The organism is Nocardioides plantarum (assembly GCF_006346395.1).
Classification (GTDB): domain Bacteria; phylum Actinomycetota; class Actinomycetes; order Propionibacteriales; family Nocardioidaceae; genus Nocardioides; species Nocardioides plantarum.
Window position 1 is genome coordinate 2,091,966 of sequence record NZ_VDMS01000001.1, and the last position, 57,671, is coordinate 2,149,636.

Below are 57,671 nucleotides of genomic sequence, written 5' to 3' on the forward strand. Positions count from 1 at the left end.
CGGAGCAGGACCTCACCCTCGGCGTCCTCGACGTAGGTGCTCGTCCCACCCGGGGTGGCGACACTGGCGAGCGCACCCTCGGGGCCATAGGCGAAGTTGGTGGTCCCAGCCGAGGTCACCCGGGTCTTCATGGCGCCGTCAGCGTTGTAGGTGTACGACGTGGACGCGGTGCCGTTGACCTTCGTGCTGGCCAGGGCATGGACCCGGCCACCAGCACCCATGGTGTAGCTGATGCTGGAGTCGGTGCCACCGCTGAGCAGGGTGTGCTTGACCCGGCTGGTCCGGCTGCCGCCCGCGTCGTAGTCGAATGTCAGCCAGTACGGCTGGGGGCCGCCTACCTTGGACGTGGTGTCGGTGTCGGCGGGGTTGGTGGCGCAGTCGTCGGTGGACGACCAGGCACCGACGAGCTGACGGATGCCGTCGTAGTCGAAGCACTGCGTCTGGACGGGCCCCCCGGTCAGGCTGCCCTGCTGGTTGACCGTCTTGATGATGTTGCCGGCAGCGTCGTAGCTGTATTTGGTCGCCTCGATCTGTGGTGCCGCCAAGGTGCTGCCCGAGAAGCTCGTGGAGATGATGTTGCGGGTCTTGGCATCGCGCTCCCAGATCATCGTCATGGTCTCGTTGTTGGTCTCGAGGACCTGACGGCTGGGTTCGCCGTACGGCGTGTAGTCGGCCTGGGTGACGTAGGAGTTCTGCCCGTACATCGACGTCGGGTTGCCCAGGGCGTCGTAGCTGTAGGTGAGGGTCTCGGGGTAGAGGCCCTTGGTCCCGTCGAGGGTCGAGGCGTAGGTGGAGGTCGCCAGCAGGTTGGTCTTAGTGAAGGTCTGGCTGCTGGTGTAGGCGGTCTTGAACCCGGAGTCGGAGAGCCCCACGGTGGTGCCGAGGGCATTGCCGCGTGAGTCGTAGCCGGTGACGGTGCGGGTGTAGGTCGAGCCGTTCTCGACGCTGGTCGAGGAGGTCGGCATGCCGACCATCAAGGTGTCGTAGTCCCAGCTGGCCAGCACGGCCCCGGTGACCGATCCGGTGCGGCGGGTGAGGGGACGCCCGAGCGCGTCGTAGGTGTAGGCCACGACGCGGTTGGCCGCGTCTGTGCGGGTCCTGACCTCGCCCGTGTCGTAGAACTCGGTCTGGGTGTTGCCGGAGTCAGGACTGACCGCAGAGGTCACTCGACCGAGCAGGTCGTAGGTGTTGGTCCAGGTCGCCTCCTTGCCGGTGACGCCGTAGGCGGTGTCCTGCTGGAGCTGCTGTCCGATGCTGTCGTAGACGTACCTCTGACGCTGCTTGGTGCCCCCGGAGACCACGTTGCCGTTGACGGTGGGCGGGGTGAGGTACTGGTCGAACCAGACCTGGTTTCCTCGGCCGTTGACGATGGCGGTGGTGGTGACCCCGCCCGCGGGTTGGATGGTCGTGACCCGGTCGCCGCCGTAGATGGTGCGAGTGGTCGAGGTGATCGTGCTGGCCCGCTTGCGCCCGGTCACGACGGTGGGTCGCCCGGCCGGGTCGTAGGTCGTGGTCTTCCAGTCGTCGATGCCCGAGGGCGTGGTGCCGATGAGCTTGGTCTCAGGGGCGCCCGCGGTGTACCAGTGGTCGTAGGACTTCACCGACCATCCGTGGGAGTCGGTGAAGTTGTCGGTGACCACGCGGCCTCCGCCGGCTGCGTCGGCCTGAGCCTGACGGATCTCACCGAACGCGTCGTAGATGACGACGCGGGTCTGGTAGGAGAGGGCGGCGCCGTTGCCGCGGTCGACGAGGGTCTTGCTGGTGACCATGATCGGCTCGTCAGGGCGGACCAGGTAGGTGTAGGTCTCGGTGGCGGGGTCCGTGCCCCTGGTCTGACCGGGGCGCCACACCGAGGTGAGGCGTCCCAGGGCGTCGTACTCGCCCTCGGTGACCAGGCCCGCGACGTCGGTGGTCTTGGTCGCGTTGCCGCGGGCAGGGTCGAACCAGGTCCGGGTGCTGTGGGTGGACAGCGGCAGGGTGGTCTGGATGTCACGCAGGGCGCCACGACCGGACGGGTTGTAGGTCGTGGTGGTGGTTCGGGTGCTGGGACTCGCATCGGGGTTGTTCACGGTGCTGCTCAGCGGGCGCCCGTAGGGGTCGTAGTCGGCGGTGCTGCTGACCCAGTTAGGGGTGGACCCGGTGAGCGACTTCGCCGCGTCGCTTCGGGTGGCGTCGCCCTGGGTGACGGCTCCGAGCGTGCTGGATCCGTCGTAGTAGGTGCGACTGGCACGACGGATGGGCGGTGAGGGTGTGGCCTTGGTCGGGCACGTGTCCTCGTAGGTCGTGGTCTCGCGGGCCTTGTCACGCACCCACGTGGTGAGGTTCTCTGCGTAGGTCGTCTTGATGCAGCTGGTCGGGGCGCTACTGGCTGTCGAGGTAACCTCGACGGCGCGGCCCTGAGCGTCGTACTTCGAGGTCGTGCCGGACGTGGTGAACCCGCCGGCGGCCTTGGTGGTGTAGGTCGTGGAGGTAGAGGGACGCACCATCAGGGCCTTGACCGGGTCGAGGTCAGAACCGCGGCTCCGGGTTGCGGTGGTGGCGGCGATCGTGGAGGTCTGGATGGTCTTGGTGACCAGCTCGCCACCGACGCCGTTGAAGTACTGGGTCTCCAGTGTCTCGCCGGTGAAGGCGTCGTCGTCGTCGCGGTCGATGTTCTCGGAGTCCTTGATGGTGACCTGGCGGCGCCCACCGCCATACAGTCGGTCCTCGTCCATGCCGCGGTAGTAGAAGGCCTTGGACGACGTCCAGACGTCAGGGCTGCCGGAGGCGGCGCTGTTGGCGTTGCCGGTGCGGGTCTCCACTTGGGCGTAACCGCGGAACTGCGACCAGGTCCGGTACTTCGGTCGGAGCACCTCGTTGTCGTCGTAGTGCCAGGCGGGCGAGTTGAGGTAGTGGTAGGTGGTGATCCGGTCGGGCGCGGTGGCCTGGGCGTCTTCGACGTTGACCTGGGTGACGACGTACTTGTGGAAGTAGTCGAGGATCTCGTCCTCGTAGGGCGGGGTCCAGCGCACCGGGTAGCACTCGCTCGTGTTCTCGGAGACCGAGGCCGGCAGGGTCGAGGCAGTGCACAGGGGCTTGGCGCGGCCGGACTGACCGTCGTCGCCGCTGTAGCTGACGGAGATGGTCTGGCCGGTCTCGGTGTGGATGCCGTGGAGCCGCGAGCGGAACATGGGCGGGAGGTTGTGACTGTTCTCCACCCGGTTGGCGCGCCCGGACATGTCGAAGGTGACGGGCGGGCTGACGATCGGGGCTTCGCCGTTCCAGGCGGTGCGGGTGATGGAGTCCAGGAGCAGCTCGTCGCCGGTGTCGCCGCTGAAGTGCTGAACCAGGTCGTAGCTGTCGACCTTCTTGTTCTCGGTGCCGTCGAGGTACTTGGTGGTGATCGTGTCGAGGCGCTTGCGCGACCAGAACGTCGGGGCATGGTTGTCACAGGATCCGGTGGCCTTGCAGGCCTGATCGATCGGGACGTCAGGCCAACGCTCCGCGTTGGCGACCTTGAAGTCGTCCTCGTTGCAGGTCCTGCTCCCGGTGACGAAGCACCGCTCGGCGACGGTGAAGTCGATCCGCTGGGGCGACGAACCGCTGAACAGTCCGGCACCGGCGGTGTTGAGGCCGTAGCGGATCGAGGTGAGGTACCCACCGCGGTCGTAGCGGAGCCGGTCACCACTGGCGTCGGCGGCGTCGGCGGTCGAGGAGTAGTAGTTGCCTTCGACGGCGTAGTCGTAGACGGCAGCGTTGCCGTGGACGTCCTCGACGAGATCGAGGTTCCACCGGTAGGCCATGTCGCAGTGCGACTCGGCGAAGCCGGCGGTGTCGTAGCAGGGGTCGTCGGAGCGAGGGCTGTAGACGGGGACCGTCCACGCGGAGTCGGTTGCCTCGTCCGCAGTGGACCCGGGCAGCCGGCTCATCCCGAAGGTGTACCGGGTGCCGTCGGTGGTGGTGACCACCCAGTGCTCACCGGACCAGGCGCCGTTGTTCGCGCCGGTGAGCAGCTGGACACGCTCGCCGTCGTCGGAGTCTCCGTGCCACTCGCCGGTGTCGTCGTCCTTGACCAGCGAGGTGGTGGATCCGCCGGGCATGTGGAGGGTGACGATGGGACCGGCCCAACACAGGTCGTCGGTCTCCTTCGCGTCCGGCAGCGACTTGTCGTCCGCGCACGGCCGGTAGGTCCGCTCGAGGTAGCCGCCCTCGTAGGACCAGCCCTGGCCGACCCAGGAGCTCTGGTTGTTGGAGGTGGTGTTCTGACCGTCGACCATCTGCGAGCTGTAGCCCACGGAGGCATCCGGGGTCACGCCTTGCCCTGTTCCGGCGGCGGGCAGGGTCAGCGGGTACTCCCAGGCGAAGCCTCCGGTGGAGCCGGCCACTGCCCAGGAGCCGGATGCGGAGAGCGAGGTGGCCGTGAACGAGCCCTCGGCGCCGCTGGCGCCGGCCACGGCAGCCATCACCACCGCCGGGGCGGCACTCGTGGTCCCGCGGCTCTCGGCGGACCTCGGTGCCGACGAGTCGAGGCTGACCGTTGCGCTCAGGGTCTCGTCGTCGAAGTCGTTGGTTCCCTCGACGGGCTCGCTCTGACGACACTCAGGCACGCTCGGCGTCGTCAGGATGCAGGCTGGGTAGCTCACCAGGTGCAGTCGACTGCCCCAGGAGCCGCCCAGGGCGTCTGCGAACGTGCTGTAGTCGAGCTCCACCCTGGTCGAGCCGCCGGCGCCCGAGGTGGGTCGGAGCGTGAACATGACGCCGGGGACGGCTGCCCTGTCAGCAACCGTCTCTCCCAGCATCCGGACCTCGACGGTCGAGGACGATGCCGCCTTGGATGCCGCGGGGTTCGTGGGTGTGCCGCTCGCGCGCGGCAGCCCCACCCGCACCGGCAGGTCACCAGCCCTCGTCATTCGGCTCGTCCACGGCAGGGTCACGCGTGCTGAGCTCGCACCGGGAAGCTCGACGGCCGTCGACGGTCTCGAGTCCGGCGTCCTCTTGCCTGCCGACGGGCGCTTGGCGGGCGCGATCGTCTCGTGGGGCAGCTGCTTCTCCTGGGGCGCCTTCGCGATGAAGATGCCCTTCTCGGTGGCTGCAGCGTCGACATCCTTGAGTCCGGGGACGACGAGGGCGATGGCCAGGAAGCCGGTGAGTGCAGCAGCGAGTGGGTGCCTCATGGCACGGATACCCCCGAGAGTCGAAATGCAGCGAGATGAGCGCGCAGAACCTAACTGGCACTGTCCGGCTGGCCGAATCGCAGATTCACCGGTCTAGACCACCCCAGAAATCTCCCTCGATTCTCGGTGCAAATCCCTGTTCCCCTGCGCGAGCGGCCGACTTGTCCTACGGTCTGCCAGCGACCCACGTCTGTTTCGGTAGGCGGCGTCAGCATCGACCGCTCGGGCGCACCACCGCTGCGCCGATCTCCCCGAAAGAGCCTCTCTGTGATTTCACTTCGCCATGCCCGTTCACCGAGGCGCCTGGCGGCCGCTGCGACGGCCGCCTTGCTGTGTGCCCTGCTGACGCCGGCAGGAGCCGTTCCGAGAGCGGCAGCGGACGACACGACGGGCACCCCCGTGGCCGCGGATCCCGAGGTACCAACGATTCCGACGGTGGTGCCCGAGCTGACGACCGAGACCGAGCAGGTCGTCGCGATGCCGGACGGCACGTTCGAGCTCACCAGCTACCGCGAGGCCGTGCGGACTCGCCTCGACGGGGACTGGGCTCCCATCGACACCACGCTTCAGGAGACCCCGCAGGGGACGGTGGCGCCGGTCGCCACGACGAGCGACATCGTGTTCTCCGGCGGAGGATCCAGCGACCCGATGGTCCGGCTGACCGAGCCCGGGTCGACGGAGACCGCTGACGTCGTGATCGAGGTGCGGTGGGAGGCTCCGCTGCCCGAGCCGGTGCTCGACGGAGACACCGTCACCTACCCGGCGGTCCGCCCCGGTGTCGACCTGGTCCTGACCGCGCAGACCTCCGGGTTCACCCAGGCGTTGGTCGTCGAGGACGAAGCCGCCGCGAGCGCCTTGATCGCCGACCCGCCACAGGTCACGACCGCCAGCACCAACGCCGATCTGTCCACTGATGACGACGGCAGCATCGTGGCGTCCGACGCCGACGGGCCCGTCTTCACCAGCGCCCCCGCCGTCATGTGGGACTCCCACACGCCCGACGACGCTGGAGAGGAGCCCGGCTCGAGCACCCCCGGCAACGCCAAGATCCGCCGCCTGCACACCAGTCCGACCAGCAACGGTTCCAGCGTCGAGATGACCCTCGCGCCGCCGGCCGCCGTCCTGACCGACCCCACCGTGCAGTACCCGCTCTTCCTCGACCCGGGATACGACCAGGGCAGCACCCACTACCTCACCGTGCACAGCAAGGGGTGGAACTACTACGACGACGCCAACCAGCTGATGCGTGTGGGCTACTGCGACTGGGGCTACGAGTGCAACACCGCCATCCAGGGCAACGCTCGCTCCTACTTCAACTTCAACATCAACGCGCTCACGCAGTCGGGCGCCGACGCCTCGATCATCGACGCCACCGTCTTCGCCACCCAGGTCTACGGCGCCACCTCGGCAAGTCAGCCCGTCGAGCTCCACAAGGCAGGAGCGTTCACCTCCTCCACCAACTGGCCGGGCCCGATCTACTCCGACCTGCAGACCATCTCCTCCAACGCCGGGTACGGCGACAACGCCTCCGCCACCCTCGCCTTCAGTAGCGCTGCCGTCAGGAGCTACGTCGAGACCACTGCCAGTGCCGAGGACGGAGCCATCCAGTTCGCCCTCGCCGCCCCGGCGACCGACAACCGCAACTACTGGAAGAAGTTCTCCAGGAACCCCCGCCTGGTCGTGACGTACGGTTTCACGCCGACGACCCCCACCAACCTGAGCATCAACGGTCCGATCGAGTGCGCGGGGCAACCCAGGTACGCCTCGGACAGCACCCCGACCCTGTACGCGACGTCAGAGGAGCAGAGCTCCAGCCACTTGTCCCTCGACTACTACTTCGAGGTATGGCGCAACCCTGACGCCAACTACCCGACCCGGGTGCGCTACCACAACAGCGGCGTCCCCAAGGCCTCGGGAACCACGGCCTCGTGGTCGATCGCCAGCGAGAACAGCAACACGTCCGCGCGCCTGCCACCCGGTGACTACGGCTTCCGCGTCCGGACCACCGCACGCGACGCCGTCGTCGGCGACATCTTCTCCGACTGGTCGTACTGGTACCGGTTCACCGTGGAGACAGTCATCCCCGACGTGCCGGTGACCACCAGCCACACCTACCCCGAGGACTACTGGGGCGCTGCGGAGAACGCCGAGGGCACCTTCATCGCCACCGGGTCGGCAGACACCGCAGGGTTCTCCTGGAGCATCGACGCGGGCACGCCACTAGCCGTCATCAACGCCAGGTGCGACTACTCCTACACCGCCACCACCGGACTGATGGGATTCGTCCCGGCGACGGCCGGCAGGGCCACGATCCGAATCCCGGCGGGGTCACTGCCTGGGGGCCAGCAACACAACATCGTCATCAAGGCGTTCAGCCACTCCCACCTGACGTCGGACTCCACGGACAGCTACGACTTCTTCGTCCCTCGCACCTTCAACGGCTCGACCGGGAAGAACGTCGTCGAGTTCGAGAACATGACGGCCACACCGAAGACCGAGCCCGACCCCGCTGCGATGGCCACCACCTACAACAGCGCCGTCGGCTCCGCCTGGTCCGGCGGGAAGCACGCCGCGATCATCGCCAACCGCGGCACACCCACTGCGCCCACCACGGTCGACTACACCTTCTCCGTCCCCGTCGCCGGCTACTACGCGCTCGGCGCCCGACTGGCAACGGCAAACCACCTCGGGAAGCTCAGCTTCACCCTCGTCGACCCCAACCCGACGACCGGAGACACCCGGCTTCCGATCTACGGCACCAACCGAGTCGACCGCCTCGTCGTCGACACCTACTCCGCGACGACCGGGTTCAAGTACGTCCCTCTCGGCGAGTACCTACCCCAGCAGGGCGTCCTGCTGGAAGCCAACCACCCCTACCAGCTGTCCGTGGACATCGTGGGCAAGAACCCGAACTCCGTCAGCCACACCTACGACGGCACCTGGGGCTCCAAGACGTTCGACAACTACGCCGACAACGGCTACTCCGCCGCTCTCGACTCCCTCACCGTCGCACTGCTACGCCAGGCCAACTTCTCCTCCCTCAGCGCCGCCTTCGACAACCAGGGAATCGGCACCACCACCGCGTCGAAGTTCGACCTCAGCACAAACGGGACCACCTCGCTGTCGCGGGCAGCGCTCGATGACATCGGGTTCGTACCTGGTGGGGATTTCTCCGCGGGCGGAACCACGTTCAAGAACGTGCCGCAGGCGAACAACACCAAGGACAATGTCATCTCGTCCGGGCAGACCATCAATCTTCCTGCTAACCAAGGAGGCAACTTCATCTACCTCCTCGCGACCTCGACGTGCGGACCGGTCGGCGGCGCATTCGGGCAGGACTTGACCATGTATTACAAGCTCGCAGATGGAACACTCGCTACGTCATCAGCACCGCTCCTCACAGTCCCCGACTGGCTCTCCAACTCCGGAACCTCAGCCGACACTGTTGCCATGTCGCACTACCTCAACGGCACCAGCCGCGTCACGACCGGGAGTCCGAAGCTCTACGTACTCAAATTCCCGATCAACGCCAACTACACCGGGAACACCGTCAAGTCCGTCACGCTGCCACGCGTCGGCACCACTTACACGACCGGAGGCTGTGGCACGCCGGGCGCCGGTGCCCTCCACGTATTCGCCGTCCAAGTCGGTAGTTAGCGCCCCTCCCGACGACGCCTCCAGGTGCCACAACTCACGACCCAACTCGCTCTAGGAAATCATGCAAAAGAAGTTCCCCGCACTACGCCTGGCTGCTACCGCAGTGGTCTTGGTCACCGCGTTCAGCGGCATCGTCGTACCGACCGTCGAGGCGCGGGCTGCGACCACCGGAGGGATCTCGGGCGTCATCAGCCGAGCCGACGGCCGACCGGACTCGCGCTACATGGTGTACGTCGACCCCGTCGACCCGGCGTCGTCGACGCAAAACGGTTGGCACGACGTCACCAATGACGGGGTCTTCGACGTCGACCTGCCCCCCGGCGCCTACTGGGTGAAGTTCGCCGGCTTCCCTGGTGTCGCCGACGAGTGGTGGGGCGACGTCGCCACGCGCGGGGCCTCCACCAAGGTCGTCGTCGATGCCGGTCGGCTCACGCACCTCGACCCCCAGCTCAGCGCCGGCGGTTCGATCAGCGGGACCATCGATCCGGCAGCCCTCAACCCAAAGCCCCTCTCGACGACGTCAACCGCCGAGGTCTTCGCGGCCGACCCCACCGTGCCCGGTGGATACGTGAAGATCAACGCCGATGCTGGTGACGAGAACGGTGACTACTGGGTGCCACGCCTGCACCCCGGCACCTACGTCGTGCGTTATTACACCGACGAGACCGGACTGGAGGGCTGGTGGAATGATCCCGGCCCCTCGACCAGCGCCGCGCGTTCCGCGACCACGGTGACCGTGACCGAGGGCGACGACACCTCTGGTGTGGACCCCGTCGGGCTGCACCCCCAGGGCACCGTCACCGGCACGGTCCGACGCGGCGATGGCAAGCGCCTCAGCGGCGTCGCCGTCACCGTGCTGCACCTCGACGACTACGGCGAGTGGGTCACCGACTACGCCGACCAGGGCGCCGAGAGGACCGTCACCAGCGCGCTGGGCACCTACCGGTTCCAGGCCCCGTCCGGGCCCCACCGCCTGCGCTACTCCGGGGGACCGGCGGGCCAGCCGATCCGCACGGAGTTCTCCGGCGGGGCCGCCACCGTCGAGCGAGCCCGCGACGTCGTCGTCCAGATCGACGACGACACCAGGGCGGACACCTCCGTGGAGCCCGTCTCCGTCGTCGCCGACGTCCGTGCGGTCCAGTCCGGCACGCCGCGCGTCGGTGCGACCCTCACCGTGAGCCACGGCACGTGGTACCCCTCCACCGCCAGGCTCGTCTACCAGTGGGCACGCGACGGGGTCCCGATCAGCGGCGAGCACAGCCGCACCTACCGCGTCCGGCCCTCTGACCTCGGCGCCCGCATCACCGCGCGGGTCAGGGCGGACAAGCCGGGCTACACCTCGGCCTACACCTACATCGCCCCGCGAGCAGACAAGGTCCTGCCCGGCCGGTTCGAGGTCGAGTCCGGCCCCCGAGTCCGTGGACACCTCACCGTCGGCTCGACGCTGCGGGTGAGCAGGCCGGTCACCCACCCCTTCTCCAGCCCGCGCTATCAGTGGCAGCGAGACGGAAAGCCGATCGGCGGCGCCACCAGCGCCACCTACCAGCTCCGGCCCACGGACCGTGGTCGGCGCATCAGCGTGCGCGTCCGAGCCATCCGTGGGGCCTACGAGACCCTCACCTGGCACACCAGCCGCCTCGGCCCGATCCGAGCCCGCTAGTCCCGAGTACTTCAGACCGGCCTGCCCAAGGTCCACCCGCAACTGGCGCGGACTCACAGATGTCTCTGGGCAGATCCCTTGCTCGAGACGAAGCAGCCACCGAACGCAGTGAAGGTCGGGGGCTAACGGGGGCGATCCCCACCATGCGGGAGGCTCGTCTACAGATCAACCGGCATGGCTGCTCCCCCTCCACCATGCTGACGAGGCAACGTCACATTGCTCGCGGGTCGACGCCGAGGTCGAAGTCCCAGATCCCCTCGACTCGGCCACTTTGCAGTCTGTCCAGGATTTGATTGACGCCCGCGTCAGGCTGGGGTTCGACGATGACGAGACCCAACCCCGTCTCTCGTGCCTCGCAACCCAGCTTCTCGAATTCCTCCACCACGGATCCCAATGTGATCCGTCCGCCCAACGGAATGACCCGGCTGCACCAGTTGCCTCCAGTGCTCACCACCTGGGTTGCCCAATCTACCCCGTTGGCGTCCTTGTCGGCTCGGAGGACATCGCCTCGCGCCACTCCCATCAAGAAGGCTGGGGACACCCGCAGCTTCCACAGACCCGGCCCGACAGGATCGACGAAAAGTTCTTCGTATTCGTACGGAGGATATCCCGTCGAATCTTGTTCGAGTGCCACGTGAATGACCTGCATGGTCTACCTATCTGACGAAGTCTGGGCCGTTGGACTCGAATCCATTGCAAACGAAGCGCAGGGTATGCCGATTGGTTCGATCCCGGAACCTCCAGGCGCCCGCGCAGCGATATGGCCAAATGGCGACGGAGGCGTGCATGAGAGCAGCAGACGCACCAATCAGGGCACCACTGATGGGCGCTGAAGGTCTGTCAAATCTGGATCCAATTCAGCGAGAAGTTGCTCGAAGCTCTCCCAGCCCGCGCCCCAGATGTATTCGGCCTCCGCGCTGTAGATGGGGATCAGCCACGCCAGCACGACATCTACCCCGTCGACGACGACGCCGGCGAACTCGTCAGGGAAGTAGACCGGAATTCCCACGTAGAAGGCCGTCATCTCGGATTCATCCCAGATCCGCCCGGCTGGCCCTATGACGTGCCCCCGTAGCAAAGCCAGGCCGGATGTGCCGACCGTCTCACCCACCTGCAGGAGGATCGCGGCCGCTTGATGGGCTTCTAGATAGGTCGGAAGCAGGGCCAGCAGTTCCATATGGATGTGCTTGTTGGACGCGGGTGACCGCAGTGCTTGGCGGTGCAGACCGAGCGTCGCATAACCAACGGTTCCCGGACCCGAACCGCTGCTGAACTGCGCAACCTGGAAGGAGGGCTTGGAAGAGCCAATCGTTCGCGATGGCCATCCGCTCTGTATCGCACCCAGGTGCCGCTCCAGGTGGTCTGTCAGGACGCTCACGTTCACCTCCGTGTCGGGCCCTCTGCGTGGCCTTCCTGCCGACGTGCACCGAGGGTGGGTCCGGTCGACAGCGTAGAGCCCCGGCGGCCCGAGAGGCCTCGCCAACCGATGGGCGTCCTGTCTGGGAGTCCGCCGGGTCAGGCACTCCCAGCCGGCCGCGATCAGTGGCAGGGTCGCCACCATGACGACCTTCTCCGAGCCCGACGACCTCAGCGGCGCGACGTTCACCGACGTCGACCTGCGCGGGGCGAGGTTCGTGCGCAGCGACCTGTCCGGGGTCGTGATGCGGGCCGTCGAGCTGGGCGGTGCCGACCTCGACGCGCCGTGGCTGCTCGACGGCGGGAGCACGCTGCTGGTCAACGGGGTCGACGTGGCGCCGCTCGTCGACGCCGAGCTCGACCGGCGCTTCCCGGGCCGCGAGCAGCGGCGGGCCGAGGACCCCGACGGGCTGCGGGCCGCGTGGGACGCGGTCGAGCGCACCTGGGGTGCCACCGTCGAGCGCGTCGCGGCGATGCCGGCTGCCACCCCCGACGTCAGCGTCGACGGCGAGTGGTCGTTCGCGCAGACGCTGCGGCACCTGGTGATGGCGACCGACACGTGGCTGGGGGGCGCGATCCTGGGCCTCGAGGCGCCGTACCACCCGATCGGCCAGCCCAACGCCGAGTACGCCGCCGACGGCTACGACCCGGCGGTCTTCGCCAGTGGCGTCCCGTCGTACGACGACGTGCTGGCGGTGCGCGCCGAGAAGCAGGCCCAGGTGCGCGAGCTGCTCGCCGTCGTCACCGCTGCCGACCTCGACGTCGAGCGCCGCAACCCGTGGTCGCCGGAGTACCCCGAGACCACCCGCTCCTGCCTGCACACGATCCTGGAGGAGGAGTGGGAGCACCACCGCTACGCCGTCCGCGACCTCGACGCGATCACGGGCTGAGAGCCGGCCGCCCCTAGGCTCGCCGGGTGGACCCGACGACGCGTGCCGGCCTGTGGCGCGGCGTCCGGCTCGGGCTTCCCTACGCGGCCGTGAGTGGCGTGCTGTCGCTGTCGTTCGGGGTGCTGGCCGTCCAGGCCGGGTTCACCGCGCTGCAGGCGATCGTCACCTCGGCGCTGGTCTTCGCCGGGTCGGCGCAGTTCGCGTCGCTGTCGATCGTGGCGGCCGGCGGCGGCATCGCGCCGGCGCTCGGCGCAGCCACCCTGATGCACTCGCGGTTCCTGGCCATGGGCGTCGCGTTCGCGCCGTCCCTGCCGGGCGGGCCGGTCCGCCGGGCCGTCGAGGGCCAGGCGGTGGTCGACACGTCGTGGGCGCTGGCCAACCGCGGCGACGGGACGTTCGACCGGGTGCTGATGCTCGGCACGACCATCCCGCAGTACGTCGCGTGGCTGGCCGGCACGGTGGTCGGCGCGCTGGTCGGCGACCTCGTGGGAGACGTCGACCGGTTCGGGCTCGACGCCCTGTTCCCCACCTTCTTCGTCGGCATCCTGATCGCCGAGCTCGGCACACCGCGAGCCCGGGTGGCGGCGGCGCTCGGCGCGGTGATCGCCGTCGCGCTGGTACCGATCGCTCCGCCCGGCATCCCCGTGCTCGCCGCCGGGGCCGCGGCGCTGATCGGGCTGGGCGCCGTCCGCGGTGACGCCGGCCCGACCGAGGAGACGCCGTGAACCTCAGCGAGGGACAGGTCTGGCTGCTCATCGGCGCGCTCGCCGTGATGGCGGCGGCCACCAAGGCGATCGGGCCGGCGCTCGTCGGCGGGCGTGAGCTGCCGACCTGGGCGACCGGCGTGATCGCCACCATGGCCCCGCCGCTGCTCGCGGCGCTCATCGCCACCGCGGTGTTCGCCGACGAGCGCCGTCTGGCCGTGGGAGCCGACACGGCCGGCGTCGCCGTCGCGACCCTCCTGCTGCTCTGCCGGGTGCCGCTCGTCGTCAGCGCGGCGGCGGCCGTCGGCGTGACGGCGCTGCTGCGCGCGGCGCTCTGAGCCGTCCTCCCGACTCGCCCCCACCGCCCGCCCCACCTCGGTCAATGGCACGTTCGCACTATGGCGAGCCGGTCGGCGTCACCGCGACCATGAGTCCATGACCCTCCGTGCCCGCGTCGCCGTCGTCCTGATCGCCGCGCTCAGCCTGCTGCCGGCCCTGACGACCATCGGCTCGCCCAGCCAGGCGGCGGGCGAACCGTCCGGGACCGCCGCGCGCTCGGTGACGGTGACCGGCAAGGTCGTCATGTGGGGCACCCGCCGCCCGGTGCGCAACATCTACGTCGCGGCGTACGACGCGGGCGAGCGCCACCGCCTCGCCTACGACTACACCGCGTCCGACGGGCGCTTCTCGATCACCGGGATCGCCAACGGCAAGGAGGAGTTCGGCATCTACGTCCGGGGGTCGCGCTACGGCCTGCAGAACGGCTGGGTGGGCTGCAACAAGGGGGTCAAGGCGACCTTCGCGCAGGCGTGCACCTTCTCGGCCGCCGTCGGCCTGGTCATCATCAAGAAGGCCTGACCCGCAGCACCCGGGCGAGCTGGTCCGGCATCGTCCAGTTGGCCCGGCCGAGCACCGCGACCAGCGCCGGGGCCAGCAGGCCACGCACGATCACCGCGTCGATGACGATGCCGAGGGCGAGCGTGGTGGCGAGGATCTTGACCTCGACCGACGGCACCGTCGACAGCGCGACGAAGGCCAGGAACAGGATCAGCGCCGCCGAGGTGACCAGCCGGCCCGTGTGGGCGATGCCGTCGACGACGGCCCGGTCGGTCTCGCCGTGCTCGTCGTAGGCCTCGCGCATCCGCGACAGGATGAACACCTCGTAGTCCATCGAGAGCCCGAACAGGAACGAGAACGCCGCGATCGGCACCCACGTCGTGATCACCCCGGTCGCCGACTGGCCGAACAGCAGCTCGGAGCCGAACCCCTCCTGCCAGACCAGCACGGTGACGCCGTACGCCGCCCCGATGGAGATCACGTTGAGCACCAGCGCCTTGACCGGCAGCCAGACCGAGCGCAGCGCCCGGGCCAGCAGCAGGAACGTCACGACGACGACCCCCAGCACCACCCAGTAGACGTTGCCGTAGACCGCGGAGACGAAGTCGGCGTCCTCGGCGGGACTGCCGCCGACGCCCGTCGCGCCGGCGTCGGTCGCGACGTCGCGCACCCGGTCGAGGGTGTCGCGGCCCGCGTCGCTCGCCGGGTCGTCGGCGAGCCACACCTGGAGCAGCGTGTCGCCGCCGTCGCTCCACCCCTCGCCGGAGGGAGCGGCGACGGCCCCGACGCCGTCGAGGTCGCCGACGGCACCGCCGACCCGCTCGACGTCGGCGGTCGGGACGAGGAGCTCGACCGGACGGAGCACGCCCGCGGGCACCCCGTCGTCGATGGCCGCGGTCACCGCGCGCGACGCTGGGGCGTCGGTCTCGAGCCCCTCGAGCTGCGGCGAGCCGAGGGTGAGCGTGACGACCGGGGCGGCCAGGGCGATCAGCACCGCGCTGGCCCCGACGACCGTCAGCCAGCGCCGTCGTACGACGAGGGCCGCGACGCGCGCCCAGAACCGGGACCGACCGTCGCTCGACGCCCGGCGCGGCCAGGTCAGCCGCGGGCCGAACGCGCTGAGCAGCGCCGGCACCAGGGTGAGCGAGGTCGCGACGCTGAGCAGCGGGATCAGCAGGCCACCCAGCCCGATCGAGCGCAGGAACGGCAGCGGCGTGAGCACCAGCGCGGCCAAGGACACCGCGACCGTGACGCCGCTGAACAGCACCGACTCGCCTGCGGTGCGCATCGCAGCCCGCACGGCCTCGTCGTTGGCGCGCCCGCCCGCCGTCTCCTCGCGCCAGCGGGTGACGATGAGCAACGAGTAGTCGATGGCGACGCCGAGGCCGATCAGCGCGACGAGGTACTGCACGACGAACGACACGTCGGTGATGCCGGTGAGCCCGAGCAGCGCCAGGTAGGTGCCGAGGATCGACACCGCCGCCACCAGCAGGGGCACGCCGGCCAGCAGCGACCCGAAGACCAGCGCCAGCACCACGAGCGCCCCGACCCCGCCGAGCACCACCTCGACCAGGACGCTCCGGTCCCCCGACGCGCCACCCTCGGAGAGCAGCGTGAACCCCGTCAGCTCGACGTCGGTGCCCTCGGGCGCATCGGCCCGCGCCTGCGCGGCGAGCCGCTCGAGCCGGGGCTGCGAGGCGGCGTACGGCTCGGGCCCGGGGGTGACCCGGGGTTGGACGACGACCATCGACACGGTCCCGCCGCGACCGGTCAGGCTCGCGGCGCCCGGGTCGCGCGCGGTCACGGTGCGGGTGCCGTCGACCTGCTGCTCGACGGTGCGGGCGAGCGCGACGGCCCGGCCCTCGGCGTCCGGCCCGCTGACGACGAGGACCAGCGGGTCGTCACTCCCGCCGCCGAACCGCTCCGCGATGTCCACGTTGGTCTCGTAGGCCGGCTGCCCCGGGAGCGCGAACTCGTAGCTGAGCCGGTCGACCGTCGTCGGGGCCAGCGCACCACCGGCCACGGCGACCACCACCCAGCCGAGGGCGACGAGCAGCCGGTGCCTCAGTACCCAGTCGGTGAACCGGTCCATGCGCCCGACCCTCCCGGCCGCGGACCGCACCCGCCACACCCGGGTGTGCGGAGCTCTCGCGCTCGTCGTACGCCGGGAGCGGGACCGCTACTCGACGACCTCGACGCCCTTCCAGAACGCCACCCGCTCGGTGATCTCGGAGGCGGCCGGCTTGGGGTCGGGGTAGAACCACGCGGCGTCGGCGTTGACCTGCCCGTCGACCTCGAGGGAGTAGTAGGACGCATCGCCCTTCCACGGGCAGTGCGACGTGGCCGTCGAGGGCCGCAGCACGGCCGGGTCGAGCGACCCGATCGGGAAGTAGTGGTTGCCCTCGACGACGACGGTGTCGTCACTCTCGGCGATGACGGTGCCGTTCCAGATCGCGCGCATGTCCCGAGCGTACGCCGCAGGTGCGGGCGCTCGCGCTCGCGCGGCGGACGGCCCCCGCTCGACCGGGGGGCCTCGCTGGCTGAGCGGTAGCGTTCCGGGCGTGACCCAGCTGCTGATCCACGCCGGCGAGGCGGACCCCGCCAGCCCCGCCCTGCGCACCGGCGGGCTGCCCCTGGCCCCGGCCGGCTTCGCGTGGCCCTCGTGCGAGACCTGCGACGGCGCCATGCAGTTCCTCGCCCACCTGCCGAGCGCCGACGGCCTGGCCGTCTCGGTGTTCATGTGCCAGAACGACCCCGGCATGTGCGACGAGTGGGACCCCGCCGCCGGCGGCAACAGCGCCCACGCGTTCAGCGGTGCGCTGGTGCCGCTGACCGCGCCCGCCCGCGGGGAGACGACCCTCGGCGCCGTGAGCGCCGCACGGGTCGACGAGGTCGCGCAGCCGTCGTACGGCGACGCCCGCACCGCCTGGGCCGAGCAGCACGGCGTGTCCCCACGTCAGGTCCTCGGGAGCCTCGGCGGCGAGCCGCAGTGGATCCAGGGTGACGAGACCCCGACCTGCCCGTCGTGCGCGTCCCCGATGCCGTTCGTGGCCCACCTCGAGGAGGGTGCCGACGACGCCACCGGCATCAACCTCGGCGGTGGCGGTCTCGGCTACGTGTTCGCGTGCACCACCCACGAGACCGCCACCTTCCTGTGGCAGTGCTGAGGGCCCGGTCATGACGGTGGTGATGGGCATCGAGACCTCCTGCGACGAGACCGGGGTCGGCTTCGTCAAGGACGGGGTGCTGCTCGGCGACGCGCTCGCCTCCTCGATCGACGAGCACGTCCGATTCGGCGGCGTGGTGCCCGAGATCGCGGCCCGCGCGCACGTGCAGGCGATGGTGCCGACGATGCGCGCGGCGCTCGAGGACGCCGGGCTGGCGTGGCACGAGGTCGGCGCGGTCGCGGTCACCGCGGGGCCAGGGCTGGCCACAGCGCTGCACGTCGGGGTGGCCGCGGCCAAGGCGACGGCGCTCGCGCTCGGCGTACCGCTGTATGGCGTGCACCACCTCGCCGGCCACGCGGCGGCCGACACCCTGGTGCACGGGCCGCTGCCCGACCGGTCGATCGTGCTGATCGTCAGCGGCGGTCACACGAGCCTGCTGGCCGTCGACGACCTGGTCCGCACGCCGATCGTGCACCTGTCCGACACCCTCGACGACGCGGCGGGCGAGGCCTTCGACAAGGTGGCGCGGCTGCTCGGCCTGCCCTACCCGGGCGGGCCGTCGATCGACCGGATCGCCCGCGAGGGCGACCCGACCGCGGTCCGCTTCACCCGGCCGTTGATGACGCCGCGCGACCCGGCGCTCGGCTTCTCGTTCTCGGGCCTGAAGAGCGCGGTCGCGCGCTACGTCGCCGGACCTCAGGACCCCGGCGTCTCGGTCGCCGACGTGGCCGCGTCGTTCCAGGAGTGCGTCGCCGACACCGTGGTCACCAAGGCCATCCGGGCCTGCCGCCAGGAGGGGGTCGACACCCTGGTGATCGTCGGCGGCGTCGCGGCCAACTCGCGGGTGCGCTCGTTGGCCGAGGAGCGCTGCGCGGAGGCCGGCATCGAGCTGCGGGTGCCGCCCATGCGGCTGTGCACCGACAACGGCGCCATGATCGCGGCGATCGGCGACCTGCTGGTCCGCGACGGCGCCCGGCCCTCGGTGCCCGAGCTCGGCGCCCGGTCGTCGGTGCCCCTCGAGCTCGCGCAGCTGTCGGCGTCCTGACTGAGGTCAGCCTTTCCTTTCTGGAATCATTCAAGTAAACGTGGCAGGCTCGGCCCATGACCGAGACGATCGAACGCCACCAGACCGTGCACAGCAGCCACCCCCCGTTCCGTGCGTCGCAGCAGCTCGCGACCCACCTCCAGGCCCTTCTGGTCGACCTGACCGACCTCCACCTGCAGGGCAAGCAGGCCCACTGGAACGTCGTCGGCAAGAACTTCCGCGACCTCCACCTCCAGCTCGACGAGATCGTCGACGCCGCCCGCGCCTTCGGTGACGACGTGGCCGAGCGGATGCGCGCGCTCTACGTCACGCCCGACGCCCGCGCGGCGACGGTGGCCCACCAGTCCAGCCTCCCGGCGTTCCCGGCCACCGAGGTCGACACCGCCGAGGCCGTCGACCTCATCGTCGGCGCGATGTACGGCGTCGCCGCGACCGCCCGTCGGATCCACGACGACGTCGACGCCGAGGACCCCACCTCGGCCGACCTGCTCCACACGATCATCGAGCGCGTCGAGCAGCTCGCCTGGATGGTCGACGCCGAGAACCGCACCGCCGACAAGAGCATCCCGGCCAACCTCGCTCCCTGAGCCCGGGCGGCTCGCGCCGATCTCAGGGGACCTCAGTCGATCTCAGGGGAGACTCCGGGCACACCTGGATGAGGACCACCTCACCCGTCTGGTCCAATACAGGTATGCGAGTGGTGGGTGCGGTCAAGCAGCGCGTGGGGAAGTTCCTCCTCGAACGCACCATGAAGGACGGTATCGACCTGCGCAAGCTGCGGTTCCTGCCCGACTCGGTGACGATGCCGCTCAAGCGCGACGGGCTCGACCCGCTGCCCGAGATGGCCGTCGTCCGCGCTGCGGAGCCGGTCACCAAGCTGGCCACGCTGTTCGGCAAGGACATCTGGCTGGTCAGCGGCTACGACGAGGCGCGGGCCGCGCTGGCCGACGGGGCGTCGTACTCCAACGACCTGGGTCAGTTCGTCTCCCAGGAGGGGCGCAGCGACGAGGAGCAGATCGGCGGGCTCGGCATGATCGACCCGCCGCTGCACACCGCGCTGCGCCGCTACCTGACGCCGGAGTTCACGATGCGGCGCCTGGCCCGGCTCGGCCCGGAGATCGAGCGGGTCGTGCACGAGCGGCTCGACGCGATGGAGGCCGCCGGGCCCGAGCTCGACCTGGTCAAGGAGTTCGCCTTCCCGGTCCCGTTCCAGGTGATCTGCGAGCTGCTCGGGCTGCCGACCGAGGACCGTGAGCGGTTCTTCGAGCTCGGCGTCGCCCGCTTCGACCTCAGCTCGGGCGGTGTCGGGGTCTTCGGTGCCGCCGCGCACACCCGCGACTTCCTCATCAAGGCCGTGGCCGCGCAGCGCGCCGAGCCGGGTGAGGGCCTCATCGGCGCGCTCATCCAGGAGCACGGCGACGCCCTCGACGACGTCACCCTCGGCGGCATCGCCGACGGGGTGTTCCTCGGCGGCTACGAGACCTCGGCCTCCATGCTGGCCCTCGGCGCCTACCTGCTCGCCGAGAACCCCGACGCCATGGCGATGCTGCGCAACGAGGACGACGCCGCGGCCGTCGACCGCGTCGTCGAGGAGCTGCTGCGCCACCTCACCGTCGTCCAGATCGCGTTCCTGCGCTTCGCCAAGGTCGACCTCGAGCTCGGCGGCCGGTCGATCAAGGCCGGCGACGCGGTCGGCATCTCGCTGCTCGGCGCCAACCGCGACCCGTCGATGGCCGGTGAGCACCCCGACACCTTCGATCCCCACCGCGAGCCCACCAAGCATCTCGCCTTCGGCCATGGGATGCACCGCTGCGTCGGCGCCGAGCTGGCCCGCATGGAGCTGCGGATCGCCCTGCGCGCCCTGGCCCACCGCTTCCCCGACCTGCGCGTCACCGCCGACCGGTCCGACCTCGACTTCCGCAAGCTCTCGGCCGTCTACGGCGTCGAGGAGCTCCCCGTGCACCTCTACGGCGCCCGCGACCGCGTCCAGGTCTAGGTCCCCCCGCTGACCCGTCGCCCATGGGCGACGGGTCAGCGCATTTTTCGGATCGACCCGTCCTCCATGGGCGACGGGTCAGCGTGGTTGTCGGATCGAGCCGTCAGGGATGTGCGGGGGCGATGGTGCCGCGGACCTCGCCGAGGGTGAGGCGGGCGCCGGAGGTCGAGGGTGCGGAGTAGCGCAGCACCACCTCGTCGCCGTCGTCGAGCCAGGTCCGCTCGCGGCCGTCGACCACGAGCGGCTCGTTACCGCCCGAGGTCAGCTCGAGCAGGCAGCCGCGCTGGTCGCGCTCGGGGCCGCTGATCGTGCCTGAGGCGAACAGGTCGCCGGTGCGCAGCGAGGCCCCGTTGCTGGTGAGGTGGGCCAGCATCTGGGCCGGGCCCCAGTAGGTCGAGGAGTACGCCGGGCGCGAGAGCACCGACCCGCCCACCGCGACCTCGACGTCGATGTCGAGCCCGCGGGCGTCGTCGGGGGCCAGGTAGTCCGCGGGGCGCGGGTCCTGACCCGGCAGGTCGCACCACGCCGCGTCGAGGGCCTGCAGCGGCGTCACCCAGTGGCTGATCGAGGTGGCGAACGACTTGCCGAGGAACGGCCCGAGCGGCGCGGACTCGAAGGCCTGCAGGTCGCGGGCCGACCAGTCGTTGAGGCCGACGACCCCGAACACGTGGTCGGCGAGGTCGGCGGCGGCCACCGGGACCCCCGGCGGGCTCGGCGTACCCACCACGAAGCCGAGCTCGGCCTCGAGGTCGAGCCGTCGGCTCGGTCCGACGTCGCCGGCCCCGCGCTGGCCCGACGGCCGTACGACGTGGGTGCCCGACGGCACGACCGTGCCGGCGCGCCCGTGGTAGCCGATGGGCAGGTGCTTCCAGGCGGCCGGCAGGGGATCCCCGTCGGGGCGGAAGATCCGGCCCACGTTGGTCGCGTGGTGCTCGGAGGCGTAGAAGTCGACGTAGTCGGCGACCTCGAACGGCAGGTGCAGCACGACCTCGGACAGCGGCACCGTCGGGCTGCCCGACTCGGCCAGGAACGCGACCTGCTCACGGGTCTCGCGCCACACCTGCGGACCGAGCGCCATCAGGGGGTTGAGCGTGGCCGCCGCCAGCTCGGGGCGGTCGGAGAGCGCGGACAGGTCGAGCAGCGCGTCACCGAGCCGTACGCCGACCCGGCGCGGGCCGCCCGCGACGGAGAACACGCCGTAGGGCAGGTGGTCGAGGCCGAAGCCGTCGGTCATGAGAGGCCTTCCAGGTAGGTGAGGGCGGCCGGGACGTCCCGGGTCTGCCAGGAGCGGCACCACCGGCGTGCGGCGACGAGGTCGTCGGCGTCACCCCAGAGGCGGGCGGTGGTGGCCAGGGTGTCGAGGGCCGCGCCGATCGAGCCCCCGCTCAGGACGAACGGGAGCTCGCGGTCGAGGGCCGCCTCGATCCACGCCTCGGTCCATACCTCGGGCGAGGCCGGGTCACCGGCGTCGAGGTCGAGCACGAGGGCGCCCTCGACCGCGGCCACCTCGTCGGCGACCGAGAGCCACGAGCCGAGCGGGGGTCCCTGGACCTCGACGTGGAGCAGCACGTCCTCGGGGAGGTCGGCGTCGCGGGCCGCGACGAGGAACCGGCGGACGTTGGCGACGGGGTCGCCCGGGTCCTGCAGCCGTACGGTCGCCGCGACGATCCCGAAGGGACCGGCGGCCGCGCGGGCCAGGGCGGGCATCCCGCCGGCCCCGTCGACGGTGACCCGGAGCCCGCTGCGGCCGACCAGGCTGTCGAGGTCGCCCTGGTGGCACACGCGACAGCCGACGGCGGGCGAGTCGTGCACGGGCAGGGAGGCGCGGTCGGGGATCAGCCCCTGGTCGTCGACGAAGCCGACCAGGTACGCCGGGAGATCGCTCACCCGGCCAACCTAGCGAGCCGTCGTACGTGTACATCCTAGGGATTTGCCTAACACCTATAGGCAGACCTACCGTCGAGCCATGGACGCTCTCAGCACGAAGGAGATCCGCGGCTCGTTCGTCAACGCGACCAAGGGCGAGGCCCAGCGGATCAACCTGCCCGACGACCTCGGCGAGCTGGCCTGGGAGCAGCTGGACTTCCTCGGCTGGGTCGACCCGCGCGCCCCGCAGCAGGCGGCCCTCGTCGTACCCCGGGCCGACGGGCCGGTCGGCGTCCGGCTGCGCCGCAACCTCAGCGGCGGCTCGAGCCACAAGATGTGCTCGATCTGCTGCACCGTGCACCGCGCCAGCGGGGTCGGCCTGATGGTGGCCAACCGCGCCGGCCGGGCGGGTCGCGACGGCAACACGGTCGGGCTCGACATCTGCTCCGACCTGGGCTGCTCGGGCTACGCGCGGGGGTGGCGACCCCTGCCGGCGATCAGCCTGGTCGCCGAGACGATGACGACCGACGACAAGGTCGCGCGGATGCAGACCAACCTCGACACGTTCCTGCGCCGGGTCCAGCGATGAGGGTCCGGCGATGAAGGTCGGTCTCACCCGCGACGCGGTCGTCGCCGCCGCCGCCGACCTCGCCGACGAGGACGGCCTGCGCGCGCTCACCGTCAGCAGCGTGGCCCGCCGGGTCGGCGTGCGCACGCCCAGCCTCTACTCCCACGTCGCCGGCACCGACGCGCTGCACGCGGGCGTCTCGACGCTCGCCCTCGACGAGCTGGCCGACCTCGTCGACCGGGCGATCGCGGGGCTCGCCGGCCGCGACGCCCTCGTGGCGCTCGCCGACACCCACCGCGCCTACGCGCTGGCCCACCCCGGTCGCTACGAGGCCGCCGGGGTGGTCGACCGCGAGCTGACCCCCGACCTGGTCCGCGCGGCCGAGCGCCACAGCGCCCAGGCCCTGGCGGTCCTGCGCGGGTACGCCGTCCCCGAGGCCGAGCGCGTCCACGCCGTACGCCTCCTGGCCAGCCTGCTGCGCGGCTTCGTGCAGCTCGAGGCCGGCGGGGCCTTCGCCCACAGCGACCCGCCGAGCCAGCAGACGTGGACGCGGGCGCTCGACGTCCTCGACGAGCACCTCGCCGGGCTCGGGCGCTGAGACCGACGGCAGTCGGGGGTACCGTCCGAGCGTGGCGTACTACCGGCAGCTCGGCCAGGTCCCCCCGACGCGGCACACCCAGCACCGCGACCCCGACGGACACCTCTACTACGAGGAGCTGATGGGCGAGGAGGGCTTCTCGTCCGACTCCTCGTTGCTCTACCACCGCGGCGTCCCGTCGGCGATCGTCGGCTCGGAGGTCTGGGAGCTGCCCGACCAGGTGCGGGTGCCCAACCACCCGCTCAAGCCGCGCCACCTGCGGCTGCACGCGCTGCACACCGGCACCGACGCGGTGACCGACCGCCGGCTCGTGCTGGGCAACCACGACGTCCGGATCGCCTACGTCGTCACCGGGGTCGCGCCGAGCCCGCTCTACCGCAACGCGATCGGCGACGAGTGCGTCTTCGTCGAGGCCGGCTCCGGCGTCGTCGAGACGGTGTTCGGCGTGGTCGCCTACCGGGCCGGCGACTACGTGGTGATCCCCCGAGCGACGACCCACCGCTGGGTGCCGGCCGAGCCGTCCCGGCTCTACGCGATCGAGGCCAACAGCCATGTCGCCCCGCCCAAGCGCTACCTGTCGCGCTACGGCCAGCTCCTCGAGCACGCGCCGTACAGCGAGCGCGACCTGCACGGCCCCGACCCGGACTCGGTGGCCGGGCTGGTCGAGACCCATGCCGACGACACCGAGGTCGAGGTGCTGGTCAAGCACCGCACCAGCGCCGGGATCGTCGGCACCCGGCTGACCTACGCGACGCACCCGTTCGACGTCGTCGGCTGGGACGGCTGCCTCTACCCCTACACGTTCAACATCGACGACTACATGCCGATCACCGGCAAGGTCCACCAGCCGCCCCCGGTGCACCAGGTCTTCGAGGGCGACCGGTTCGTGATCTGCAACTTCCTGCCGCGCAAGGTCGACTACCACCCGCTGGCGGTCCCGGTGCCCTACTACCACTCCAACGTCGACAGCGACGAGGTGATGTTCTACGTCGCCGGCGACTACGAGGCCCGCAAGGGCTCGGGCATCGGCCTCGGCTCGATCTCGCTGCACCCCGGCGGCCACGCCCACGGCCCGCAGCCCTCGGCGATCGAGGCCTCGCTCGGCGCCGACCGCTTCGAGGAGTCGGCCGTCATGGTCGACACCTTCGCCCCGCTCGAGCTCGGCGAGGGCGGGCTGGCCGTGGAGGACCCCGACTACGCGTGGTCGTGGGCGCGCGACATCGCCGACTGACCAGCGACTGACCGCCGCCCGGGCGACGTACGCCGACCGGGCGGCTTGGCCGGGTCGGTCACCCTGGAGGCATGCGCCTGTTCTCCGCCCTCGTCTCCGCCGGGCTGGTCGCCGGCCTGGTCAGCGGCTGCTCCGACGACTCCGCGGGTGAGGCGAACCCCGACACCCGCACCGGCGGCGCCGCGTCCGACGGCCCCGGCGACCCCGATGACCCCGACGCCGAGGAGCTGCGGACCACCGAGATCGCGACCGGGCTCGAGACGCCGTGGGGTCTCGCGCCGCTGGTGGGCGGCGGGCTGCTGATCGGCTCGCGCGACAGCGGCGACATCCTGCTGGTGCCGCCCGGGGGCGCCGAGCCGCCGCGGGTCGTCGGGTCCGTCGACGGGGTGCGCGCCGAGGGCGAGAGCGGGCTGCTCGGCCTGGCCCTGGCCGACGACCAGGACACGCTCTACGCCTACCGCACGGGCGACACCGAGAACGGCATCGTCGCCATGACCTGGGACGGCTCCCGGCTCGGGGCACCGGAGGAGGTGGTGTCGGGCATCCCCGGCGGGGCGTCGTTCCACCAGGGCGGCGGCCTGGTCGTCGGCCCCGACGACCTGCTCTACGTCGGCACCGGCGACAACGGCGTCCCCGACGACGCCCAGGACCCCGACTCGCTCTCGGGCAAGGTGCTGCGCTTCACCCTCGACGGGGAGCCCGCACCCGACAACCCCTCGGGCACCGCCGTGCTGTCCCTGGGCCACCGCAACGTCGAGGGCCTGGTCTTCGACGCCGACGACCGGCTGTGGGCCGCGGAGTTCGGTCAGGACCGCTACGACGAGCTCAACCTGGTCGTGCCGGGCGGCAACTACGGCTGGCCCGAGGTCGAGGGCACCGGCGGTGGCGACGAGTACGTCGACCCCAAGGCCGTCTGGAGCACCGACGACGCCTCGCCGTCGGGCATCGCCTGGTGGGACGGCTCGCTGTGGCTCGCCGGGCTCCGGGGCGAGACCCTCTGGGAGGTCGCCCCGGGCCCGAGTGACGCCCCCGCACCCCGGTCCGGTGACGACCCGGACCCCGTCGCCTCCGTGGCGGCGGTCGACGTCGAGGACCCGGTCGCGCACTTCCGGGCCCGCTACGGACGCATCCGCAACGCCGTGTCGACCGCTGACGGCTCGGTGCTGTGGGTCGTCACCTCCAACACCGACGGCCGCGGCAACCCCGACGAGGACGACGACCGGCTGCTCGCGGTCACCCGCTGACCCACCCGCCGGCCGACCAGCCGTCCGACCCGCGTCAGCGCGAGTTGGACAACCGGAACTGCCGCACCGAGAGCGGCACGAAGACCACCAGGATCAGCACCACCCACAGCAGCGTGTAGATCACGGGGTGGTCCATCGACCAGGCGTCGGGAGCGGGCTGGCCGCCGGTGTTGCCGAAGAGCTCGCGGCTGGCCTGGGTGATCGTCGAGACCGGGTTGTAGAGCACGAACTGCTTGAGCACCCCGTCGAACGACTCGGTCGGCACGAAGGCGTTGGACACGAACGTCAGCGGGAAGATGACCACGAACGAGGCGTTGTTGACCACGTCGACGCTCGGGACCAGCAGGCCGACGTAGGCCATGATCCAGCTGATCGCATAGGCGAAGAGCAGCAGCAGCAGGAACCCGAGGAGCGCGTCGAGGATGCCCTCGCGGATCCGCCAGCCGACCACGAGCCCCGTCAGCGCCATGATGATCAGCGACAGCACGTTGTAGACGACGTCGGAGGTCGTGCGGCCCACCAGCACCGCCGTGCGTGACATCGGCAGCGACCGGAACCGGTCGATGATGCCCTTCTGCATGTCCTCGGCCAGGCCCGCGCCGGTGAACGTCGCGCCGAACACGACGGTCTGGGCGAAGATGCCGGCGACCAGGAACTCCTTGTAGTTGACCGAGCCGGGCGGCTCGATCGCACCGCCGAAGACGTAGGCGAACAGCAGCACGAACATGATCGGGCTGATCAGCACGAAGACGAGCACCTCGGGCACCCGCTTGATCTTGATCAGGTTGCGCTGGGCGACGACCCACCCGTCGTTGAGGGCCTGGGCGGTGGCGTTCATGAGGCGACCTCGCTGTCGTTGCTGCTGGTGTCGGACGGCTCGTCCTCGGCGGCCCGTCCGGTCAGGGACAGGAACACGTCGTCGAGGGTGGGGCGGCGCAGGCCGATGTCGAGGACCCGCACCCGCTCGCGCTCGAGCTCGTCGAGCAGCCGGCGCAGGACGGCGGTGCCGTCCTGGACGGCGGCGCTGAGCGCGCGGTCGTCGCTCTGCACGTCGCCGACCGCCATCGGGCCGAGCAGGCGCACGACGGTCTCGACGTCGCCGGTCTCGGCCACGACCACCTCGACCCGCTCGCCACCGGTCTGGGCCTTGAGCTCGTCGGCCGTGCCGCGCGCGATCGCCTGGCCGTGGTCGATGACGACGATGTCGTCGGCGAGGCGGTCGGCCTCCTCGAGGTATTGGGTGGTGAGCAGCAGGGTCGCGCCGGACGCGACCAGCTCACGGATCACGTCCCACATCTGCTGGCGGGCCCGGACGTCGAGCCCGGTGGTCGGCTCGTCGAGGATCAGCACCGGCGGCGCCGCGACCAGCGCCCCGGCGAGGTCGAGGCGTCGGCGCATGCCGCCGGAGTAGGTCTTGGACGGGCGGTCGCCTGCGTCGGCGAGGTCGAAGCGGTCGAGCAGCTCACGCGCCCGCACCTGCGACCGCTTCTTGCCCATGCCGTAGAGGCGACCGACCATCGTGAGGTTCTCGTAGCCGGTGAGGTATTCGTCGACGGCGGCGTACTGACCGGAGAGCCCGATCTTGGCGCGCACCCCCTTCGGGTCCTTGACCACGTCGACCCCGGCGACCACGGCCGTGCCGGAGTCGGGGACGAGCAGGGTGGCCAGGCAGCGCACGGCCGTGGTCTTGCCGGCCCCGTTGGGCCCGAGCAGGGCCAGCACGGTGCCCTCGGGCACCGTCAGGTCGAGCCCGCGCAGGGCCTCCACGGACTTGTAGCGCTTGACCAGGCCCTCGGCACGGATCATGTCGGGCATCTGGAACCTCTCGGGCGGTGGATGGTGCTCGAACCCTAGAGACCGCCACCGACAGCCGGACTCATCGCGCGATCGGACTCGGATCCCGTCTGGGACAGTAGGCGCGTGACCGGGGTCGTGGTGGTGGGCGGAGCCAACGTCGACGTCGTCGCCCGCCCCCTGCGCCTGGCCGAGCCGGCGACCAGCAACCCCGGCACCGTGACGGTGACCGCCGGCGGCGTCGCCCGCAACATCGCCGAGGTCCTGGCCCGCCTCGGTACGCCGACCAGCCTGGTCAGCGCGGTCGGCGGCGACCACCACGGCGACCTGGTCGTCGAGACCAGCACCGAGGCCGGCATCGACCTGACCCACCTGCGGCAGGTCGACGGCAGCACCGGTGCCTACGTCGCGCTGCTCGGTGCCGACGGCGAGCTCGTCGGCGGCGTCTCCGACATGACGACGTGCGACCTGCGTCCCGACGACCTCGACGCCGACCTGCTCGCCGGGGCCGACCTCATCGTGCTCGACGGCAACCTCGACCCGGCGACCCTCTCCCGGGCGCTCGACCTCGCCGGCAGCGTCCCGGTCGCGCTCGACCCGGTCAGCGTGCCCAAGGCGGCCCGGCTGCGCGAGACCCTGGCCGGACGGCGACTGTTCCTGGTCTCGGCGGGTGCCGCCGAGCTGGCCGTGCTCGGCGACGTCGACGCCGAGCTCGTCTGGGAGCGCCGCGGGCCCGACGGCTCGACCCTGACCGGCCCCGACGAGGCGGTCGACCACCCCGCGCTGTTCGTCGACGACGTCGTCGACGTGACCGGCGCCGGTGACGCCATGCTCGGGGCGTTCCTCCACGCCTGGCTGGGCGGGGCCGGCGCGGGCGAGGCGGCGGCGTACGGGCACGCCGCGGCCGCGCTCACCGTCGCCAGCGCCCACACCGTGCGACCCGACCTGACCGACGAGCTCGTGAGGAGCCTGCTGTGATCCACCCCAACGACGAGGTCCGCGAGGCGCTGCGCGACCACCGGCCGGTCGTGGCGCTCGAGAGCACGATCATCAGCCACGGCATGCCCTACCCCGACAACGTCGCCATGGCCACCGAGGTCGAGCAGATCGTCCGCGACGCCGGCGCCGTCCCGGCGACGATCGCCGTGCTCGACGGCGTCCCGCGGGCCGGCCTGACCGAGTCCGAGCTCGACCTGCTGGCCAGCCACCCCGACGTGGTCAAGGCCAGCACCCGCGACCTGCCCCACGTCGTCGCCCGCGGTCTGCACGGCGCGACCACGGTGGCCGCCACCATGCGGCTGGCGGCGCTGGCCGGCATCGACGTCTTCGTCACCGGAGGTCTCGGCGGTGTCCACCGCGGCGCGGCGCGGACCTTCGACATCAGCGCCGACCTGACCGAGCTCGCCGCCACGCCGGTCACCGTCGTGTGCGCGGGGGTCAAGAGCATCCTCGACATCGGACTGACCCTCGAGGTGCTCGAGACCAACGGCGTCCCCGTCCTGGTGCACGGCAGCGACGAGTTCCCGGCGTTCTACTCCCGCGCCAGCGGTCACCCCGCCCCGTCGCGCACCGACTCGGTCGACGAGCTCGCGGCGACGGTGGCCGCGGCCCGCTCGCTCGGCCTGACCACCGGCATCGTGGTGGCCAACCCGGTCCCCGAGGCCGACGAGATCCCCGCCGCCGAGATCGGGGCCGTGATCGACCAGGCCCTGGCCGACCTCGACCGGCTCGGCATCGACGGCAAGGCGGTCACCCCCTACCTCCTGGGCCGCATCGTCGAGCTCACCGGCGGGAGCAGCCTGACCACCAACATCGCGCTCGTGCGCCACAACGCACGGCTGGGCGCGGCCCTGGCCGTCGCCCACCGCGCCCTGGTCTGAGCTCCGGGGCGGGCGCCCACCGCGGCGCCGCGGGAATGCGACCCGGCCCGTGCGTGCTCGACAGGTCATGACCGATGACCGCCAGGCGTGGCACATGACGACCGGGAGCACCGAGCGACTCACGCGCGGATCGGCGTACGCCGAGCGCGGACCGCAGTGGTTGCTGGTGGTCGAGGGCGCGGCGCGACTCGAGTCGGGCGGTGCGGTGCACCTGCTGCAGGCCGGTGACGCCGTGCTGGTCGCGGCCCGCCACCAGGCGGTGCTGACGACCTGCGAGGGCACGACGCTGGCGGTCAACGACCTCGCGCTCGTCGTCCCGTCCTACCCGCTGCCGAGCGTGCTCGTCGTACGCGACTTCGCCGAGCGGCACAGCGGGATCGCCGCGCTGGTCCGGTTGTGCCCGGTGGTCACGCAGTGCGGGCCGGAGCTGATGACGGCCGGCTACGCCAACCTGCTCGGCTCGGCGATGACGGCCTCGTGGCTCGAGGACCAGGGCCTGTCGAGCCAGGCGCCGCCCACCGATCCGGTCGTGGCGACCGTCGTGGCCGCCGTGACCGACCGGCCGGGCGAGGCCTGGACGGTCGAGCGGATGGCCGGCCTGGTGCACCTGTCGCGCTCGGCCCTGGGCGAGCGGTTCCGGCGCGAGCTGGGTCGCAGCCCGGCCGAGGTGCTCCGCGACGCGCGGATGCAGGAGGCCCGACGGCTGCTGCGCGGCTCGGTCCCAGGTTCGGTCCAAGGCGCGGTCCAGGTCGAGCAGGTCGCCCACGCCGTCGGCTACGGCTCGGCGGCCGCGTTCAGCCGCGCGTTCGCCGCGCAGCACGGCGTACCACCCCAGGCGTGGCGTGCCGCCTCGAGCCGCTCAGCCACGCTCGGCCCGGCCGGCACGCAGCACCGCGAAGGCCAGCCCGCCCGCCGCCGCCAGGACGGCGCCCAACATCAGAGCCGCCACGACTCCGTGCCCGTCGACGAGCGCGCCTCCTGACGCCGCACCGAGGGTGATCGCGACCTGGAAGGCCGCCACCTGCAGCGACACGGCCGACTCGGACCGCTCCGGCTCCACGCGCGTCACCCACAGCTGCGTGGCGACGGGCACCATGTTGAACGCGAAGCCCCACAGCGCGATCCCGACGGCCAGCACGACGAGGGTGGTGGCCTGGGCGGTGATCAGGAGGCTCACCGCCAGCAGCACGGGCGCGGTCGCGGCGACCACCCGGAGGCGAGCGGCGAACCGCCCCGCGCTCAGGTTGCCCGCCAACCCGCCGAGGCCCCAGAGCAGCAGCAGCCAGGTGGTCGCCCCCTCGTCGACCTCGCCGATGGCGAGGCGGATGAACGGGTAGGCCGCGAAGTTGCCGAACGCGACCAGCATGACCGCACCGATCCCAGCCATCAGGTGCCGGTTGCCCAGCGCCTGCCGCAGCATGGCGAACCCCGCCCCCGCGCTGGCCGGCACCGACGGCAGCGTGCGCCCCAGCGCGAGCGCGCTGAGCAGGGCGAGACCGGCCGCGAGCCCGAACACCGCGCGCCAGCCCACGGCGTCGCCCAGCAGCGACCCGAGCGGTACGCCGACGATCGTGGCCCCGGTGACGCCCAGGGCGATCGAGGTGGCGACGACATGGTCGCGTCCCGGGGACGCGGCGGTGCCCGCCCCGAACGCGAACGACCAGTAGCCGGCGATCGCGACGCCCAGCACGAGGCGCGAGACCAGCAGCAGCACGAAGCTCGGGGCCAGCGCGACCGCGAGGTTGGAGACGGCCGCCGCGACGAGCAGGGCGACCAGGACGGTACGCCGGTCGGTACGCGGCAGCAGGACCGCGATGCTCGGCGCGGTGAACGCGCCGGCGATCGCGGTCGCGGCGACGGCGAGGCCGGCGGTGCCCTCGCTCACGCCGAGGTCGGCGGCCAGCGACGGCAGCACGCCGGCCGGCAGGAACTCGCTCGAGACGAGGATGGCGATGCCGGCGACGAGGGCGAGGATCGCCCCGGGGTGGGTCGCTCGCCCGGCCGTCATGGTGGGGGTGGGAGCAGGTGTCGTGGTCACCGTTCCAGCGTGCGGTGCGGCACCCGGGTCGGGTTGATCGGATGACGCGTGTGCATGATCGGTCGGCCGGTCCACGTGCTGCCCCCTATCTTGGCCACGTGCACTACGTCGGGATCGACCTCGCCTGGGGGGACAAGAAGCCGACGGGGCTGGCGGTCATCGACGCCGACGCCCGGCTCCTGCTGGTCAGCGCCGTGCTCGCCGACGACGAGATCGAGGCCGCCCTGGCGGCGTACGACGGCCCGTGCCTGGTCGCCATGGACGCGCCCCTCGTCGTTCGCAACGCGACCGGCATGCGTCCGGCCGAGCGCGAGCTGTCGGCCGACTTCCGCCGCTTCGACGCCGGCACCCACCCGTCCAACACCGGCAAGCCCGAGTTCGCCCACGGCACCCGTGCGGCCCGCGTCGCCAAACGGCTGGGCCTCGACATCGATCCGCGCTCAGGCCGGGCTCGGCGGGCGATCGAGGTCTACCCGCACCCGGCGACGATCGTGCTGTTCGGGCTCGAGAAGGTGCTGCGCTACAAGGCCAAGCCCGGTCGCGACCTCGAGCTGCTGCGCAGCGAGCTGCTCACGCTGATGGGCCACGTCGAAGGGGTCGTCACCACCGACGAGACCTGGGCGGCGCTGCGCACCACCGTCCAGACCGCCACCCAGAAGGCCCAGCTGCGGCGGGTCGAGGACCAGGTCGACGGGGTCCTGTGCGCCTACCTCGCGCTGTTCGCCGACACCCGCCCCGCCGAGGTCACCCGGTACGGCGACCTCGAGACGGGCTACATCGTCACCCCGACCCTGCCCCCCGCCCGGCCCGCGGCGCCGTCCCACGCCGAGGTCGTGGCCGAGGCGGTGCGCGTCTACAGCGCCCGCCACGCCGACCTGATGCGCGTCGGGCACGAGGCCGTCGACCTCGTGCGCGGCTTCCTCGACGAGGCGGGCATCAACTACCTGTCGGTCACCGGGCGCACCAAGACCGTCGCGTCGTTCGCCGAGAAGGCCGCACGCACCGCCGCCGGCCTCCCGCTGTACGACGACCCGCTGGCCCAGCTCACCGACCAGGTCGGCGTACGCGTGATCACCTACGTGTCGGGCGACGTCGACGCGGTCGCAGACGTCCTGGCCGAGCAGGTGCGGGTCGCCGACGACCGCGACCTCGGCCAGGAGACCGCGCAGGAGGGCCGCTTCGGCTACGCCTCGCGCCACCTGCTCCTCGAGCTCGCCACGCCCGAGGGCCCCCAGCTCGTGCAGGTGCAGATCCGCACGGTGCTGCAGCACGCGTGGGCCGAGTTCGAGCACGACATCCGCTACAAGGGCACCGTGCCCGACGAGCACGCCCACGAGTTCGACCGCCGCTTCACCCTGGCCGCCGGGCTGCTCGAGCTGGCCGACCGCGAGTTCGGCGAGATCCGCGACCGGCTGCGCGGTGTCGCCCCCGCGGTGACGACCGAGACGCCCGCCGACGACGACCCGCGCCTGGACCCCCGCGAGCTGGCCGCCTTCCTGGCCGGGCAGTACTCCGACGCCGAGTGGTCGCGCGCCGACCACTACAACTGGATCGCCGGGCTCCTGCTCGAGCTCGGCGTCACCTCGCTCGAGGAGCTCGGCGGGGTGCTGCGCGACGCCGACGAGGCCGCCATCGCCGAGCGGATGGACTACCGCCACCCGCCCGGCGCCGTACGCCGCCTCGACGACGCGCTGCTCCAGGTCTTCGGCGAGCGCTACGTCGAGCTCCACTCCAACGCCCACCGACGTGCTGCGCTCGCCCAGCGGCTCGAGCGGCTGCGGGGCTGACTGCCTAGAGCAAGGGCGTACGCACCGGCCAGGGCGTGGCTGATGGCCAGTGAGCCGACTTCCCGCCGCCCCAGCCAGCGAGCTTCGTCGGCAGGGTCGCGTACGACCGTTGATGAGCCGCGCGGCGCGCTGGTCGAACGGGCCGGGGCCTCCGGAGGACAGCCGACCGGTTTGTGCAGGTTCGTTGTCGTAGACAACTAGTGGTCACCGGCCTAACCTGAAATTGACTTCGGGGCAACCGGCTCCGGTGTCGCTTCTCGGAGGGAAATGACATGAGCATCCGCACGATGGCAGCCTCACTGATCCTGACCGCCGGCGTCCTCGGCTCCACGGCCCTGGTCGCCGCCGCTCCCAGCGCCGACGCGGCCACCGCGTGCCCGAGCGGCGCGGTCTGCATCCGCGAGACCAACGGCACCATCCTGAGCAAGAACATCTTCTACTCCTACGGCTACCACAACCTGTCCAACGTCACGGGCAACCGCGTCGTGGTGAACAGCCAGACCGGCGGAGCCGGGTTCAAGGTCTGCCTGAACTACGGCGGCACCAACTGCTCGTCGGTCACCCGCGCCACCGGCGACTACGCCCCCTACAACTTCACCCCGATCAACTCGATCGTGCTGGTGGCCTGAACCTCGGCCCGTCAGTGTCCATTTCTCGGAAAGGAACATCGATGAAGATCCGCTCGATGAAGCCGACCCGCAAGAACGCCGCGGCGGGAGCCGCAGCGACCGTCTCGGCCTTTGCCATCGTCGCGCTGACCGCCAGCGCCGGTTACGCCGCCTACAGCCCCCATGCCGGGGACCTGTGCCAGGCCGCGGAGAACATCCAGTTCTACGGCAACGACTTCTCCACACCCAGCTACGTGGTGCAGACCAACGAGTTCATCCGCATGGACTCGACCGGCGACTCACTCGTGAACTGGACCGACGGGCACGGCGACGGGCACGCCACCCGGGTGTTCAAGTACCGCCACGGGGAGGACTCCACCGGGCAGCTGCGCGTCAAGAACTGCCACTAGGCAAGCAGATCCGCACGGGCTCCCCGGTCCGGCGCCCCACCCACCGTCGGTGGGCGCAGCACGATCTCGCCGTCGGCTGAACGAGCCCCTCACTGGCCCAGGCTGGTGAGGGGCTCGCGCCACTCCTGGCGTATCGCTCGACGCCCAGTCCCGACCTCGGGACGAGCCACGAAGGGAAATTGCCAACACCGCCACATCGGGCCGCAATTCGTGACACGCTCGCCGCCCACTACTCGTCGGGTCGAGCCCGACACCGATGACCAGAAGGTAGGACAATGTCTGACGCCAAGACCCTGACGCTCGTCAACTACTTCACGTCCCCGATCGACGTGTCAGTGACCGAGAACGACTGGAACTGCTGCGACCTGCCCAAGCGAGGCCAGGTCATCGGCAACATCGCGCCGAACGGCACGGCGAGCTTCGAGTACGTGCGCACGGACGGTCACGGCTGCGACGGCCGCCAGGGGCAGTTCCAGCTCTCGATCGAATCGAAGTACCTCCTCGACCTCGACTTCGACGGCAACGCCAACATCCAGATCAGCACGACCCCGACCACCTTCGGCGCCTTCCTGGCCCCGAACAAGGATGGCAGCTCCACGTTGGTGGTGGGCGCAAACCCGAGCTGAGGCAACTGCGAGGTCGGCGAGAGGTGCGCATGTCTCGCGTACCTGCACCGACGACGCCTCGAACTGGACCTGCAGGTCGTCGGAGTGCGTGCGTACCTCGACGACGACCACCGGTTGGTCGACCCGGGGATCGGTAGACCTCGTGGAGCTCAGCCAGGGTGGCGCGCCGCGCCAGGCGTCGCGGGCGGCGACCAGGCGAGCTCGGGCCCGGCCTCAGGCCGACTCGGCCTCGGCCTTCACCCGCGCCAGGGTCTCCTGCATGCCGCGCTCGAGGCGGCGGGTGAACGGCCCGACGCCGCCGAGGACGAACCGGGTCATCACCAGCGAGAGCTGCGAGATGCCGTGCGGCACCTCGCGGCGCTGGGTGAGCGTGGTGCCGCCGCGGCCGTTGTCGGTCAGCTCGAACGACCACACGACCCGGTTCTCCCTGATCCGGAACGCGAAGTCGCGGTGCGGCTCGAAGCGGACGACCCGGCCGGCGGTGGGCCACAGCAACGGACCCTGGTGGTTGAGGTTGCTGAACCGTGCGCCCTGACGTACGACGCCGCCCTTGACCCGGGTGTGCACGACCTGCGGGCTCCACGACGCCATCCGCGGTACGTCGGTCACCAGCGCCCACACCGCCGCGGGCGGCGCGTCGATGTCGGTGCTCGCCTCGAGCTCGTCGTGCTGGGTGTCGGCCATGGCCGGAGGCTACTGAACGGCGTTCAACAGCGTCACCGTGACGCCCACCACTCCTGCAGCGCCGCCGTGGCGGCGGCCTCGTCGAGGGGACCGCGGTCCAGACGCAGGTCGAGCAGGAACGTGTAGGCCTGGCCGACCTCGCGCCCCGGACCGATGCCGAGGATCGCCATGATCTGGTTGCCGTCGAGGTCGGGGCGCAGCGAGGCCAGCTCCTCCTCCTCCGAGAGCCGGGCGATCCGCGCCTCGAGCTCGTCGTAGGTCCGGCGCAGCCGGTCGGCCTTGCGCTGGTTGCGCGTGGTGCAGTCGGCCCGGGTCAGCACGTGCAGGCGCTCGAGCTGGTCGCCGGCGTCGCGCACGTAGCGGCGTACGGCGGAGTCGGTCCACTCTCCCGACCCGTAGCCGTGGAACCGCAGGTGCAGCTCGACGAGCCTGCTCACCGCGTCGATCTCGTCGTTGCTGAAGCGCAGCGCCTTCATCCGCTTGGCCGTCAGCTTGGCGCCGACGACGTCGTGGTGGTGGAAGGTGACGGTGCCGTCACCGACGAGCCGGCGCGTGCGGGGCTTGCCGACGTCGTGCATCAACGCGGCCAGGCGCGAGACCAGGTCGGGCTCGCCGTCGGGCGAGAGCCGCGGCTCGAGGTCGATCGCCTGCTCCAGCACGGTGAGCGTGTGCTCGTAGACGTCCTTGTGGCGGTGGTGCTCGTCGCGCTCGAGCTGCAGCGCCGGCAGCTCGGGCAGCACGATCGCGGCCAGCCCGGTCTCGACGAGCAGCGTCAGGCCCAGCCGGGGGTGGGGCGCGCAGATCAGCTTGACCAGCTCGTCGCGGACCCGCTCGGCGCTGATGATCGTGATCCGCTCGGCCATCGCCGTCATCGCCTCGACCACCTCCGGCGCCACCGTGAAGCCGAGCTGGGCGGCGAAGCGGGCCGCGCGCATCATCCGCAGCGGGTCGTCGGCGAAGGAGTCCTCGGGGCGCCCGGGCGTGCGCAGCACCTGGTGGGCCAGGTCGACGATGCCGCCGTACGGGTCCTCGAACTCGCGGGCCGGCAGCGAGACCGCCATCGCGTTGACCGTGAAGTCGCGACGGCCGAGGTCACCGGCCAGCGAGTCGCCGTAGTGGACGGTCGGGTTGCGCGAGGACGGGTCGTAGGTCTCCGAGCGGTACGTCGTCACCTCGACCACCCACGGGCCCTTGCGGGCGCCGATGGTGCCGAAGTCGCGGCCCATGTCCCACAGGGCGTCGCCCCAGCCCTTGAGCAGCCGCTCGCTGACCTCGGGGCGCGCGGACGTCGTGAAGTCGAGGTCGTGGTGGGAGCGGCCGAGCATCGCGTCACGCACCGGCCCGCCGACGAGGTGGAGCTCGTGGCCGGCGTCGGTGAACAGCGCGCCCAGGCCGTCGATCACCGGGCCGAGCCGATCGAGCTCGGCGCCGACACGTCGCTGCACCTCGACGATCGAGAGGGGTTCGGACGCGGACACGGGCACTCACCCGAGTCTAGGGATCCCCAGGAGCCACAGGCGAGGCGGATACCCTCGTCGGCGTGGTCGGTCCCCGGAGGTTCTTGCGCGCCCTCGCGGCGACGTGGGCCCTGAGCGCCGGGCTCGTGCTCGCGGCCCCCGTCTCGGCGCCGGCCGCGCCGGCCGACGCAGCCGGGGTGGCCGACGGCCGCACCGCCACGGCCACTGCCGCCCGGGACGACTCCTCGCTGCGCGTCACGATCACGTCGATGACGCCGGGCTCGTTGCCGGCGACCGGCGACATCGAGGTCACCGGCACCGTCACCAACCGCACCGACGACACGTGGCGCGACATCAAGCTCTACGTCGTCGACGGCACCGTGATCGACGGCGACGTCCCGGCCGAGCCGCTGCGCACCCCGGGACAGCTGGCCAAGGCGATGACGACGGCCGACGACGAGGTCGTCGGCTCGCGCATCACCGAGCCCAACGTGGACGTCGCCGAGCTGGCCCCGAAGGCCTCGGCCGACTACCGGATCGTCGTCCCCGCCTCGGCCATCAAGGCCGACCGGACGGGCGTCTACTGGTTCGCGGTGCACGCCCTCGGCATCAGCGACTCCGTGCCCTACGACAAGGTCGCCGACGGTCGGGCCCGCACCTTCCTGCCCTACGTCCCCACCCGCTTCGACGCCACGCCGGTCAAGGTCTCGGTCGTGGTCCCGCTGACCCGGTCGGTGCGCTACGCCGCCAACGGCTCGCTCGAGGACGAGCGGGCGTGGATCCGCGACCTCGACGGAGGCCGCCTCGACCGGGTGCTCGACCTCGTCGGGGCCGCCCCCGGACCGGTGACCTGGCTGGTCGACCCCGCCCTCGTCGACGCCGTCGCCCACCTCGCCGCCGGGAACAAGCCCCGCAGCCTGGGCCCGTCGGTGTCCGGTGGCGGAGGCCCGACCGAGGAGCCGAGCGAGGAGCCGTCCGCCGACGCCGAGCCGGTCGCCGAGAGCGAGGGCGCGCAGGTCGCGGCCCGGTGGCTCGACCGGCTCGGCACCGCCCTCGACGGCAACGAGGTCCTCACGCTCCCCTACGGCGACGTCGACGTCGCCGCCACGCTCGACCGCGACCCCGACCTCCTCGCGGTGTCGCTCGCGCAGCGCAGCGCGGCCCTCGAGGCCCTCGGCGTCGACACCCGTCCCGTCCTCGCCTCGCCCAACGGCTACCTCGACGCAGCCGGCATCCGCGCCGCCGAGCCCGGCACCCGCGTGCTGGTCAGCGACAAGATGTTCGGCACCAAGGCGCCCGTCGTCGCCGACGCCGACGGCCACCGCCTCCTGGTGGCGTCGTCCGGCGCGAGCCAGGGCAGTCCGGGCCCGGGCTCCTCGCTCACCGCGGTCGGCATCCGACAGCGGGTGCTGGCCGAGGCCGCGCTCCGCGTCGTACGCAGCGACCGGGAGCCGCTGATCGCGGTGGTGCCGTCCAGCTGGGACCTCGACGACGCAGGGGCGTTCTGGGACGGCCTCGACGCGCCCTGGATCGATCTCACGACGGTGTCCGGGGTCGAGGCCGCCACGACCCCGGTCGACGTCCCGGTCGACGACCTCGACTACCCCGAGTGGCAGGCCGGTCGCGAGCTCGGGCCGCTCACCGTCGACGGCGTCGCCGATCTCGTCCGGGCCGGCGACACCCTGCAGAGCCTCCTGGTCGACAACACCGGCATCGGCGGCACCGTGACCGAGGAGGCCCTCACCGGCCTGTCCTACCGGGTCCGCCTCGACCAGGTCGCCGCCCGCGCGGCGACCGCCCGCTCCCGCGACTGGGTCGACGAGCGACTCGGCGCGGTGAAGATCGACGCCCCCAACGGCGTGACGCTGGCCAGCGACCAGGGCACGTTCGTCGTCACCCTGGCCAACACCCTCGACCACCGCGTCGTGGTCAGCGTCCGGGCCCGCTCCGACGACGGCATCGACGTGACGTCGCCCAAGCGCGTCGTCCTCGCCCCCGACGCCCGCGAGACCGTCCGTCTCACGACCCGCACCACCGACAGCTCGGTGCACAACGTCGAGCTGATGGTCACCGACGAGGCCGGCACCCCGCTCGGCTCGACCTCCGACCTGCGCATCCGCTCGACCCAGGTCGGCGGCGTCATCTGGATCATCATCGGCGTCGGCGTCGGCGTCCTCTTCGTCGCGATCGCCGTCCGCCTCGCCCGCCGGGTGGCCGCGGCGCGACGAGGCGAGCCGGGCGCCGGGCGCCGGCTCACCCGGATCCGAGCCCGCAACCGCGCCAAGGGCGAGCGGTCCCACCCGGTCGAGGCCACGTGAGCGGCGGGGGCAAGCACGCGGCCCGGCCGGACGACGTACCCGCCGGGCGGCCCGCCACCGAGCCGGCCGAGTCGTCGGAGCCGACCGAGTCGACCGGCCAGCCCACCGTCGGGGCGTCGGACCGCGAGCAGCAGACCATGCTCGCCAACAGCGCGGTGATGGCCGCCGGCACCATCGTGTCGCGGATGAGCGGCTTCGTCCGCTCGGCGCTGCTGGCCGCCGCGCTCGGGGCCGCGCTCCACGCCGACGTCTTCACCATCGCCAACACCGTGCCCAACATGCTCTACATCCTGTTGGCCGGCGGGGTGTTCAACGCGGTGCTCGTGCCCCAGCTGATCCGGGCGATGACCGACGACGCCGACGGTGGCGAGGCCTACACCAACCGGATCATCACGCTGGCCGCGCTGTTCCTCGGAGCGGTGACGGTCGCGCTGGTCGTCTTCGCGCCCCAGCTGATGTCGCTCTACCTCAGCGACCAGTGGCACGAGCCCGACCGCGCCGAGCAGCTGCAGTCGGTCGTCGACCTCGCCCGCTACTGCCTGCCACAGGTGTTCTTCTACGGCATGTTCGTCCTGGTCGGGCAGATCCTCAATGCCCGCGGCCGGTTCGGCCCGATGATGTGGGCGCCGATCGCCAACAACGTCATCTCCGTCGCGGTCCTCGTCGTCTACCTCGTCGGCTTCGGCCCGGCCCGCGGCAACGAGCTGACGGGTCCGTTCACCAACGGCCAGGAGCTGCTCCTCGGCCTCGGGTCGACCGTCGGCATCGCCGCGCAGCTGGCCATCCTGGTGCCCTACCTGCGCCGCGCCGGGTTCACCTTCCGCCCGCGCTTCGACTTCCGCGGGACCGGCCTGGGGCACACCCTGCGGCTCGGGCTGTGGACCGTGCTGTTCGTGGTGGTCAACCAGATCGCCTACACGGTCGTGGTCCGCCTCGCCTCGGGCGGCACCGTCGACGGCGGCGACGGTACGGGCTACACGATCTACTCCTCGACGTTCCTCATCGTGATGGTCCCGCACTCGATCATCACGGTGTCGCTGGCGACGGCGATCCTGCCGAGGCTCTCCCGCTACGCCGCCGCGGGCGACGACCGGAGCCTGGCCGAGGCCATGGCCACCAACCTGCGCACCGCGCTGGCCGTCGTGGTGCCGTTCGCGGCGCTGCTGCCGCTCGTCGCCGACGACATGGCCAACGTCATCTGGGGCCACGGGGCCGCCGCCGAGCAGTACGAGCGCTACGCGCCGACGCTGTCGCTGTTCGGCATCGGCCTGGTGATGTTCACCGTGCACTACCTGGTGCTGCGCGCGTTCTACGCCCTCGAGCTCACCCGCACCGTGTTCTACGTGCAGTGCGTCGTCGCCACGGTCAACGTCGTCGCCGCCGTCCTGCTCGTGCGCAGTGGCGATGCCGCCGCGACCGCGCCGGCCCTGGTGCTCGCCTACGCGACGTCGTACGCCGTCGGCGCGGCACTCTCCTACGCCGTGCTGCGCCGACGCCTCGGCGGTCTCCACACCGGCCGGCTGCTGCGCTACCTCGCCCGGCTGGTCGTGGCGACGGCGGTCGCCGTCGCCGTCGCCGGTGTCGTGGCCCTGCTGCTGGGACGCCTCGCCGACGACCCCGACTGGGTCGTCGCGGCGCTGCGGGGGTGCGCCGTGGCGGGGGTCGGCGGCGTCGTGTTCCTGGTGATGGCCCGCGCGACGCGCCTGCGGGAGGTCATGATCGTCATCGAGACGATCACCCGCCGCGGCAGCCGCACCTCCGGGGGCTGACCGGATCTACGATGGCTGCGCAGCCGGCGCCGTCCCGACGCCCACCCAGCCACCCGCCACCTCGAGGAGACCAGTCAGGTGCCGCACGCCACCCGACCCGGTGACCTCCTCGGCGAGCGCTACCGCCTGGTCGACCTGCTGACGGAGAGCGACGGCGGCCGGTTCTGGCGGGCCCACGACGGGGTCCTCGAGCGACACGTCGCGATCCACGCGATCCGCGGTGACGACGCCCGCGCCCCGGGACTGATGGAGGCCGCGCGTCGATCGGCCACCGTGCACGACCCGCGGGTGCTGCGCGTGCTCGACGCCGAGCACACCGACGAGGAGTGCTACGTCGTCAACGAGTGGGGCTGGGGCGCCAGCCTCGACATCGTGGTGGCCGGGTCGGGTCCGCTCGGCGCTCGCAAGGCCGCGTGGCTGGTCGCCGAGGTCGCCGACTCGGTGGCCGTCGCCCACGCCGCCGGCGTGGCGCACGCCCGGCTCAACCCCGAGAACGTCCTGGTCGACCGCACCGGCGGCATCCGGATCATCGGTCTCGGCGTCGACGCAGCCCTGCACGGCATCGATCCGGCGGGGCCCGACGCGTTCGAGCGGGACATCGACGACCTGGCGGGGCTGCTCTACTGCGCACTCACCGCCCGGTGGGCCGGGCCGTCCGACTCGCTGGTGCCCCGTGCCCCCCACGGCGGTGGCACGGTGCTGCGCCCCCGACAGGTGCGCGCCGGGATCCCCCGCCCCCTCGACCTGGTCTGCGACGAGCTGCTCCACACCTCCCCGGCCGGACGCCACCGCGAGCCCGACGCCGTCGACCGCTCCGCTCGGGGTGTGGCCGACTACCTCGCCGCGTTCGTGGGCGACTCGACCGGCATGCCCGAGGCCCTGCTGTCGAGCACGCCCGACGTGCTGCCCGACGAGGAGCAGGTCGTGCTGCCGCCCGTGCCCGTCCTGCTGCCCCACGACGCAGACGAGCCCGACGAGCCGGCCGCGACAGCCGGCGATGACGACGACACCGACGACACCGGCAAGCTCGGCCGGGCCGTCGACCTCGATGCGATCGAGGACCCCGTCGTCCCCGGGGACGAGCCGGTGGTGGCCGACGCCCCGGACGGGCTCGGCGACCCGGCGTCGGTCGAGGAGGCGTCGGTGGTGGACCTGCCGACCGAGGCGGGGGTCCCGATCTTCGGCGAGGACGACGACGTCTCGTGGCTCGAGCGGCGCGCCACCCCCGCGCCGCCCCCGCCGCCCTTCGAGGCCCCGCCCGAGCGTCCGCTGTTCGCCCCGGGACCGGCACGGACCCCGCGACACCCCGACGGGTCGCGGGCCGCGGGCCGCGGGAACGACGAGTTCTGGCCGTGGGACACCGGCGCCGGACCGGGCACCGGCGGCCTGCCGCCGCGCTCGTTCAGCGGCTCCGGCCGCTCCGGCGGCCCCGGTGACGACGACAGCGGCGAGCAGGCCGTGGTGCCCGGACGCACCTTCCTGCGGCTCGGGGTCGTGATCGCCGTGGTGGTGCTGGTGGTGGTGGCCGTCCTGGTCGCGGTCGGGATCGGCCGGGGTGGCGGGGACGGAGAGGCAGCCGGCGACCCCACGGGCAGCGGCCGCACCTCCGGGACGACCGCCTCGACGACCCCGGCCCCGTCCGCGCAGGCGGCGGTCCTGCGCGGTGTCACCGCGACGGCGTACGACCCGCAGGGCGACGACGGCTCCGAGAACGACGACGCCGCGGCCAACGCGGTCGACGGCGACCCCGAGACGGTGTGGACCACGGCGGGCTACAACGACCAGCTCGGCCCGCCGCCCGGGCTCAAGCTCGGCGTCGGCCTGCTGCTCGACCTGGGCGGGGTCACCAGCCTCGACCAGGTCGTCGTGTCCTTCGTCGGGGCCCCGACCTCGGTCTCGCTCTACGTCACCGAGGAGCGTCCCGCCTCGGTCCTCGACCTCGACCCCGTCACCCGGGGCACCGCCGACGGCGGGCGTCTGGCCCTCGACGCCGACGGCGCACGCGGCTCCTACGCCGTGGTCTGGCTCACCTCGTTGCCGGCCGGCGACGACGGCCGGTTCCGCGGGACCGTCTCGGAGATCTCGGTCCGGGGAGCCGCCGGGTGAGCGAGCAGGGCCTCGACCCGACCGGCGCGCCCAGTGACCCCGAGCTCCTCGCCGCCCACGTGGCCGGCGACCCCGACGCGTTCGGCGAGCTGTTCGCCCGCCACCGCGACCGGCTGTGGGCGGTCGCCCTGCGCACGATGGGCAACCCCGACGACGCCGCCGACGGCCTGCAGGACGCCATGGTCGCCGCCTACCGGCGGGCGGGGTCGTTCCGCGGCGAGGCCCAGGTGACCACCTGGTTGCACCGGGTCGTGGTCAACGCGTGCCTCGACCGGCTGCGCGCCGCGAAGGTGCGCCGCGCCGAGGCACTGCCCGACGACCTCGAGGAGTACGGCGGTCGCGGGTCCCTCGTCTCGGGGACCGAGGACGCCCTCGACCCCGCCGAGCTGTCCGTGGCCGCCGACCGGCGGCGCCAGGTCCTCGAGGCCCTGGCCAGCCTGCCGGACGAGCAGCGGGCGGCCCTGGTGCTGGTCGACATGGAGGGCTACCCCGTCGCCGAGGTCGCCGTGATGCTCGACTGCGCCGTCGGTACCGTGAAGTCGAGGTGCTCGCGCGGGCGCACGCGGCTCGCGGGCCTGCTGGCCGGGCTGATCGACGACCGTGACCCCGAGCACGTCGGCGAGGGGAACCAGCCGTCACCGGGGTCCGTCCCATCCACGCACCCGCCGCGGGGACCGCCTGCCTGAGCGCACCCGACCCTCCCCGACCCTGATCGTCGACCGGAAGCCACCGATGTCCCAGCACGAGCCCGAGGCCAGTCCTCAGCAGCAGGAGGCCGTACGCCGCCTGCTCGCCGAGGCGCGCCACGACGAGCCGCTGCCCGACGACGTCGCGGCTCGCCTCGACAGGGTGCTGGCCCGGCTCGCCACCGAAGACGGCCCGGCTGTCGACGAGGCGGGGTCCACCGGGTCCACCGGGCCCACCGAGGGCGTCGTCGTCGACCTGGCGGCGCGCCGGCGACGACGGGTCACCGGCCTGCTGGGCGCGGCAGCCGCCGTCGTCGTGCTCGGGGTGGGCATCGGCCAGGTGATCGAGCGGGCCGACTCCGGCGCCCACAGCACTCGGGACGACAGCGCCGACGGGATGGCGGCGCGCGAGGAGCACTCGGGCGGTCAGGCCGACCGGCCTGGCGACGGCGAGCCGCCGTCGGCCGCAGGAGCCCAGCCCGCTCCCGAGGGCACCACGCCCCTGCCCGACACGGTGCCGCGCGTCGGCACCCCCGACTTCAAGCAGACGGTGCTGCGCCTGCGCGAGGGCGCCGCGGTGACCTCACCGACCGACGGCACGGCGTACACCGCTGCCGACCTCACGACGGAGCCGCTGTTCGTGTGCCCGCCGACCGTCCTCGGCGTGGGCCGGATGGTGCCGGTCACGTTCGTGGGCAGCCCCGCCGTGCTGGCCTACCGTCCACCGACCGGCGACACCCAGGTCGTCGAGCTGCTGCAGTGCGGCACGGGCGAGGTGCTGCGCTCGGTGGTCGTCCCCGCACCTTGAGCCCCCGGCGTCGCCCCGGTGCCGGCGGAATGCTCCTCGCCTACCATCCGTTGTAGCGAGAGCACGTCCCCGTCCGTCCGCCACCTCGAGGAGACCCGACCCGTATGACCCAGCCCGTGACCGAGACGCCCGACGCTCCCGTGGGCGAGCCCCGCAACGTCATCATCATCGGCTCCGGTCCGACCGGCTACACGGCCGCCGTCTACGCCGCCCGCGCCAACCTCAAGCCCCTCGTCTTCGAGGGGTCGGTGACCGCCGGCGGCGCCCTGATGAACACCACCGAGGTCGAGAACTTCCCGGGCTTCCGCGACGGCATCACGGGCCCGGCCCTGATGGACGAGATGCGCGCCCAGGCCGAGCGGTTCGGCGCCGAGCTGGTCCCCGACGACGTCGTGTCCGTCGAGCTCGAGGGCGAGATCAAGGTCGTGCGCACCGCCACCGACACCCACACCGCGCGCGCGGTGATCCTGGCGACCGGCTCCGGCTACCGCAAGCTCGAGCTCCCCAACGAGGACGCGCTGTCCGGCCGGGGAGTCTCCTGGTGTGCAACCTGCGACGGCTTCTTCTTCCGCGAGCAGCACATCGCGGTCGTCGGCGGTGGCGACTCGGCCATCGAGGAGGCGACGTTTCTCACCCGGTTCGGCTCGAAGGTGTCGCTCATCGTGCGGCGCGACGAGCTGCGCGCCTCCAAGATCATGCAGGAGCGAGCCTTTGCCGACCCCAAGCTCGAGATCATCTGGAACTCCGCCGTCGACTCGATCAACGGCACCGACAGCCTCGAGTCGGTGACCCTCGTCGACACGGTCACCGGTGACAAGCGCGACCTCGACGCGACCGGGCTGTTCATCGCGATCGGCCACGACCCGCGCTCCGAGCTGGTCAAGGGCCAGGTCGACCTCGACGACAACGGCTACGTCACCGTCACCCACCCCGGCACCGCGACCAACCTTCCCGGCGTCTTCGCCGCCGGTGACCTGGTCGACCACGTCTACCGCCAGGCGATCACCGCGGCCGGCACCGGCTGCGCTGCGGCGCTCGACGCCGAGCGTTTCCTGTCCGAGCTCGACCACGTCGCCGCCACCGGCGCCGAGGCCAAGCAGCGGGCCGACGCCGAGGCCCTGCTCGACATCTGACCCGCCGCGGCGGCGTCGGGCCGGGAACAGTCCGGCCGCCGGGCGCGTTCTGTCCTCACAACCACAGTCATCCAGCAAAGGGGAGTCCCGCCGTGGGCAACATCGAAGCCGTCACCGACGCAGAGTTCGACACCCAGGTCCTGAAGTCCGAGCTTCCTGTGCTCGTCGACTTCTGGGCGGAGTGGTGCGGCCCGTGCCGCCAGGTCGCCCCGATCCTCGAGGAGATCGCGACCCAGCACGGCGAGAAGATCAAGTTCTTCAAGATGAACGTCGACGAGAACCCCGTCACGCCCTCGTCCTACCGCGTGACCGGCATCCCGACGATCAACGTCTACCAGGGCGGCGAGGTCGTGCGCAGCATCGTCGGCGCCCGCCCCAAGGCCGCGATGCTCAAGGAGCTCGAAGAGTTCACGGCGTGAGGTCACCCGCGAGCTGGCTCGCGGGGTGACCTCGACGGTGGTCGAGCATCCGGGTCGCCGGCCGAGCTTGCTCGGACGCGAACCGGTGTCGAGACCTAGTGAGCGATTCCGATAGCTCACCCACCGGTCGGCACCACGACCCCGGACGTCACCCGACGTCCGGGGTCTCGTGCGTCTGCAGGCGGTGGGCCGGGGCGGGCGCCTGACCCGGTCTGACCGCACCGAGCAGCCGCTCCAGCGCCGCCTCAACCTCGTCGCGCCAGGTCAGCGCCGAACGCAGGTCCATCCGCATGCGCGGCGTGGTCGGGTGCTGCCGGTGGGTGCGGAACCCGACGTGGGCGAGGAAGTCGGCCGAGACGACGCAGCCCCCGCGCGACCTGCGGTCACCGAACGCCTCCACCGCGCGGACCCCGCCGCGTTGGACGAGGTCGCGAGCCATCGCCTGGACGAGCATCCGCCCCAGGCCCCCACCGGCGTGCTCGCGATCGACGTACGCCGTCGTGAGCAGCACCGCGTCGGGTGACACCGGCGCCGTGGGGTGACTGTCGGAGCCGGCGACGAAGGCCGGAGGCGCGTAGACGACGTATCCGACGGCGACGTCGTCGACCATGGCCACCCGGCCGCACGAGCCCCACTCGCGCAGGACCAGCGAGAGCCACGCGTCCTTCTCGGCGGCGGCCTCGCTCGGCGAGCCGAGGCGGTCCCGGCGTACGGGGTCGAGCTCCCAGCGCACGCACGAGCGGCAGGGCACCCCACGCTCCCCCAGGCTGGCGAGCCGGTCGGGGGTGAGCCGCACGATCCGGCGGGACATGAAACCCAGGGTAGGCCGCGGTGCGGGACCTGTCAGGATGGCTCGGTGCGCCAGATCCGGCAGAGCAAGAAGCTGAACGACGTCCGCTACGACGTGCGGGGACCCATCCTGGTCGAGGCCCAGCGGCTCGAGGCCGAGGGCCACCGGATCCTCAAGCTCAACATCGGCAACCCGGCCCCGTTCGGCTTCGGGGCCCCCGAGGCGATCCTCGCCGACGTCACCCACCACCTCGCCGACTCCCAGGGCTACAGCGACTCCCGGGGCATCTTCTCGGCCCGTACGGCGGTCGCGCAGTACTACCAGCAGCGCGGGCTCAAGGACACGGCCGTCGACGACGTGTTCATCGGCAACGGCGTCTCCGAGCTGATCTCGATGGTGCTGCAGGCCTTCCTCGACGACGGCAACGAGATCCTGGTGCCCGCCCCCGACTACCCGCTGTGGACCGGCGCGGTCACGCTCTCGGGCGGCACCGCCGTGCACTACCTGTGCGACGAGGACGACGACTGGAACCCCGATCTGGCCGACATCGAGTCGAAGATCACCGACCACACCCAGGGCATCGTCATCATCAACCCCAACAACCCGACGGGCGCGGTCTACAGCAAGGAGATCGTCGACGGGCTGATCGACATCGCGCGGCGCCACGAGCTGGTCGTGTTCGCCGACGAGATCTACGAGAAGATCCTCTTCGACGACGCGGTCCACCACCACGCGGCCGCCTCGGCCGGCGACGACGTGCTGTGCCTGACCTTCAGTGGCCTCTCCAAGGCCTACCGGGTCTGCGGCTACCGCGCGGGCTGGGTGATGATCTCCGGCCCGCAGGAGGTCGCGACGGACTTCCTCGAGGGCCTCACCCTGGTCGCCAACATGCGGATGTGTGCCAACGTGCCGGCCCAGCACGCCATCCAGACCGCACTGGGCGGCTACCAGTCGATCAACGAGCTGATCGTGCCCGGCGGGCGCTTCTACGAGCAGAGCATGCTGGCGCACCGGCTGCTCAACGAGATCCCCGGTGTCACCTCGGTCAAGCCGCGCGGGAGCCTCTACTGCTTCCCCCGTCTCGACCCCGAGGTCTACCCCATCGACGACGACGAGGCGTTCGTGATCGAGCTGCTGCGGGCCAAGAAGATCCTGGTCACGCACGGCACGGGGTTCAACTGGCCGGCGCCCGACCACTTCCGGCTGGTGACGCTGCCCGACGTGGCGATGCTCGAGGAGGCGATCGGCCGGATCGCCGACTTCCTCTCCACCCGACGCTGACGCGCACCTCGTCGGTCTGAGACTCTCTGTCCCATGCGCGACATCACCTACCCGCCGATCATCCTGACCGCCAAGGCCGGCTTCCGGGCCCTCGGGCAGACGTTCCAGATGAGCGGCACCGAGCACGTGCCCCGCACCGGCGGCGTGCTCCTGGCGGTCAACCACATCAGCTACGTCGACTTCGTCTACGGCGGCCTGGCCGCGAACCCGTCGAGGCGCCTCGTGCGGTTCATGGCCAAGCGGGAGCTGTTCGACCACCGGCTGAGCGGCCCGCTGATGCGCTCGCTGCACCACATCGAGGTCGACCGAGGGGCCGGGACCCAGTCAATGCGCACGGCCTTGTCCTACCTGGAGGCCGGGGAGGCGGTCGGGATCTTCCCCGAGGCCACCATCTCCCGGTCCTTCGAGCTCAAGGAGTTCAAGCACGGGGCGGTCCGGATCGCCGCCGAGGCCGGCGTCCCGCTGGTCCCGGTGATCCTGTGGGGCACCCACCGGATGATGACCAAGGACCACCCCAGGGACTTCTCGCGCGGCAAGACCATCGCCGTACGGGTCGCGCCGCCCATGTATCCCACCGGCGAGGACCCCGCCGCCGAGACCGCCGCCCTGCGCCGGGTGATGGCCTCGCTGCTCGACGAGACGATCCGCACCTATCCCGCCGAGGAGCAGCCCCCCGGCTCCTGGTGGCTCCCCGCGTCGTACGGCGGGAGCGCGCCGACGCCCGAGGAGGCCTTGCGGCTCGACGCCGAGGAGAAGCGGGCTCGGGCCGCCAAGCGCAAGGCGGCACGGGCGAAGAAGTAGTCACCGGGGTTGACTTGCAGCTCTAGCGACACGTCGCCAAGTCGACAAAGCGGTATGTCCTCCTAGATGGGTCGATCCTCACGATTGCGCGGGTCCATCACGTCGACGATGCGGCGCAGGTCGTCGAGGGAGGCGAACTCCACCGTGATCTTGCCCTTGCGCTGCCCCAGCTCGACCTTGACCCGGGTCTCGAGCCGGTCGGACAGCCGCTCGGCCAGGTCGGCCAGCCCGGGTGCGGTCGGCTTGCGACGGACCTGGCGCGCCGTACGGCCTGAGAGCTCGCCGTCGGAGACGGCGACGATCTCCTCGAGGCCTCGCACGCTGATGCCCTCCGCCACGACCCGCTGGGCCAGGCGATCCTGCAGGTCGGCGTCGGCCACCGAGAGCAGGCTGCGCGCGTGGCCTGCGGAGAGCACCCCGGCTGCCACCCGGCGCTGCACGGCCGGGCTCAACCGCATCAGCCTGATGGTGTTGCTGATCTGGGGACGGGAGCGACCGATGCGCGAGGCGAGCTCCTCGTGGGTGCACCCGAAGTCCTCGAGCAGCTGCTGGTAGGCCGCAGCCTCCTCGAGCGGGTTGAGCTGGCTGCGGTGGAGGTTCTCCAGCAGCGCGTCGCGCAGCATGTCGACATCGTCGGTCTGCCGGACGATGGCCGGGATCGTGGTGAGGCCGGCCTGCTGCGAGGCGCGCCACCGCCGCTCTCCCATGATGAGCTCGAACTGGTCCGGACCGGCCGCTCGCACCACGATCGGCTGGAGCAGGCCGACCTCGGTCACGGAGTGCACCAGCTCGGCCATCGCCTCCTCGTCGAAGACCTGCCGGGGCTGCACCGCGTTGGGCCGGATGTGGTCGATCGGCAGCTCGGCGAAGTAGGCACCGTGGACGGATGCGAGCTCCGGACCCCCTGTGGCCTCGGCCCCCGTGTCGACCTGCGGACCCGGCGACGTCTCGGTGGGCTCGGTAGCAGGGTTGGACGCAGAGTCGGCAGCAACCGGCGCAGGCGCGGTGGGAATGAGCGAGCCGAGACCACGGCCGAGGCCGCGTCGCGGGGACGGGCCGGCCATCAGCGGGCTCCCTTGGTGGCGATCTCGCGGGCGGCCTCGAAGTAGGACAACGCTCCGGGCGAGCCGGGGTCGTAGGTCATCACCGTCTGCCCGTACGACGGAGCCTCGGAGACCCGCACCGAGCGGGGGATGTTGGTGCGGAGGACCTGGTCACCGAAGTGGCCACGCACCTCGTCGGCGACGCCGGCCGCCAGTCGAGTGCGGGCGTCGTACATCGTCAGGAGGATGGTGCTGACCGCCAGGTCGGGGTTCAGGTGGGCCCGCACCATGTCGACGGTCTCCAGCAGCTGGCCGAGGCCCTCGAGCGCGTAGTACTCCGCCTGGATCGGGATCATCATCTCGTCGCCGGCCACCAGGGCGTTCAGGGTGAGCAGTCCCAGGGAGGGCGGGCAGTCGATGAGCACGTAGTCGAAGCGGTCCTCGACCTCGGCCGCCCGCGCAGCGTCGGTGACGACCAGGGGGTGACCGTGGATGGCCTTGCGCAGCCGTCCCTCCCGCGCCACCACGCTCACCAGCTCGATCTCGGCGCCAGCAAGGTCGATGGTCGCCGGCACCACGAACAGGCCGGGCAGGTCGGGGCAGGGTCGCGCGATGTCGGCGAGGGGCTTGCCCTCGACGAGGCCGTCGTACGTCGACGGCACGCCGCGGCGGTGCTCCACGCTGAGAGCAGTGGAGGCGTTGCCCTGGGGGTCCAGGTCGATCACCAGGACACGCTGGCCGAGCTGGGCGAGCGCGGCGGCGATGTTCACGGTCGTCGTGGTCTTGCCGACGCCGCCCTTCTGGTTGGCCACCACCATCACTCGGGTCGAGCGTGGCCGGGGGACAGCACCTGCCGTCCCACGCTCCGGCGCTGACCGGCTCTGGCGCGCCAACAGGCTGTGCTGAGCGGCTCGCGCCAGCGGTGTCGCGTCGATGTCGTAGGTGTCCTCGAGAGAGGCGAGGTCGCCTGCTGTCCGAGGGGCCGACGGGACGGAACCCGGGGGGATGGTCACAAGTCACTCCGTTTCACGTGAAACAACAGCATGGCAGTGTGCGCATCCTGCGTCGATCGGGCCTGGGGACAAGGCGCCCAATTCTGTGGATAAGTGGCCGTTTCAGGCGGGCGAGGCCGGTGGATAACTCGGATGACTCAGGGACGTCCAGAGCGACGACGCCGAGAAGACGACGACGGTCGGCGCCGTTCCGGCCGAGCAGGCCACGATACCGACTCCGGACGGGCCCACTCGACCCGGACTGCGGACGTCGGCTCCGCCAACGTCGTACCACCGAGGGTCAACACCTGGGGCTGAGCACATCCCCAGCTGCTGAGCGTCCGCTGCGAGTCGAGCACCTCCTGGGCCGCGGTGTCGCCCTTGAGCGCGACCAGGGCTCCGTGGGGCTCAACCAGCGGCATGCACCAGTCGACGAGCTGCGACAACGTGGCCACCGCCCGAGATGTCACCACGCCGAAGCCAGGCACGAGGTCGGGTGAGCGGTGCAGGTCCTCGCCACGCGCGCGAATCACCCGCACGTTGCTGAGGCCCAGCAGCTCGACAGCCTCCTGGAGAAACGTGGCACGCCGCAGCAACGGCTCGATCAGCGTGATGGTCGCGTCCGGGCGAGCAATCGCCAGGGGGAGGCCGGGGAGGCCGGCACCGGAACCGACGTCGGCCACGGTGGCACCGGGAGGGACCTGCTCGGCCAGCACCGCCGAGTTCAGGAGGTGTCGCGACCAGAGCCGCGGCGTCTCACGAGGCCCGATCAGCCCACGCACGACTCCGGCGGACGCCAGCAGGTCGGCGTACGCCACCGCGATCGGCAACCGCTCCAGAGGGAACACCCCCCGTGCCTCGTTCGGTACGGGGGGTGCTGGGTCTGTTTCACGTGAAACATCCGCCATGGTGGGTCCTCAGGCCGGCAGAACCACGACACGACGCCGGGGCTCGACGCCCTCGGACTCCGAGATCAACCCGGCCTCGGCCACCGCGTCGTGCACGACCTTGCGCTCGAACGGGGTCATCGGGTCCAGGGACTGCGGCTCGCCGGTCTCGCGCGCGCGGGCGACGGTCTCGTTGGCCAGCTCGACCAGCTTGGTACGACGCTCGGCGCGGAACCCGCTGATGTCCAGCATCAGCCGCGACCGGTCACCGGTCTCGCGGTACACCGCCAGACGGGTCAGCTCCTGCAGCGCCTCCAGCACCTCGCCGTTGCGCCCGACCAGCTGCTGCAGGTCAGCGCCCACGATCGAGACGGCCGCGCGGTCGCCCTCGACGTCCATGTCCAGGTCACCGTCGAGGTCGGCGATGTCCAGCAGCTCCTCGAGGTAGTCAGCGGCGATGTCACCCTCCTGCTCGAGCTGTTCGAGCCGGCTCGGGCGGGCCGCGCCGTCAGCGGGGGCCTCGGACGGGGCAGCCGACACGTCACCGTCACCGTCGGCCACCGGGTCGTTCGATCCGGTCTCGTCCAGCGCGATCTGGTCCTGCACGGTCTCGCTGGTGTCAGCATCTGCACTCATCGGCCGCCTCCTTGCTTCTTCTTGGTCAGGTTGGGGTTCGGGGGTGCGCCACCGGGGCTGCCACTCGGGCGCTGGCCGGACTGGCGCTGCGCCTTGGTCTGCCGCTTGGGCTGCTGCCGGGTCGCGGGGCGACGCTCGGACTCGGTCTCCGGCTCGGTGAGGACCGAGCCGGGCTCGTCGGTCTTGAGCTTGCCCTTGGCGCGGTCGCGGTCCTGCTTGGCCTTGAAGGCCGGCGTGCCGGGCGCCGGGTTGTTGCGAATCACGTAGAACTGCTGCCCCATGGTCCACAGGTTGGAGGTCGTCCAATAGAAGAGGACGCCCACCGGGAAAGCCACGCCGCTGATGCCGAAGACGAGCGGCAGCACGTAGAGCAGGATCTTCTGCTGCTGGGCGTAGGGCCCGCTCATCGCGTCGGCCGGCATGTTCTTGCTCATCAGCTGCCGCTGGGTCGTGAACGTCGTCGCGGTCATCAAGAGCACGAGGATGATCGCGACGATCATCACCGTGGCGTCGGGTGCGTTGCCCCAGACCCGGGCCTCCCAGAAGGACTCGGAGATCGGGATCTTGCCGAAGATCTTGGACTCCGCGAAGTCCGTGGCCCGCGCGTCGGTCAGGAACCCCCGACCGCTCTGGTTCTTGGCCGCCTGGTCGAGGATCCGGAACAGGGCGAAGAAGATCGGCATCTGCAGGATGAGCGGCAGGCAGGACGCGAACGGGTTGGTGCCCGCGTCCTTGTAGAGCTTCATCGTCTCCTCGCCCAGCTTCTGCCGGTCGTGGCCGTACTTCTTCTGCAGCTCCTTGACCTTGGGCTGGATCAGCTGCATGTTGCGCTGCGACTTGATCTGCTTGACGAAGAGCGGGATCAGCAGGATCCGGATGACCAGGGTCAGCCCGATGATCGACAGCGCCCAGGACAGCCCGCCCTCAGGGTCCAGGAACGTGCTCAGCACCTCGTGCCAGCCGAGCATGATGCCGGAGATCGCGTAGAAGAGCGGCGTCATGATGAAACTGCCGATGTCGCCGAGGAAACCCAACGGAATCAAGCTCCTTGCTGGTGGATCGGGCTGCCGGAGCGGTCAGCGACCGGGGCAGGGGGACGAGGGGAGCGGGTACGACGCGGCGGCACCTTGTCGACGCCGCCGGCGGCCCAAGGATGACACCGGGCCACTCGACGCACGGCCAGCCACGAGCCCTTGATGCTGCCGTGGACCTGGACAGCCTCCAGCGCATAGGCCGAGCAGGTGGGGTAGTAGCGGCACACCTGGCCGTAGAGCGGGCTGATCAGCAACCGGTAGAGCTTCAGCAGGCCGATCAGGAGGTACTTCACGCCGACACTCCCGACGTCACCGAGGCGACCGACGGGCCCGAGGCGCTCGCCGGGACACCGAGCCGACCCAGGCAAGCGTCGAGGTCGGCCGCGAGATCCCGCGAGCTGTGACCCACCGCTCCGGGGAGCGGACGCACGACCAGCAGCGACCCGCTGGGGAGCCGGTTCAAGCGAGGACGCACCACGTGACGCAGTCGTCGCTGCACACGGTTGCGGGTGACCGAGTTGCCGACGGCCTTGCCGACGACGAAACCCACGCGAGGCGGGGCAGGCGCACGTCCCGCGGCGGCCAGGTGGACGACCAGCAGCGTGCCCGCGGCACGACGACCACGCCGCGTCGCCTCCCGGAAGGAGGCGGCGTCGGTGACGCGGTGTGCTGCCGGCAGCACGACCGGACGACAGGCCCGCTCGGGGCGCAGAGCCTGGGAGCCTGAGCCGAGGCTCAGACGCTCAGGCTCTTGCGGCCCTTGCGGCGACGGCCGGAGAGGATCTCGCGGCCCGCGCGGGTGCGCATGCGGAGGCGGAAGCCGTGCACCTTGTGACGGCGACGGTTGTTCGGCTGGTAGGTGCGCTTGCTCACGGTATTCCTTCGTTCGTCGGTCCCGCACTCGGCAGCGCAGGTGTCATACAGTCGTGGTCGACGGTGTCGCGTGCCGGCGTGCACCGCCTCGAGCAGGAGCCCAGGACAGAACATCGCGGCACCCTTCGACGCCTCGTGACCTAGGAACGGTACGCGCTGCGTCGAGAGACGGTCAAACCGCGCCCGCCCCGCCGCGGCCGAGACCGCCACAGCCTGTGGATGACGGGTTGCTCGGGCGCTCGGGCGCGGGTTACGTTTCCCGACATCCGGCTTCCCCAGCCGCCCCCCGTCGGCCACCGCGCGTGACGTGGCGATCCCGTTCCCTCGGCCGCCATACGTCGTCTGACCTGCACCAACGCTTCTCGGGCGGGTCACGGGCGACACCCCGGTACCCCTCCTCCACCTCACGACCGCCGGATGCACATCCTGTGGACAAACCTGTGGAACAGCCCGACCGGGATCGACGACCAGAAGCGGAGCACCCAGTGGACGACGACGGACACCCCGGCGCCAACACCCCCGGCGACCGCGGGGCGTCAGGTGTCGCCGACGGCCCGCCGACGGCCCAGACCGACCGCCCCGATCTCGGTGTGGCGTGGGCCGCGGTGATCCGGGAGCTCCAGCCCCAGCAGCAGGCGTGGCTGCGTCAGAGCCAGCCCGTGCACCTGCACGAGACCACCGCCATCGTCGCGGTGCCCGACGACTTCACCCGGTCCCAGCTCGAGGGCCGCCTGCGCAACCACCTCGAGGAGGCGTTGACCGAGAAGTTCGGTCACGACATCCGGATCGCGGTGACCGTCAATCCCGAGCTGGGTGCGATCGTGCCCGAGGACGTCCCCACCACGGTCGATGTGTCGACAAAGCAACCTGTCGATGCACTGTCCCTTCCCGACCGCGACCTTCCCGCCTCGTCGGGACACCGCGACCGGGGCGATGCCCACGACACGAGCCACGACCAGGCAAAGTCCGCGCTCGAGACCCGCCTGAACCCGAAGTACACGTTCGAGACCTTCGTGATCGGCTCCTCCAACCGCTTTCCCCACGCCGCAGCCGTCGCCGTGGCCGAGGCCCCGGGCAAGGCCTACAACCCCCTGCTCGTCTACGGCGACTCCGGACTCGGCAAGACCCACCTCCTGCACGCCATCGGTCACTACGTGCGCAGCCTCTACACGGGGGCCAAGGTGCGTTACGTCTCGAGCGAGGAGTTCACCAACGAGTTCATCAACGCGATCCGCGACGACCGGCAGGACCGGTTCAAGCGCAGGTACCGCGAGGTCGACGTCCTGCTCATCGACGACATCCAGTTCCTCGAGGGCAAGACCCAGACCCAGGAGGAGTTCTTCCACACCTTCAACACCCTCCACAACGCCAACAAGCAGATCGTCCTCACCTCCGACCGCGCCCCCAAGCGCCTCGAGGCGCTCGAGGACCGCCTGCGCAACCGGTTCGAGTGGGGCCTGATCACCGACGTCCAGCCTCCCGACCTCGAGACCCGCATCGCGATCCTGCGCAAGAAGGCCGCCATGGACCGCCTCACCGCACCGCCCGACGTGCTGGAGTTCATCGCCTCCAAGATCCAGACCAACATCCGCGAGCTCGAGGGCGCCCTGATCCGGGTCACCGCCTTCGCCAACCTCAATCGCCAGCAGGTCGACATGACCCTGGCCGAGATCGTGCTCAAGGACCTGATCCCCGAGGGCGGCGAGCCCGAGATCACCGCACCGTTGATCATCGCGCAAACCGCGGCCTACTTCGGGCTGTCCATCGAGGAGCTGACCGGTCCGAGCCGCGGGCGCCACCTGGTGATCGCGCGCCAGATCGCGATGTACCTGTGCCGCGAGCTGACCAACCTCTCGCTGCCCAAGATCGGCGCCCAGTTCGGCAACCGCGACCACACGACCGTCATGTACGCCGAGCGCAAGATCAATCAGCTCCTGGGCGAGCGCCGTGCGGTCTTCAACCAGGTCAGCGAGCTCACCAACCGGGTCAAGATGCAGGCGCGGCAGGTGTGATCGAGACGCACCCACCCCGTGTCGTCCGGGCCCGCCTCGCCTGTGGAGCGACGGGCCTGCGACGTACGAACTACACGGGGAGGATCTGGGGACAACCCAGCGCCGTCTCCCGAAGGCCCTGTCCGAGTGCACAGGCGCCCGACGTCGATCGGCCCGTCGTCCACAGGCCCTGTGCACGACGATCGAGCGCAGTGACCTGCGACGACGTGGTTCATCCACAGAACCCACAGTTGCTACGACTACGACGAACCTCTAGCCATCACGTCACCCGCCGAACTCCATCTGGCCCTCCCCCTGTGGACTACCCGCTCCCCGTGGCAGGATGCGAACCCCGCCGGACACCCGTCCTGTCGTGCCAGCACGCCTGCCCGTCACCTCGAAGGACAACCACGTGAAGTTCCGTGTCGACCGCGACGTCCTCGCTGACGCCGTCGCCTGGGCTGCTCGCAGCCTGCCGGTCCGTCCCAGCGCTCCCGTGCTGGCCGGCCTCCTCATCGAGGCCAGCGCCGACGGGCTCGTGCTGTCCACCTTCGACTACGAGACGTCGGCGCGCGCGAGCCTGAGCGCGGACGTCCACGACGAGGGTCGTGCCCTGGTCAGCGGCCGACTCCTGGCCGACATCTGCCGCAGCCTCCCCGCCAAGCCCGTCGAGATGGTCATCGACGGCAACCGCGTGTCCCTCACCTGTGGCTCGGCCCGCTTCAGCCTGCAGACCATGCCCGTCGAGGATTACCCCACGATCCCGCAGATGCCCCAGGCCACCGGCA

The 57,671-nt window shown here is 71.3% G+C and carries 52 protein-coding genes and 1 pseudogene (2 of these 53 cut by a window edge); 32 read left to right on the plus strand and 21 right to left on the minus strand.

Annotated features, from left to right (window positions below):
* A protein-coding gene (locus tag FJQ56_RS23060; RefSeq protein WP_379148627.1) for a polymorphic toxin-type HINT domain-containing protein crosses the window boundary here: on the minus strand, window positions 1–2,714 show its 5' portion. It extends 1,651 nt beyond the left edge of the window; the window shows 2,714 of its 4,365 coding nt (coding positions 1–2,714); it begins with the start codon at window positions 2,712–2,714; its stop codon lies off the left edge, out of view.
* A 2,874-nt stretch (window positions 2,715–5,588) separates the two neighbouring features.
* Here FJQ56_RS23060 and FJQ56_RS09830 point away from each other — a divergent pair.
* Together FJQ56_RS09830 and FJQ56_RS09835 are read left to right on the plus strand one after the other, a co-directional pair.
* The gene (locus FJQ56_RS09830) at window positions 5,589–8,810 is read left to right on the plus strand and encodes a hypothetical protein (RefSeq protein WP_140009226.1); all 3,222 of its coding nucleotides are present in this window, start codon (window positions 5,589–5,591) and stop codon (window positions 8,808–8,810) included.
* A gap of 61 nt (window positions 8,811–8,871) precedes the next feature.
* Window positions 8,872–10,470, plus strand: a complete 1,599-nt coding sequence (locus tag FJQ56_RS09835) for a carboxypeptidase-like regulatory domain-containing protein (RefSeq protein WP_140009227.1) — start codon at window positions 8,872–8,874, stop codon at window positions 10,468–10,470.
* A 211-nt stretch (window positions 10,471–10,681) separates the two neighbouring features.
* On the opposite strand, the gene FJQ56_RS09840 is transcribed toward FJQ56_RS09835, so the two are convergent.
* Window positions 10,682–11,119: a DUF4265 domain-containing protein gene (locus tag FJQ56_RS09840; protein ID WP_140009228.1), complete on the minus strand. Its 438-nt coding sequence runs from the start codon at window positions 11,117–11,119 to the stop codon at window positions 10,682–10,684.
* A gap of 159 nt (window positions 11,120–11,278) precedes the next feature.
* Window positions 11,279–11,848 (minus strand): suppressor of fused domain protein, encoded by a 570-nt coding sequence (locus tag FJQ56_RS09845; protein WP_170215334.1) that lies wholly within the window; start codon window positions 11,846–11,848, stop codon window positions 11,279–11,281.
* 181 nt (window positions 11,849–12,029) lie between these two features.
* On the opposite strand from FJQ56_RS09845, the gene FJQ56_RS09850 reads away from it, so the two are divergent.
* The 4 genes from FJQ56_RS09850 to FJQ56_RS09865 all read left to right on the plus strand — a co-directional run bounded on the left by FJQ56_RS09850 (window position 12,030) and on the right by FJQ56_RS09865 (window position 14,338).
* Window positions 12,030–12,776: a DinB family protein gene (locus FJQ56_RS09850; RefSeq protein ID WP_140009230.1), complete on the plus strand. Its 747-nt coding sequence runs from the start codon at window positions 12,030–12,032 to the stop codon at window positions 12,774–12,776.
* 26 nt (window positions 12,777–12,802) lie between these two features.
* Entirely contained in the window at window positions 12,803–13,501 is a 699-nt protein-coding gene (locus FJQ56_RS09855; RefSeq protein ID WP_140009231.1) for an AzlC family ABC transporter permease, read from the plus strand.
* The gene (locus FJQ56_RS09860; RefSeq protein WP_211350823.1) at window positions 13,498–13,818 is read left to right on the plus strand and encodes an AzlD domain-containing protein; all 321 of its coding nucleotides are present in this window, start codon (window positions 13,498–13,500) and stop codon (window positions 13,816–13,818) included. Before FJQ56_RS09855 ends, FJQ56_RS09860 begins: the two co-directional genes overlap by 4 nt.
* A 97-nt stretch (window positions 13,819–13,915) precedes the next feature.
* Window positions 13,916–14,338, plus strand: coding sequence for a hypothetical protein (locus tag FJQ56_RS09865; protein ID WP_140009232.1), 423 nt, complete (start codon window positions 13,916–13,918; stop codon window positions 14,336–14,338).
* Here the strand turns inward: FJQ56_RS09865 and FJQ56_RS09870 are convergent.
* Complete coding sequence (locus FJQ56_RS09870) at window positions 14,325–16,409, minus strand: MMPL family transporter (RefSeq protein WP_140009233.1); 2,085 nt, start codon at window positions 16,407–16,409, stop codon at window positions 14,325–14,327. The two genes, FJQ56_RS09865 and FJQ56_RS09870, sit on opposite strands and share 14 nt — an antisense overlap.
* Before the next feature lie 87 nt (window positions 16,410–16,496).
* Entirely contained in the window at window positions 16,497–16,778 is a 282-nt protein-coding gene (locus FJQ56_RS09875) for a DUF427 domain-containing protein (RefSeq protein ID WP_140009234.1), read from the minus strand.
* A 100-nt stretch (window positions 16,779–16,878) separates the two neighbouring features.
* On the opposite strand from FJQ56_RS09875, the gene FJQ56_RS09880 reads away from it, so the two are divergent.
* The 4 genes from FJQ56_RS09880 (at window position 16,879) to FJQ56_RS09895 (ending at window position 20,525) form a co-directional block, all read left to right on the plus strand.
* A complete protein-coding gene (locus FJQ56_RS09880) occupies window positions 16,879–17,484 on the plus strand; it encodes a hypothetical protein (RefSeq protein ID WP_140009235.1) in 606 nt (201 codons plus the stop codon).
* 10 nt (window positions 17,485–17,494) lie between these two features.
* Window positions 17,495–18,529 (plus strand): tRNA (adenosine(37)-N6)-threonylcarbamoyltransferase complex transferase subunit TsaD, encoded by a 1,035-nt coding sequence (gene tsaD / locus FJQ56_RS09885; RefSeq protein WP_140009236.1) that lies wholly within the window; start codon window positions 17,495–17,497, stop codon window positions 18,527–18,529.
* A gap of 56 nt (window positions 18,530–18,585) precedes the next feature.
* Window positions 18,586–19,116, plus strand: a complete 531-nt coding sequence (locus FJQ56_RS09890) for a Dps family protein (RefSeq protein WP_140009237.1) — start codon at window positions 18,586–18,588, stop codon at window positions 19,114–19,116.
* A gap of 104 nt (window positions 19,117–19,220) precedes the next feature.
* Entirely contained in the window at window positions 19,221–20,525 is a 1,305-nt protein-coding gene (locus FJQ56_RS09895) for a cytochrome P450 (RefSeq protein ID WP_140009238.1), read from the plus strand.
* A gap of 103 nt (window positions 20,526–20,628) precedes the next feature.
* Here the strand turns inward: FJQ56_RS09895 and FJQ56_RS09900 are convergent, their stop codons facing one another.
* The gene (locus tag FJQ56_RS09900; protein WP_140009239.1) at window positions 20,629–21,759 is read right to left on the minus strand and encodes a fumarylacetoacetate hydrolase family protein; all 1,131 of its coding nucleotides are present in this window, start codon (window positions 21,757–21,759) and stop codon (window positions 20,629–20,631) included.
* Entirely contained in the window at window positions 21,756–22,412 is a 657-nt protein-coding gene (locus tag FJQ56_RS09905) for a hypothetical protein (RefSeq protein ID WP_140009240.1), read from the minus strand. The genes FJQ56_RS09900 and FJQ56_RS09905 overlap by 4 nt, the downstream gene beginning before the upstream one ends.
* Window positions 22,413–22,491: 79 nt before the next feature.
* Between FJQ56_RS09905 and FJQ56_RS09910 the strand changes: the two genes are divergently transcribed.
* The 4 genes from FJQ56_RS09910 (at window position 22,492) to FJQ56_RS09925 (ending at window position 26,032) form a co-directional block, all read left to right on the plus strand.
* Complete coding sequence (locus tag FJQ56_RS09910; RefSeq protein WP_140009241.1) at window positions 22,492–22,980, plus strand: FBP domain-containing protein; 489 nt, start codon at window positions 22,492–22,494, stop codon at window positions 22,978–22,980.
* A gap of 10 nt (window positions 22,981–22,990) precedes the next feature.
* Window positions 22,991–23,557 carry a TetR-like C-terminal domain-containing protein gene (locus tag FJQ56_RS09915; RefSeq protein ID WP_140009242.1) on the plus strand — a complete coding sequence of 189 codons (567 nt, stop codon included), beginning with the start codon at window positions 22,991–22,993 and terminating at the stop codon, window positions 23,555–23,557.
* A gap of 31 nt (window positions 23,558–23,588) precedes the next feature.
* Window positions 23,589–24,788, plus strand: coding sequence for a homogentisate 1,2-dioxygenase (locus tag FJQ56_RS09920; RefSeq protein ID WP_140009243.1), 1,200 nt, complete (start codon window positions 23,589–23,591; stop codon window positions 24,786–24,788).
* A 71-nt stretch (window positions 24,789–24,859) separates the two neighbouring features.
* Complete coding sequence (locus tag FJQ56_RS09925) at window positions 24,860–26,032, plus strand: PQQ-dependent sugar dehydrogenase (RefSeq protein ID WP_140009244.1); 1,173 nt, start codon at window positions 24,860–24,862, stop codon at window positions 26,030–26,032.
* A 34-nt stretch (window positions 26,033–26,066) separates the two neighbouring features.
* Here the strand turns inward: FJQ56_RS09925 and FJQ56_RS09930 are convergent, their stop codons facing one another.
* Both FJQ56_RS09930 and FJQ56_RS09935 read right to left on the minus strand, forming a co-directional pair.
* Window positions 26,067–26,870 (minus strand): ABC transporter permease, encoded by an 804-nt coding sequence (locus FJQ56_RS09930; protein WP_140009245.1) that lies wholly within the window; start codon window positions 26,868–26,870, stop codon window positions 26,067–26,069.
* Complete coding sequence (locus tag FJQ56_RS09935; RefSeq protein ID WP_140009246.1) at window positions 26,867–27,847, minus strand: ATP-binding cassette domain-containing protein; 981 nt, start codon at window positions 27,845–27,847, stop codon at window positions 26,867–26,869. Before FJQ56_RS09935 ends, FJQ56_RS09930 begins: the two co-directional genes overlap by 4 nt.
* Window positions 27,848–27,952: 105 nt before the next feature.
* On the opposite strand from FJQ56_RS09935, the gene FJQ56_RS09940 reads away from it, so the two are divergent.
* The 3 genes and pseudogenes from FJQ56_RS09940 to FJQ56_RS23000 all read left to right on the plus strand — a co-directional run.
* The gene (locus tag FJQ56_RS09940; protein WP_140009247.1) at window positions 27,953–28,804 is read left to right on the plus strand and encodes a PfkB family carbohydrate kinase; all 852 of its coding nucleotides are present in this window, start codon (window positions 27,953–27,955) and stop codon (window positions 28,802–28,804) included.
* Window positions 28,801–29,706, plus strand: coding sequence for a pseudouridine-5'-phosphate glycosidase (locus tag FJQ56_RS09945; protein ID WP_140009248.1), 906 nt, complete (start codon window positions 28,801–28,803; stop codon window positions 29,704–29,706). Before FJQ56_RS09940 ends, FJQ56_RS09945 begins: the two co-directional genes overlap by 4 nt.
* 589 nt (window positions 29,707–30,295) lie before the next feature.
* Window positions 30,296–30,541: pseudogene (locus FJQ56_RS23000) on the plus strand (helix-turn-helix domain-containing protein); the annotation flags it as partial.
* Window positions 30,542–30,565: 24 nt separating this feature from the next.
* Here the strand turns inward: FJQ56_RS23000 and FJQ56_RS23005 are convergent.
* Window positions 30,566–31,744 (minus strand): MFS transporter, encoded by a 1,179-nt coding sequence (locus FJQ56_RS23005; protein ID WP_211350824.1) that lies wholly within the window; start codon window positions 31,742–31,744, stop codon window positions 30,566–30,568.
* 98 nt (window positions 31,745–31,842) lie between these two features.
* On the opposite strand from FJQ56_RS23005, the gene FJQ56_RS09960 reads away from it, so the two are divergent.
* The 4 genes from FJQ56_RS09960 (at window position 31,843) to FJQ56_RS09975 (ending at window position 35,175) form a co-directional block, all read left to right on the plus strand.
* A complete protein-coding gene (locus FJQ56_RS09960; RefSeq protein WP_211350825.1) occupies window positions 31,843–33,531 on the plus strand; it encodes a DUF429 domain-containing protein in 1,689 nt (562 codons plus the stop codon).
* 287 nt (window positions 33,532–33,818) lie between these two features.
* On the plus strand, window positions 33,819–34,160 hold the full coding sequence (locus tag FJQ56_RS09965) for a hypothetical protein (protein ID WP_140009251.1): 342 nt from the start codon (window positions 33,819–33,821) through the stop codon (window positions 34,158–34,160).
* Window positions 34,161–34,201: 41 nt separating this feature from the next.
* Window positions 34,202–34,549 carry a hypothetical protein gene (locus FJQ56_RS09970; RefSeq protein ID WP_140009252.1) on the plus strand — a complete coding sequence of 116 codons (348 nt, stop codon included), beginning with the start codon at window positions 34,202–34,204 and terminating at the stop codon, window positions 34,547–34,549.
* A 275-nt stretch (window positions 34,550–34,824) separates the two neighbouring features.
* Window positions 34,825–35,175, plus strand: a complete 351-nt coding sequence (locus FJQ56_RS09975; RefSeq protein ID WP_140009253.1) for a hypothetical protein — start codon at window positions 34,825–34,827, stop codon at window positions 35,173–35,175.
* Between the two features lie 213 nt (window positions 35,176–35,388).
* Here FJQ56_RS09975 and FJQ56_RS09980 read toward each other — a convergent pair whose 3' ends face one another.
* On the minus strand, window positions 35,389–35,859 hold the full coding sequence (locus tag FJQ56_RS09980) for an SRPBCC family protein (RefSeq protein WP_140009254.1): 471 nt from the start codon (window positions 35,857–35,859) through the stop codon (window positions 35,389–35,391).
* 32 nt (window positions 35,860–35,891) lie between these two features.
* Window positions 35,892–37,337 (minus strand): CCA tRNA nucleotidyltransferase, encoded by a 1,446-nt coding sequence (locus FJQ56_RS09985; RefSeq protein WP_246084123.1) that lies wholly within the window; start codon window positions 37,335–37,337, stop codon window positions 35,892–35,894.
* Between the two features lie 62 nt (window positions 37,338–37,399).
* On the opposite strand from FJQ56_RS09985, the gene FJQ56_RS09990 reads away from it, so the two are divergent.
* The 7 genes from FJQ56_RS09990 to trxA all read left to right on the plus strand — a co-directional run bounded on the left by FJQ56_RS09990 (window position 37,400) and on the right by trxA (window position 46,555).
* Window positions 37,400–39,634 (plus strand): DUF6049 family protein, encoded by a 2,235-nt coding sequence (locus FJQ56_RS09990; RefSeq protein WP_140009256.1) that lies wholly within the window; start codon window positions 37,400–37,402, stop codon window positions 39,632–39,634.
* The gene (gene murJ, locus FJQ56_RS09995; protein ID WP_246084064.1) at window positions 39,631–41,403 is read left to right on the plus strand and encodes a murein biosynthesis integral membrane protein MurJ; all 1,773 of its coding nucleotides are present in this window, start codon (window positions 39,631–39,633) and stop codon (window positions 41,401–41,403) included. The genes FJQ56_RS09990 and murJ overlap by 4 nt, the downstream gene beginning before the upstream one ends.
* Before the next feature lie 78 nt (window positions 41,404–41,481).
* The gene (locus tag FJQ56_RS10000) at window positions 41,482–43,509 is read left to right on the plus strand and encodes a protein kinase family protein (RefSeq protein WP_140009257.1); all 2,028 of its coding nucleotides are present in this window, start codon (window positions 41,482–41,484) and stop codon (window positions 43,507–43,509) included.
* Complete coding sequence (sigM, locus tag FJQ56_RS10005; protein ID WP_140009258.1) at window positions 43,506–44,195, plus strand: RNA polymerase sigma factor SigM; 690 nt, start codon at window positions 43,506–43,508, stop codon at window positions 44,193–44,195. Before FJQ56_RS10000 ends, sigM begins: the two co-directional genes overlap by 4 nt.
* Window positions 44,196–44,241: 46 nt before the next feature.
* Entirely contained in the window at window positions 44,242–45,003 is a 762-nt protein-coding gene (locus FJQ56_RS10010; protein WP_140009259.1) for a hypothetical protein, read from the plus strand.
* 104 nt (window positions 45,004–45,107) lie between these two features.
* On the plus strand, window positions 45,108–46,136 hold the full coding sequence (gene trxB, locus FJQ56_RS10015) for a thioredoxin-disulfide reductase (protein WP_170215335.1): 1,029 nt from the start codon (window positions 45,108–45,110) through the stop codon (window positions 46,134–46,136).
* Between the two features lie 92 nt (window positions 46,137–46,228).
* Complete coding sequence (gene trxA, locus FJQ56_RS10020; protein WP_140009260.1) at window positions 46,229–46,555, plus strand: thioredoxin; 327 nt, start codon at window positions 46,229–46,231, stop codon at window positions 46,553–46,555.
* A gap of 148 nt (window positions 46,556–46,703) precedes the next feature.
* Here trxA and FJQ56_RS10025 read toward each other — a convergent pair whose 3' ends face one another.
* Window positions 46,704–47,366, minus strand: coding sequence for a GNAT family N-acetyltransferase (locus FJQ56_RS10025; protein ID WP_140009261.1), 663 nt, complete (start codon window positions 47,364–47,366; stop codon window positions 46,704–46,706).
* Between the two features lie 45 nt (window positions 47,367–47,411).
* On the opposite strand from FJQ56_RS10025, the gene FJQ56_RS10030 reads away from it, so the two are divergent.
* Both FJQ56_RS10030 and FJQ56_RS10035 read left to right on the plus strand, forming a co-directional pair.
* Window positions 47,412–48,626 carry a pyridoxal phosphate-dependent aminotransferase gene (locus FJQ56_RS10030; protein WP_140009262.1) on the plus strand — a complete coding sequence of 405 codons (1,215 nt, stop codon included), beginning with the start codon at window positions 47,412–47,414 and terminating at the stop codon, window positions 48,624–48,626.
* Between the two features lie 33 nt (window positions 48,627–48,659).
* A complete protein-coding gene (locus FJQ56_RS10035) occupies window positions 48,660–49,427 on the plus strand; it encodes a lysophospholipid acyltransferase family protein (protein ID WP_140009263.1) in 768 nt (255 codons plus the stop codon).
* Window positions 49,428–49,489: 62 nt separating this feature from the next.
* Here FJQ56_RS10035 and FJQ56_RS10040 read toward each other — a convergent pair whose 3' ends face one another.
* The 8 genes from FJQ56_RS10040 to rpmH form a co-directional block, all read right to left on the minus strand.
* Window positions 49,490–50,491, minus strand: a complete 1,002-nt coding sequence (locus FJQ56_RS10040; RefSeq protein WP_140009264.1) for a ParB/RepB/Spo0J family partition protein — start codon at window positions 50,489–50,491, stop codon at window positions 49,490–49,492.
* Entirely contained in the window at window positions 50,491–51,288 is a 798-nt protein-coding gene (locus FJQ56_RS10045) for a ParA family protein (RefSeq protein WP_246084124.1), read from the minus strand. The genes FJQ56_RS10040 and FJQ56_RS10045 overlap by 1 nt, the downstream gene beginning before the upstream one ends.
* Before the next feature lie 332 nt (window positions 51,289–51,620).
* Window positions 51,621–52,280 (minus strand): 16S rRNA (guanine(527)-N(7))-methyltransferase RsmG, encoded by a 660-nt coding sequence (gene rsmG, locus FJQ56_RS10050; RefSeq protein WP_246084066.1) that lies wholly within the window; start codon window positions 52,278–52,280, stop codon window positions 51,621–51,623.
* A 99-nt stretch (window positions 52,281–52,379) separates the two neighbouring features.
* On the minus strand, window positions 52,380–52,985 hold the full coding sequence (locus tag FJQ56_RS10055) for a Jag family protein (RefSeq protein WP_140009267.1): 606 nt from the start codon (window positions 52,983–52,985) through the stop codon (window positions 52,380–52,382).
* On the minus strand, window positions 52,982–54,028 hold the full coding sequence (gene yidC / locus FJQ56_RS10060) for a membrane protein insertase YidC (protein ID WP_342776430.1): 1,047 nt from the start codon (window positions 54,026–54,028) through the stop codon (window positions 52,982–52,984). The genes FJQ56_RS10055 and yidC overlap by 4 nt, the downstream gene beginning before the upstream one ends.
* Entirely contained in the window at window positions 54,025–54,312 is a 288-nt protein-coding gene (gene yidD / locus FJQ56_RS10065; RefSeq protein ID WP_140009268.1) for a membrane protein insertion efficiency factor YidD, read from the minus strand. Before yidD ends, yidC begins: the two co-directional genes overlap by 4 nt.
* Window positions 54,309–54,701 carry a ribonuclease P protein component gene (gene rnpA / locus FJQ56_RS10070; RefSeq protein ID WP_140009269.1) on the minus strand — a complete coding sequence of 131 codons (393 nt, stop codon included), beginning with the start codon at window positions 54,699–54,701 and terminating at the stop codon, window positions 54,309–54,311. Before rnpA ends, yidD begins: the two co-directional genes overlap by 4 nt.
* Window positions 54,702–54,754: 53 nt before the next feature.
* A complete protein-coding gene (rpmH, locus tag FJQ56_RS10075) occupies window positions 54,755–54,892 on the minus strand; it encodes a 50S ribosomal protein L34 (protein ID WP_140009270.1) in 138 nt (45 codons plus the stop codon).
* 485 nt (window positions 54,893–55,377) lie between these two features.
* On the opposite strand from rpmH, the gene dnaA reads away from it, so the two are divergent.
* Both dnaA and dnaN read left to right on the plus strand, forming a co-directional pair.
* On the plus strand, window positions 55,378–56,904 hold the full coding sequence (gene dnaA / locus FJQ56_RS10080; protein ID WP_140009271.1) for a chromosomal replication initiator protein DnaA: 1,527 nt from the start codon (window positions 55,378–55,380) through the stop codon (window positions 56,902–56,904).
* Between the two features lie 391 nt (window positions 56,905–57,295).
* Window positions 57,296–57,671, plus strand: the 5' portion of a protein-coding gene (gene dnaN / locus FJQ56_RS10085) for a DNA polymerase III subunit beta (protein ID WP_140009272.1). 764 nt of this gene lie beyond the right edge of the window; the window shows 376 of its 1,140 coding nt (coding positions 1–376); its start codon is at window positions 57,296–57,298; its stop codon lies beyond the right edge, outside the window.

Excerpts from the sequence above, each read along its gene's own strand:
- FJQ56_RS09835 (WP_140009227.1), top strand. The coding sequence starts at position 8,872 with ATGCAAAAGAAGTTCCCCGCACTACGCCTGGCTGCTACCGCAGTGGTC.
- FJQ56_RS09840 (WP_140009228.1), bottom strand. The coding sequence starts at position 11,119 with ATGCAGGTCATTCACGTGGCACTCGAACAAGATTCGACGGGATATCCT.
- FJQ56_RS09850 (WP_140009230.1), top strand. The coding sequence starts at position 12,030 with ATGACGACCTTCTCCGAGCCCGACGACCTCAGCGGCGCGACGTTCACC.
- FJQ56_RS09865 (WP_140009232.1), top strand. The coding sequence starts at position 13,916 with ATGACCCTCCGTGCCCGCGTCGCCGTCGTCCTGATCGCCGCGCTCAGC.
- FJQ56_RS09870 (WP_140009233.1), bottom strand. The coding sequence starts at position 16,409 with ATGGACCGGTTCACCGACTGGGTACTGAGGCACCGGCTGCTCGTCGCC.
- FJQ56_RS09875 (WP_140009234.1), bottom strand. The coding sequence starts at position 16,778 with ATGCGCGCGATCTGGAACGGCACCGTCATCGCCGAGAGTGACGACACC.
- tsaD (WP_140009236.1), top strand. The coding sequence starts at position 17,495 with ATGACGGTGGTGATGGGCATCGAGACCTCCTGCGACGAGACCGGGGTC.
- FJQ56_RS09890 (WP_140009237.1), top strand. The coding sequence starts at position 18,586 with ATGACCGAGACGATCGAACGCCACCAGACCGTGCACAGCAGCCACCCC.
- FJQ56_RS09895 (WP_140009238.1), top strand. The coding sequence starts at position 19,221 with ATGCGAGTGGTGGGTGCGGTCAAGCAGCGCGTGGGGAAGTTCCTCCTC.
- FJQ56_RS09900 (WP_140009239.1), bottom strand. The coding sequence starts at position 21,759 with ATGACCGACGGCTTCGGCCTCGACCACCTGCCCTACGGCGTGTTCTCC.
- FJQ56_RS09910 (WP_140009241.1), top strand. The coding sequence starts at position 22,492 with ATGGACGCTCTCAGCACGAAGGAGATCCGCGGCTCGTTCGTCAACGCG.
- FJQ56_RS09915 (WP_140009242.1), top strand. The coding sequence starts at position 22,991 with ATGAAGGTCGGTCTCACCCGCGACGCGGTCGTCGCCGCCGCCGCCGAC.
- FJQ56_RS09925 (WP_140009244.1), top strand. The coding sequence starts at position 24,860 with ATGCGCCTGTTCTCCGCCCTCGTCTCCGCCGGGCTGGTCGCCGGCCTG.
- FJQ56_RS09930 (WP_140009245.1), bottom strand. The coding sequence starts at position 26,870 with ATGAACGCCACCGCCCAGGCCCTCAACGACGGGTGGGTCGTCGCCCAG.
- FJQ56_RS09935 (WP_140009246.1), bottom strand. The coding sequence starts at position 27,847 with ATGCCCGACATGATCCGTGCCGAGGGCCTGGTCAAGCGCTACAAGTCC.
- FJQ56_RS09965 (WP_140009251.1), top strand. The coding sequence starts at position 33,819 with ATGGCAGCCTCACTGATCCTGACCGCCGGCGTCCTCGGCTCCACGGCC.
- FJQ56_RS09970 (WP_140009252.1), top strand. The coding sequence starts at position 34,202 with ATGAAGATCCGCTCGATGAAGCCGACCCGCAAGAACGCCGCGGCGGGA.
- FJQ56_RS09975 (WP_140009253.1), top strand. The coding sequence starts at position 34,825 with ATGTCTGACGCCAAGACCCTGACGCTCGTCAACTACTTCACGTCCCCG.
- FJQ56_RS09980 (WP_140009254.1), bottom strand. The coding sequence starts at position 35,859 with ATGGCCGACACCCAGCACGACGAGCTCGAGGCGAGCACCGACATCGAC.
- FJQ56_RS10010 (WP_140009259.1), top strand. The coding sequence starts at position 44,242 with ATGTCCCAGCACGAGCCCGAGGCCAGTCCTCAGCAGCAGGAGGCCGTA.
- trxB (WP_170215335.1), top strand. The coding sequence starts at position 45,108 with ATGACCCAGCCCGTGACCGAGACGCCCGACGCTCCCGTGGGCGAGCCC.
- FJQ56_RS10025 (WP_140009261.1), bottom strand. The coding sequence starts at position 47,366 with ATGTCCCGCCGGATCGTGCGGCTCACCCCCGACCGGCTCGCCAGCCTG.
- FJQ56_RS10035 (WP_140009263.1), top strand. The coding sequence starts at position 48,660 with ATGCGCGACATCACCTACCCGCCGATCATCCTGACCGCCAAGGCCGGC.
- FJQ56_RS10040 (WP_140009264.1), bottom strand. The coding sequence starts at position 50,491 with ATGGCCGGCCCGTCCCCGCGACGCGGCCTCGGCCGTGGTCTCGGCTCG.
- FJQ56_RS10045 (WP_246084124.1), bottom strand. The coding sequence starts at position 51,288 with ATGGTGGTGGCCAACCAGAAGGGCGGCGTCGGCAAGACCACGACGACC.
- FJQ56_RS10055 (WP_140009267.1), bottom strand. The coding sequence starts at position 52,985 with ATGAGTGCAGATGCTGACACCAGCGAGACCGTGCAGGACCAGATCGCG.